This window comes from Flavobacterium cerinum (genome assembly GCF_024496085.1).
In the GTDB taxonomy this organism is placed as follows: Bacteria; Bacteroidota; Bacteroidia; order Flavobacteriales; family Flavobacteriaceae; genus Flavobacterium; species Flavobacterium cerinum_A.
On record NZ_CP101751.1, the window covers coordinates 1,326,443 to 1,384,113 of the forward strand.

At 36.0% G+C, this 57,671-nt stretch carries 41 protein-coding genes (2 of these 41 running past the window's edge); 21 read left to right on the plus strand and 20 right to left on the minus strand.

The features are described 5' to 3' along the window. The 3 genes in view from NOX80_RS05900 to NOX80_RS05910 are tightly spaced (at most 59 nt apart) and all read left to right on the plus strand, a layout consistent with a single transcriptional unit that may run on beyond the window. Positions 1 to 3,924, plus strand: the 3' portion of a protein-coding gene (locus NOX80_RS05900; protein ID WP_256552387.1) for a T9SS type B sorting domain-containing protein. The gene continues 2,253 nt to the left of window position 1, outside the view; 3,924 of the gene's 6,177 nt are visible here — the last part of the coding sequence; its start codon lies off the left edge, out of view; its stop codon occupies positions 3,922 to 3,924. 5 nt (positions 3,925 to 3,929) lie between these two features. Beyond that, the gene (locus tag NOX80_RS05905) at positions 3,930 to 4,925 is read left to right on the plus strand and encodes a PorP/SprF family type IX secretion system membrane protein (RefSeq protein WP_256552388.1); all 996 of its coding nucleotides are present in this window, start codon (positions 3,930 to 3,932) and stop codon (positions 4,923 to 4,925) included. 59 nt (positions 4,926 to 4,984) lie between these two features. After that, positions 4,985 to 5,497, plus strand: a complete 513-nt coding sequence (locus NOX80_RS05910) for a gamma carbonic anhydrase family protein (RefSeq protein WP_256552389.1) — start codon at positions 4,985 to 4,987, stop codon at positions 5,495 to 5,497. Between the two features lie 75 nt (positions 5,498 to 5,572). Here the strand turns inward: NOX80_RS05910 and murI are convergent, their stop codons facing one another. The 8 genes from murI to NOX80_RS05950 form a co-directional block, all read right to left on the minus strand. Further along, positions 5,573 to 6,358, minus strand: a complete 786-nt coding sequence (murI, locus tag NOX80_RS05915; protein ID WP_256552390.1) for a glutamate racemase — start codon at positions 6,356 to 6,358, stop codon at positions 5,573 to 5,575. 69 nt (positions 6,359 to 6,427) lie between these two features. Continuing rightward, positions 6,428 to 6,940 (minus strand): OmpH family outer membrane protein, encoded by a 513-nt coding sequence (locus tag NOX80_RS05920; RefSeq protein WP_256552391.1) that lies wholly within the window; start codon positions 6,938 to 6,940, stop codon positions 6,428 to 6,430. A 17-nt stretch (positions 6,941 to 6,957) separates the two neighbouring features. Continuing rightward, a complete protein-coding gene (locus NOX80_RS05925; protein WP_256552392.1) occupies positions 6,958 to 7,992 on the minus strand; it encodes an OmpH family outer membrane protein in 1,035 nt (344 codons plus the stop codon). A 41-nt stretch (positions 7,993 to 8,033) separates the two neighbouring features. Next, positions 8,034 to 10,781, minus strand: a complete 2,748-nt coding sequence (locus tag NOX80_RS05930) for a BamA/OMP85 family outer membrane protein (protein ID WP_256552393.1) — start codon at positions 10,779 to 10,781, stop codon at positions 8,034 to 8,036. Further along, entirely contained in the window at positions 10,714 to 11,454 is a 741-nt protein-coding gene (locus tag NOX80_RS05935) for an isoprenyl transferase (protein WP_256552394.1), read from the minus strand. The genes NOX80_RS05930 and NOX80_RS05935 overlap by 68 nt, the downstream gene beginning before the upstream one ends. Before the next feature lie 4 nt (positions 11,455 to 11,458). Further along, a complete protein-coding gene (gene porG / locus NOX80_RS05940; RefSeq protein WP_256552395.1) occupies positions 11,459 to 12,142 on the minus strand; it encodes a type IX secretion system protein PorG in 684 nt (227 codons plus the stop codon). Between the two features lie 154 nt (positions 12,143 to 12,296). After that, the gene (locus NOX80_RS05945) at positions 12,297 to 13,181 is read right to left on the minus strand and encodes an NAD kinase (RefSeq protein WP_256552396.1); all 885 of its coding nucleotides are present in this window, start codon (positions 13,179 to 13,181) and stop codon (positions 12,297 to 12,299) included. Positions 13,182 to 13,190: 9 nt separating this feature from the next. After that, complete coding sequence (locus tag NOX80_RS05950; protein ID WP_256552397.1) at positions 13,191 to 13,850, minus strand: CBS domain-containing protein; 660 nt, start codon at positions 13,848 to 13,850, stop codon at positions 13,191 to 13,193. Positions 13,851 to 13,944: 94 nt separating this feature from the next. Here NOX80_RS05950 and NOX80_RS05955 point away from each other — a divergent pair, with 94 nt between their 5' ends. The 8 genes from NOX80_RS05955 (at position 13,945) to clpX (ending at position 22,338) form a co-directional block, all read left to right on the plus strand. Next, positions 13,945 to 14,658 carry a pyridoxine 5'-phosphate synthase gene (locus NOX80_RS05955; protein WP_256552398.1) on the plus strand — a complete coding sequence of 238 codons (714 nt, stop codon included), beginning with the start codon at positions 13,945 to 13,947 and terminating at the stop codon, positions 14,656 to 14,658. Then, the gene (locus tag NOX80_RS05960) at positions 14,658 to 15,425 is read left to right on the plus strand and encodes an alpha/beta fold hydrolase (protein ID WP_256552399.1); all 768 of its coding nucleotides are present in this window, start codon (positions 14,658 to 14,660) and stop codon (positions 15,423 to 15,425) included. Before NOX80_RS05955 ends, NOX80_RS05960 begins: the two co-directional genes overlap by 1 nt. Before the next feature lie 145 nt (positions 15,426 to 15,570). Then, complete coding sequence (locus NOX80_RS05965; RefSeq protein WP_256552400.1) at positions 15,571 to 16,824, plus strand: OmpP1/FadL family transporter; 1,254 nt, start codon at positions 15,571 to 15,573, stop codon at positions 16,822 to 16,824. 19 nt (positions 16,825 to 16,843) lie between these two features. Next, a complete protein-coding gene (locus NOX80_RS05970) occupies positions 16,844 to 18,442 on the plus strand; it encodes an SGNH/GDSL hydrolase family protein (RefSeq protein ID WP_256552401.1) in 1,599 nt (532 codons plus the stop codon). Between the two features lie 85 nt (positions 18,443 to 18,527). Next, positions 18,528 to 18,866 carry a phage holin family protein gene (locus NOX80_RS05975; RefSeq protein ID WP_256552402.1) on the plus strand — a complete coding sequence of 113 codons (339 nt, stop codon included), beginning with the start codon at positions 18,528 to 18,530 and terminating at the stop codon, positions 18,864 to 18,866. 123 nt (positions 18,867 to 18,989) lie between these two features. After that, entirely contained in the window at positions 18,990 to 20,315 is a 1,326-nt protein-coding gene (gene tig / locus NOX80_RS05980) for a trigger factor (RefSeq protein WP_256552403.1), read from the plus strand. A gap of 82 nt (positions 20,316 to 20,397) precedes the next feature. Beyond that, positions 20,398 to 21,057 carry an ATP-dependent Clp endopeptidase proteolytic subunit ClpP gene (gene clpP / locus NOX80_RS05985; RefSeq protein WP_256552404.1) on the plus strand — a complete coding sequence of 220 codons (660 nt, stop codon included), beginning with the start codon at positions 20,398 to 20,400 and terminating at the stop codon, positions 21,055 to 21,057. Positions 21,058 to 21,105: 48 nt separating this feature from the next. Further along, complete coding sequence (clpX, locus tag NOX80_RS05990) at positions 21,106 to 22,338, plus strand: ATP-dependent Clp protease ATP-binding subunit ClpX (RefSeq protein ID WP_256552405.1); 1,233 nt, start codon at positions 21,106 to 21,108, stop codon at positions 22,336 to 22,338. 73 nt (positions 22,339 to 22,411) lie between these two features. Here the strand turns inward: clpX and NOX80_RS05995 are convergent, their stop codons facing one another. From NOX80_RS05995 to NOX80_RS06005, 3 genes are all read right to left on the minus strand, one after another. Then, complete coding sequence (locus tag NOX80_RS05995) at positions 22,412 to 24,283, minus strand: OmpA family protein (protein ID WP_256552023.1); 1,872 nt, start codon at positions 24,281 to 24,283, stop codon at positions 22,412 to 22,414. Between the two features lie 19 nt (positions 24,284 to 24,302). After that, positions 24,303 to 25,223 (minus strand): PorP/SprF family type IX secretion system membrane protein, encoded by a 921-nt coding sequence (locus tag NOX80_RS06000; RefSeq protein ID WP_256552022.1) that lies wholly within the window; start codon positions 25,221 to 25,223, stop codon positions 24,303 to 24,305. A 67-nt stretch (positions 25,224 to 25,290) separates the two neighbouring features. Continuing rightward, complete coding sequence (locus tag NOX80_RS06005; protein ID WP_256552406.1) at positions 25,291 to 30,990, minus strand: choice-of-anchor L domain-containing protein; 5,700 nt, start codon at positions 30,988 to 30,990, stop codon at positions 25,291 to 25,293. Between the two features lie 315 nt (positions 30,991 to 31,305). Between NOX80_RS06005 and NOX80_RS06010 the strand changes: the two genes are divergently transcribed. Continuing rightward, on the plus strand, positions 31,306 to 31,449 hold the full coding sequence (locus NOX80_RS06010) for a hypothetical protein (protein ID WP_256552407.1): 144 nt from the start codon (positions 31,306 to 31,308) through the stop codon (positions 31,447 to 31,449). A gap of 70 nt (positions 31,450 to 31,519) precedes the next feature. Here the strand turns inward: NOX80_RS06010 and NOX80_RS06015 are convergent, their stop codons facing one another. Next, positions 31,520 to 32,113 (minus strand): hypothetical protein, encoded by a 594-nt coding sequence (locus tag NOX80_RS06015; RefSeq protein WP_256552408.1) that lies wholly within the window; start codon positions 32,111 to 32,113, stop codon positions 31,520 to 31,522. 38 nt (positions 32,114 to 32,151) lie between these two features. Between NOX80_RS06015 and NOX80_RS06020 the strand changes: the two genes are divergently transcribed. The 8 genes from NOX80_RS06020 to NOX80_RS06055 all read left to right on the plus strand — a co-directional run bounded on the left by NOX80_RS06020 (position 32,152) and on the right by NOX80_RS06055 (position 39,675). After that, entirely contained in the window at positions 32,152 to 34,092 is a 1,941-nt protein-coding gene (locus NOX80_RS06020; protein ID WP_256552409.1) for a hypothetical protein, read from the plus strand. Positions 34,093 to 34,186: 94 nt separating this feature from the next. Beyond that, on the plus strand, positions 34,187 to 34,801 hold the full coding sequence (locus NOX80_RS06025; RefSeq protein ID WP_256552410.1) for an HD domain-containing protein: 615 nt from the start codon (positions 34,187 to 34,189) through the stop codon (positions 34,799 to 34,801). A 51-nt stretch (positions 34,802 to 34,852) separates the two neighbouring features. Further along, positions 34,853 to 35,332, plus strand: coding sequence for a hypothetical protein (locus NOX80_RS06030; RefSeq protein ID WP_256552411.1), 480 nt, complete (start codon positions 34,853 to 34,855; stop codon positions 35,330 to 35,332). Between the two features lie 4 nt (positions 35,333 to 35,336). Next, positions 35,337 to 35,786 carry a hypothetical protein gene (locus NOX80_RS06035; protein WP_256552412.1) on the plus strand — a complete coding sequence of 150 codons (450 nt, stop codon included), beginning with the start codon at positions 35,337 to 35,339 and terminating at the stop codon, positions 35,784 to 35,786. A gap of 372 nt (positions 35,787 to 36,158) precedes the next feature. Beyond that, positions 36,159 to 36,569 carry a hypothetical protein gene (locus NOX80_RS06040; protein WP_256552413.1) on the plus strand — a complete coding sequence of 137 codons (411 nt, stop codon included), beginning with the start codon at positions 36,159 to 36,161 and terminating at the stop codon, positions 36,567 to 36,569. Positions 36,570 to 36,935: 366 nt separating this feature from the next. Further along, on the plus strand, positions 36,936 to 37,370 hold the full coding sequence (locus NOX80_RS06045) for a hypothetical protein (RefSeq protein ID WP_256552414.1): 435 nt from the start codon (positions 36,936 to 36,938) through the stop codon (positions 37,368 to 37,370). Positions 37,371 to 37,820: 450 nt separating this feature from the next. Next, the gene (locus tag NOX80_RS06050) at positions 37,821 to 38,525 is read left to right on the plus strand and encodes a hypothetical protein (RefSeq protein WP_256552415.1); all 705 of its coding nucleotides are present in this window, start codon (positions 37,821 to 37,823) and stop codon (positions 38,523 to 38,525) included. Positions 38,526 to 38,637: 112 nt separating this feature from the next. Next, on the plus strand, positions 38,638 to 39,675 hold the full coding sequence (locus NOX80_RS06055; protein ID WP_256552416.1) for a hypothetical protein: 1,038 nt from the start codon (positions 38,638 to 38,640) through the stop codon (positions 39,673 to 39,675). 258 nt (positions 39,676 to 39,933) lie between these two features. On the opposite strand, the gene NOX80_RS06060 is transcribed toward NOX80_RS06055, so the two are convergent. Beyond that, entirely contained in the window at positions 39,934 to 41,082 is a 1,149-nt protein-coding gene (locus tag NOX80_RS06060; protein ID WP_256552363.1) for an IS4 family transposase, read from the minus strand. A gap of 47 nt (positions 41,083 to 41,129) precedes the next feature. Here NOX80_RS06060 and NOX80_RS06065 point away from each other — a divergent pair, with 47 nt between their 5' ends. Continuing rightward, entirely contained in the window at positions 41,130 to 41,906 is a 777-nt protein-coding gene (locus NOX80_RS06065; protein WP_256552417.1) for a hypothetical protein, read from the plus strand. A gap of 418 nt (positions 41,907 to 42,324) precedes the next feature. Here the strand turns inward: NOX80_RS06065 and NOX80_RS06070 are convergent. From NOX80_RS06070 to NOX80_RS06100, 7 genes are all read right to left on the minus strand, one after another. Further along, positions 42,325 to 43,550, minus strand: a protein-coding gene (locus NOX80_RS06070) for an IS3 family transposase (RefSeq protein WP_256552418.1) whose coding sequence is annotated in 2 segments (ribosomal slippage) — positions 42,325 to 43,202 and positions 43,202 to 43,550 — 1,227 coding nt in all. Because the reading frame shifts where the segments join, the coding sequence is not laid out codon by codon here. A 654-nt stretch (positions 43,551 to 44,204) separates the two neighbouring features. After that, on the minus strand, positions 44,205 to 49,052 hold the full coding sequence (locus tag NOX80_RS06075) for a RecQ family ATP-dependent DNA helicase (RefSeq protein ID WP_256552989.1): 4,848 nt from the start codon (positions 49,050 to 49,052) through the stop codon (positions 44,205 to 44,207). Between the two features lie 279 nt (positions 49,053 to 49,331). Further along, positions 49,332 to 53,423 carry a COR domain-containing protein gene (locus NOX80_RS06080; protein ID WP_256552419.1) on the minus strand — a complete coding sequence of 1,364 codons (4,092 nt, stop codon included), beginning with the start codon at positions 53,421 to 53,423 and terminating at the stop codon, positions 49,332 to 49,334. An 18-nt stretch (positions 53,424 to 53,441) separates the two neighbouring features. Continuing rightward, positions 53,442 to 54,896: a class I SAM-dependent DNA methyltransferase gene (locus tag NOX80_RS06085; RefSeq protein ID WP_256552420.1), complete on the minus strand. Its 1,455-nt coding sequence runs from the start codon at positions 54,894 to 54,896 to the stop codon at positions 53,442 to 53,444. Positions 54,897 to 54,906: 10 nt separating this feature from the next. Further along, positions 54,907 to 55,803 (minus strand): hypothetical protein, encoded by an 897-nt coding sequence (locus tag NOX80_RS06090; protein WP_256552421.1) that lies wholly within the window; start codon positions 55,801 to 55,803, stop codon positions 54,907 to 54,909. After that, entirely contained in the window at positions 55,790 to 57,379 is a 1,590-nt protein-coding gene (locus tag NOX80_RS06095) for an AAA family ATPase (protein WP_256552422.1), read from the minus strand. The genes NOX80_RS06090 and NOX80_RS06095 overlap by 14 nt, the downstream gene beginning before the upstream one ends. Continuing rightward, positions 57,376 to 57,671, minus strand: partial view of a restriction endonuclease subunit S gene (locus tag NOX80_RS06100; protein WP_256552423.1) — the final stretch only. The gene runs 1,189 nt beyond the window's last position; 296 of the gene's 1,485 nt are visible here — the last part of the coding sequence; its start codon lies beyond the right edge, outside the window; it ends in the stop codon at positions 57,376 to 57,378. Before NOX80_RS06100 ends, NOX80_RS06095 begins: the two co-directional genes overlap by 4 nt.

Consider the following 57,671-nt stretch of genomic DNA (forward strand, 5'->3'; position numbering starts at 1 on the left):
TCGGGCGATACAGCAGTTGTAAGTTTTACGGGTCCTGCAAACGGCGTGGTAACATATAGTGACGGAACCACAACAATGACAATAAATTTAGATGCTACCGGAAATGCGAGTATTACGACTCCTGCATTAACGGCTGCTGCGACTTATAGTTTAATGAGTGTAAGTACCGATCCGGCAGTAACTCCGGTATGTACTCAGAACCAAAATGCATCGGTAACAATTGGCGTAAAAGCTTTACCTGAGGCGACCATTACCGGACCGGCTTCAGTATGTTCCGGAAGTTCCGCTACGATTGTCATCAACGGAACACCAAATGCAACGGTTACCTATACATTTGACGGTAATACAACACCTTTAACGGTTACCTTAAACAGTGCGGGAACTGCTTCAGTTACAACAGCACCATTAACGGGACCGATTACTTATCAGTTGATCAGTGTTACTTCAAGCGGAACACCGGCTTGTAGTCAGGCGCAAACCGGAAGTCATACGGTAACTACAGTAGTGGCACCAACAATCTTTAATCCTACACCATTAGAGATGTGTAATGACAACTACGATGACGGAGTTGTAACTTTTGATTTAAGTGTAAAACTGGCAGAGATTACTGGCGGTGATCCTAACCTTACCGTAACTTTCCATGAAACACCGGAAGATGCGCAGTTAGGAAACTATCCGATCCAAATGCCTTTATATACCAATATTAACCCTGTTAGTCAGATTTTATATATCCGAGTAGTTAATACAGGAGTAAATGCTTGTGCGTCTTTCTCAACCTTGACGTTAATCGTTCATGAAAGACCTACAATTGTACAAAACGTAAGTAACTATGAGTTGTGTGAAACCAGTACACCTGGCGACGGAGTAGAGATTTTTAATCTGACTACAAAAGATGCAGAAGTAAGCGGAACACAAACAGGAATTACGGTAACGTATTACTTAAGTGAAGCGAATGCTTTAGCGGGAACCAGCCCTATTACTGTACCGACAGCTTACCAAAACGGAAGCAACCCGGAAACGATCTGGTATCAGTTGCAGAATGCGCATGGATGTATCGCAGTAGGTTCATTCCAATTAATCGTAAACCCATTACCATCGGTTCCAATGCCGGTACCGGCTTATACTTTGTGTGATTACACAGGTCAGCCGTTATACGAGCAGTTCGATTTATCGACTAAGATCCCTGAGATTATCGGAACGGCTACAGGATTAGAAGTTAAGTTCTATAAAACAGAGGCGCAAGCTCATGCTAATGTAGCAGGAACGGAATTACCGACATTATACACGAATGAGGTTGCGACTGTTCAAACGATTTTTGTTAATGTAACCAACAGTACCACGGGCTGTTACTCGGTAACGGCTATGGATTTACGAGTAGAGCCATTACCGGTATTGATTATGCCAACAACACCGGTTACGGTTTGTGATGGAACTAACAATGACGGAATCGGAAGTTTTGACTTGAATGATTTAGTGACTGATATGTTAAGTGGTGAGACCAATGTAACGGTAAGTTTCCACGAAACACAACAAAATGCTCAAAACGGCTTGTTCCCAATCACGATCATGCCATATGAGAACATTAACCCTTGGAATCAGACTTTATGGGTATTGGCAACAAACAACGTAACAGGATGTAAGAGTGTTTACTCGTTCCAGTTACGAGTTGAACCGGCGCCTATTATGCCAACGTTATTGGATTTAGATGAGTGTGATACGGATTCTAATCCGCATGACAACCAGACGACGTTTGATTTAACAGTACACACGGCTACAATTTTAGCAGCTCAAACAGGTGCAGCTACAGATTATGAAGTGAACTATTATATTTCGCAGACCAATGCAGAGAACGGAACTCCGTTTATAGTATCAAACGGAAACTTTATCGGCACCAACGGTCAGACGATCTGGGTTCGTGTAACGCATATCGCTACGGGATGTTATACTATCGGCAGCTTTAAGCTGATTGTAAACAGTCCGCTACAATTAACGCAACCGGATGAGATCACTTTATGTGATGACGCATTACCGAATGATCAACGTCAGATATTTGATTTAACCATTCGTGAGGCACAGATCACCGGAGGTGCAACAGGTTATACGTTCAAATATTACAGCAGTACGGCTTTACCGCCAAACCCTGGAACGTTGATCACCAATCCAACAGCTTTCCCTAATACAGCTACAGTACAAACTTTGTTAGTAGAAGTGATAAGCGGAGCAGGATGTAGCAGCTATGTTACCTTAACAATCCGAGTTACACCATTACCGGAACCGAAATTTGATCCGGCACCGCTGGTATTGTGTGATGATGATTATCCTGGCGATGGCATTACGTTTTTTGATGTAACGGTAAATGCGAACTATATCCGCAATAATGCGAACTATGTTCTAACCTACCACGCAAGTCAGACCGATGCATTAGCCGGAATCAACGCTATTGCAACACCAACGAACTGGCAGAATGTTGATGGAAACGGAAACGCACTAACCAGTGTTTGGATCCGGGTGACTACAGCCCCGGCTAATAACCGTGACCGTTGTTCATTAGTAGTAGAACAGCCATTGATAGTGAATCCAAGACCGGCGGCAGGTCCTGTAACGGATTACCATATGTGTCAGATTCCATTCACGGGAAGTGGAGTATTTGATTTAAGTACGAAAACCCCGGAAGCTTTAGCAGGTCAAGGTCCTGCAGGTTATACGGTAACGTACCATGCTACTCAGGCGGATGCTGATAGTGGAGCGGCGCCATTGGCAACGAACCACCCAAGTACGGTAAACGGTGAGACGATTTATGTACGTGTAGTGAATACGGCTACAGGTTGTTACAACACGACCAGCTTCCAGTTATTTGTGGAAAGAGGATCCGAAGCGACCGATATACCGGATATTACCCGATGTGATGATTTGAATGACGGAACAGAAACTTTCGATTTAAGCAGTTTAGATGCTACGATCTTAGGTCCTGTACAAGCAGCGGATCCGAACTTTAGTGTAAGCTATTATGCATCAGATGCTGATTTAGCCAACGGAACGCCAATTGGAACACCGGGAGCTTATACGATTACAGATTACCTGACGCATGAGATCATTGCGGTAGTTAAAAATACGTACAGTGCATACGGATGTCTTGCAGAAATACGTTTTAATATTACCGTATTCCGATTACCGGAGCCGACACCAAATGCAGGATTTGTATGTGTTGATCAGGAGACAGGAAACGTTCTGAATACCCATATTATTGACAGTGGATTAGATGCAGCAACGCATACATTCCAATGGTATGAGGATGATGCAAGTGGAGCACCACAACCGATAGCGGGAGCAACAGGTTCAACGTATGAAGTAAACCATGCGGGCACGTATTCGGTAATTGCAACCAGTACAGTAACCGGTTGTGTATCGTTACCGGCAGAAGTAGTAATCACCCAATCCGAACCGGCCGAGGTAACGTATACGGTATCGAATGCCTTTACGGATAATCAGGTGATAACGGTTCAGGCAATCGGAATCGGAGAGTATATGTATCAGTTAGACGAAGGTGATATCCAGTCTAGCCCTGTGTTTACTAATGTAAATTCAGGAACACATACGATCACGGTTTACGATATGAAAGGTTGTGCGGCCACAATCGTAAGAAATGTAACAGTGATCAACTATCCGCATTATTTCACACCAAACGGTGATAATTACCATGATTTCTGGAATATTGGTGATTTAGAAAACGATGTCAATGCAAAAATTTATATATTTGACCGTTACGGCAAACTATTGAAACAGATCAAGCCATCACGAGTAAGCGGATGGGATGGAACATTAAACGGACAACCGTTACCATCAACAGATTACTGGTTCACAGTGAACTATACGGAGAATGGAGAATTAAAAGAGTTTAAAGCGCATTTCTCATTAAAAAGATAACCCAAATGAATATTTTTAAAAAACGTTATTTAGTTTTAGCATTATTTTTATCCCAAATGTCTTTCGCGCAGGAAGGGATTGCAGTTTATTCTGATTATTTATCAGATAACTATTATTTGATTCACCCTTCAATGGCGGGAGCGGCTAATTGTGGGAAGATTCGTTTAACGGCCAGACAACAATGGTTCGGACAGGATGATGCACCTGCATTGCAGACTTTGAGTTTTAATACCAGTGTAGGAGAACAATCAGGTATTGGTATTATTGCATTTAATGATAAGAATGGTTATCATTCACAAATGGGAGGTAAAATTACATATGCTCACCATATTCGTTTTTCAAGAGGTGTTAACGATTTGAATCAATTATCATTTGGTATGAGTGCCGGTTTGGTACAAAGTACATTAGATGAATCTAAATTCGGAAATGAGTATGATCCGATTGTAGCAGGTATGAAACAGAAGGATTCTTATTTTAATGTGGATCTTGGGGCGTCTTACTTCTACTTGGATTTCTTTACGCATTTCACCGTTAAGAACGCGGTATCGAATAAACGTGATATTTACACGGATATCGAAAGTGATAACTTAAGAAAATATTTGTGGAGTGCCGGTTATGTTTTTGGAAACAGTGATAACGGATTGTCATGGGAGCCCTCTTTCATGTTGCAGTACGTGGATAAAACAAAAGAGAAAACGTTTGATATCAACCTAAAAGTTTACAAGGAAATGGAATTCGGTAAGCTATGGGGTGGTTTGTCATATAGAAGAAGTTTCGACGGAGCACAGTTTGTAGCCGATAACAGTGTAAGTGATCAAAAACTACAATATATTACACCTATAGTTGGGGTGAACTACAAAAACTTTATGTTCTCATATACGTATTCACACCTGACAGGAGATGTTAAATTTGATAATTCAGGATTCCACCAAATTACATTGGGGATCAACTTATTCTGTAAGCGTGAACCATACGATTGTCACTGTCCTGCAGTTAACTAATATTAAAGAGATTATTAATTCTGTCCCGATTTATTCGGGACAATTTTTTTTGAAAGGTTATGATTATAAAAGAAGTTAGAGGTAAATATCCTCAGATTCCGGAAGATTGTTATGTGGCCGAAAATGCAACGATAGTCGGTGATGTGACTTTTGGTGCTTCTTGCAGTGTTTGGTTTAATGCTGTTATAAGAGGTGATGTTCATTTTATTACGATAGGGGATAAGGTAAATATCCAGGATGGAGCAGTGATTCATTGTACCTATCAGAAGCATCCTACGATTATCGGGAATAATGTTTCGATTGGGCATAATGCTATTGTTCACGGTTGTACAATTAAAGATAATGTGCTCATTGGAATGGGGGCTATAGTGATGGATAATTGTGTAATCGAAAGTAATGCTATAGTTGCAGCGGGATCTGTAGTAACACAGAATACTGTGGTTGAATCCGGGACGATTTACGCGGGAATTCCGGCTAAGAAGGTTAAAGATATCAATGCTTCGGATTTCGCCGGGGAAATCGAGCGTATTTCGAATAATTACGTGATGTATTCAAGTTGGTTTAAAGAGTAGAACTTTGTACTTATAAATAAAAAAACCTGTTCATTACAATGGACAGGTTTTTTTGTTGTTATAGCGAAGCTGAATTTAAAAATCGGTGAACATTACATTCTCAGCATATTCCGGACCTAAAAGTTTTTTCAGCACATTTGCTTTTGAATTGGTGTAAAATAAATGTTGACTTACTTCGCCGGATGTGTTTAAAAGATCGTTTTGCTCCAATATGTTTTTGGTTTGCTTGGCAACAGCTTCACCTGAGTCGATAATCTTGATATGATGCGGTATGATTTCTCTTATCTGAGGAATCAAAAACGGATAATGAGTGCAACCTAATACGAGATAATCCATATTAGCTGCTACCATCGGGTCAAGATAGGTTTTTAATAATTCTTTAATCTCTTCGGATTCCAGATCACCGTTTTCAATCAATTGGACAAGATTATAGCCCACCTGTTCAATTATATTGAGGTGTTTGTAGTTGGATACTGCTTTGTGGAATAACTCACTGTTTAAGGTACCTTTTGTAGCTAATATTCCAATTGTTTCGGTCTTGGTCTGACTGGCTGCCGGTTTAATAGCCGGTTCAATACCGATAAAGGGGATGTCATATTGAGCGCGTAATTCTTTAATGGCATTAGTTGTTGCAGTATTACAGGCTACAATTACCATTTTACAACCGCGTTCGATGAGATAGTCTACGTTTTTAGAGCTTAACCGAATAATATCTTCTTTGCTTTTCTGGCCGTAAGGAGCGTTTTTATTATCGGCTAAATAGATGGTACTTTCATGCGGGAGGAGTTGGTGTAACTCTTTCCAGATCGATATGCCTCCGACACCGGAGTCGAATAGGCCTATGGGATTTTTACTACTCATTACACAAATATAAAAAAAAACTGCCCTTGGAAAAAGAGCAGTTTTATTTTTATGTATATCGCAATAGGATTATTTAAATCCTAATTCTTTTTTAACATCTCCTAGCAAATCCGGACCATCAGCTAAAATTACACCACTTCCGTCTGTAGAATCTAAAACATACTGGTATCCTTTAGTTTTAGCAACTTTTTGGATAGCAGCTCTTGCTTTTTCCATAATTGGTTTTACAAGATCTAATTCTTTTTGTTGTAATTCTTTTCCTGCATTCTCTCTGTATTGTTGGATTCTTTGTCCCATGTCCTGCATTTCTTTAGAACGTGTTTCGTTTATAGCCTCAGTTACAGTTGCTGCTTCTGACTCGTATTTTTTCAATTTGGCTTGATACTCACTAACCATAGTTTTATATTGTGCATCGTATGTCTCACCAATTTTTTTCACTTGAGCCTGTGCTGTTTTCATGTCCGGGTAGTTCGTCATCAAATCACTTACGTTGATATGAGCTACTTTTGCCTGAGCGGAAATAGTTTGACTCGCACCAATGAAAAGTGCAGCAGCGATAAGTAAAGTTTTTAACTGTTTCATTGTTTTAGGTATTTAATTTAATTTTCTGATTTATTTTCTGTTGTCTTATTTTTCAATTTTTCTTCGCGTTCTTTTTTAGCTTTTTCTCTTTCTTCTAAAATTCTTTGTTTTTTCTCTTCCAAAGCTTTTTTACGCTCTTCAATTTTTTGCTGACGTTCCTGTGCTTGTTTTTCACGAGCTTCCTGTTGTGCCGCTTTAATGTCGGCTTTCGGATCAGCAGCCGGAGTGGTTACAGTACTTCCGTCCGGTTGTTTGTTCTCCGTTTTATTATCAGTCTGTTTACTTTCTGTTTTGTTACCGCCTTGTTTCGCTTTTCTGTCTTCAAGTAACTGTTTTCTCTTTTCTTCCTGTTCCAGTTTCTTCGCTTCTAAGGCCGCTTTACGATCAGCGATTAATTTTTCACGAGCTGCTTTTCGCTCATCAATTTTACGTTGACGTTCTACCTGATCCGGATTAGCACTGTCCATATCTTCTTTACGTTCCTGTGCTTCCAGTTCTTTTTGCTGTTTTTTGGTCAGCTGTTCTTTTTTCTGAGAACGGGTTAATACACGTAAAACCTGATCACTGATGTCAAAACGTTGTGCAGCAAAAAGCATCGTCAGATCAGATGATTTGTCAAATACAAAATCATACTTTTTGGCTTCAGCAATGTCCTGTACAGCATTGAAAACCTGATCCTGAATTGGCTTAACCAACATGGTTTTCTGCGTCATCAAATCACCTTGCGGACCAAAACGTTTTTGCTGATAATCCAACATTTCGTTTTCAAGGAATTTAATCTCATCTTCTCTTTCAGAGATTAACTCCTTAGTAAGCAAAACCTTTTCTGTTTTAAGGCTTTCCTTTAATTTGTTTATTTCATTTTTTTTGGCTTCGATCTCCTGTTTCCAGCCTTGTGCTTTTAATTCAAGTTGGTTTTTCGCTTCGGCATATTCCGGTGCTTTTTCCAGAATATATTCCATGTCGATATAACCTATACGAATACCTCTGCTTTGCGCATTTGCTGATAAGGTAGCAAAAGTTACAAGTGCCAATAAAAAATATTTTTTCATACCATTTAAATATTATTTTTCAACTATCGTGCCAAACTTTATTAAAACTGTTGTCCAATGATAAAGTGCGTTTCCCAACCATTCTTTTGTGTTAGTCCCGGTAACGCATCGAATCCGTATCCGAAATCGATTCCTAATAAACCGAATGCCGGCATGAATACTCGTAATCCGAATCCGGCAGAACGTTTCAGGTCAAACGGATTATAGGATTTGAATGAATCAAATGAAGCACCGGCTTCCAGGAATGTTAATCCGTAAATTGAAGCTGATGGATTCATGGTAATCGGGTATCGTAATTCTAATGAGAACTTGTTGTAAATGGTTCCTCCGGATTGTTGTCCTTTTTGAGAACCTTCCTGAATGATCGGAGTTAAGGATTGATTCGGGTATCCGCGTAACTGAATTACCTCACGTCCGTCCATCGAGAAGTTAGCTAATCCGTCACCACCTAAATAGAAACGCTCAAACGGTACTAATCCTCTGGATTGGTTGTAAGCTCCAAGGAAACCGAATTCTCCTAAAGAACGCAATACTAATTTGTTATAAATTGTTGTATACCAATCGGCTTTGAATTTTACTTTGTAATATTCCAACCAATTAAATTTCTTTTGATCTACTAAAGACTGATCAGCAGCTGCATCTCTGAAATTAGTTACCGGGTTACCGTTTGAATCAATATAAGAACCTGATGGTACAAAAATATTGTTTGAGTTCAGATATCCGGCACCGTTATTTTTCAATTTATAGGCTTCCTGATTTCCTAAATCACCGTAATCTACTCCGTTAAATAACGAGTAAGGTAAGGTAAATTTTCCAGAAATACTAAATTCTGAACCATAAGTTGGGAAAATCGGGTTGAAACCTTTACTGTTACGACTTAAACCAATTGTATAGGTAAGGTTTTTAGATGATCCGTTACCAAATGTAAATAATCCTGTGTTATAATTGTTCAAATCATAATATTGGAAACTCACAACGTGCGATAATTGGAAATAATCATCCGGGATTGTAAGACGTTTTGCTAAACCAACTGATAAAGTTGTAATGTTGAAACTTTGGCTACGAGTTACATCACGTGTCTGGTAGTTGTATAAAAACTGTTTACTGTGTGAAATCGAAGTCGAGAAACTCACCGGTTTTTTACCACCTAACCATGGCTCCTGGAAGGAAATACTGTAGGTTTGGAAATAGGTACTACCTTGTAAACGTAATGACATCTTTTGTCCGTCACCCATTGGTAATGGACGATAAGCGTTTTTATTAAATATATTTTTAATGGAGAAGTTATTGAAAGATAATCCCAGAGTTCCGATGAAACCACCTCCACCGTAACCACCTTGTAATTCTACCTGGCTGGATCCTTTTTCAACTACGCTCCATTCCACGTCAACACTTCCGGTTGCAGGATCGGCGTTTTTCACTTCCGGACGGATTGCTTCCGGATCAAAGAATTGTAAAGCTCCTAAGTCACGGATAGTACGGATTACATCTTGTTTGTTCCATTTTTGTCCCGGACGTGTACGCAACTCACGATAGATAACATAATCGTTTGTTTTATCATTTCCTTTTACGGTAACATTGTTGAAATAAGCAATCGGACCTTCTACAATTCGGATTTCGAAATCGATAGTATCGTTTGCTGTACGTACTTCAACAGGGTTGATGTTCGAGAACAGGTAACCGTTGTTCTGATACAGGTTGGTAAGATCTTCTGCATCCGGACTTTTCTTGTTCGCAATACGTTCCTGAAGTATTTTTCCGTTGTATACGTCACCTCTGTTGATTCCTAATAGTCGTCTTAACTCACGATCGGTATGAACCGTGTTTCCAAGGAAACGGATGTCACCGAAATAGTAACGTTTTCCTTCTTCAACATTTAGTTTGATGGCTACGGTATTATTGTCTTTGTTATAGGTTACTGTGTCCGAAGTGATTCGGGCGTCACGGTATCCTTTTTCCTTATATTTCTCGACTACTGAAGTTAAATCTTCTTTGTATTTGTCTTTGATGTATTTTGAAGATTTGAAAAGACGCATCGGGTTAAACGGACTTTTAATCTTAGTGTTACTCATCGCCTTCCGTATTTTGGAAGCAGACATCATATGGTTTCCGGTAATTTCGATATCGGAAACTTTTACTTTTTTGCCTTTATCTACAAGAATAACCATGTTTACATGATTGTCGGTTGAGTCGGTGGCAATGGTGTTAATGGTTACTTTAGTGTTAAAATAACCGTCTTTTTTATATTTGTTTTCGATGTAGTTACGTGTAGTAGTCAGTAAGTTTTCATTAACCACTTTCCCTTTTTTAAGGTCGTTGTCTTTAATGAATTCTTCACTTTTTCCTTTTTTAACACCGGTGAATTTTACATCCTGTAGTTTTGGTAATTCGTGAATGCTTAATTCCAGGAAGATACTGTCTCCTTGTATTTTATTGAAATATACGTTGATGTCGTTGAATAACCCAAGCTTCCAAAGTTTTTTGATCGCATTACTGATGTCTTCACCCGGAACGCTAATCATTTGTCCTTTTTCCAAACCGGAAAAGGTAACAACTGTCTGTTCGTTATAACTGATTTTACCGGTAACATTTACTCCTCCTAGTATGTATTGGCGACCTGTTTCAGGTCCGGTATGCTGTTCCTGAGCATTTATTTTGGAAATATTTCCTAAAATTAAAATGGCAAAAAGTAGTTGTATTCCTTTTTGAAGCATTGGTGAATTATTTAATTTGTTCGCTTGTTTTTCCAAATCTACGTTCTCTTTTTTGATAGCTGATGATTGCTTCATATAAATCTTTTTCTCTAAAATCAGGCCATAATACGTCAGTAAAGTAGAACTCGGCATAAGCAATTTGCCATAACAAAAAGTTGCTTATACGGTGTTCTCCGCTTGTTCTGATTACTAGGTCTACATCGGGTAAATTATGCGTGTAAAGATGCTGATTTATAATTGATTCATCAATATGGGCTGATGAAATTATATTATTTTTAACTTTATCACAGATGTTTTTTACAGCAGAGACAATTTCTTCGCGTGAACCGTAGCTTAATGCCAGTGTTAGCGTCATTCTGTCGTTGTCCTGTGTTTTTTCGATTACTTCAAAAAGTTCCCTGCGTACGGATTCCGGTAAATGCTGAATTGAACCGATGCAGTTTAATCGGATTTTATTTTTCTGTAATGTAGGAAGTTCGCTTTTCAGAGACTTAACAAGGAGTTTCATTAGTGTCTCTACTTCAACTTTTGGACGGTTCCAGTTTTCAGTTGAAAAAGCGTAAAGAGTAAGATATTCAATCCCTAATTTGGCACAACATTCAACGGTTGTTCGCACCGATTTGGTCCCGTTTTCATGGCCAAAGGCACGAAGCATTCCTTTCTGTTTTGCCCAACGACCGTTACCATCCATAATGATGGCTAAATGTTTGGGAAGGTTCTCTTTATTAATTGTATTTTCTAAATCCATTTATTTATTCTGCACAAAAACATGGGTTTTGACCAAACGTATACGTTAAGGTGATCCCTGAAAAAATATACCAGTCGTTACTGTTTAGATTCCCGAACTGCAATCGTTTGAACTGATCGTTTTTTGGATTGCTTCCGTCTAAATTGTCTGTAAATGTATAACGTGCACCTACTTCAAGCCCGAGAATAAAATGATCCGTCAACCTGGTTTTGATCCCGGCAATAATCGGGATAGCAAAGGCATTTCGGGAATCATCTGTACGGGTTTTGCCGTTTAATACATACAATTCATCATAGCGGAACAAGCTTACTCCGGTTGTAATATAAGGAGTAGTCATTGGCCCGGAATTATGTAAATCGAAATCAAAAAAGTTGAATTCGAGTGCTAAAGATAATTCTTTTACGGAATTTTCAAAGCTGTAACCCCGGTCTCTTCTTCCGGAAACCTTCGAATCGGCATCACTTCCGCTTATTTTTCCCTGAGTATAAGAAATTCTGTACGAGTGTCTTGTGCTACGGTTCCATTTGTATAAAATTCCGAAGCTAAAATCTTTTGGAGCAATGTAATTGGTTGGCCCCACGTCTCCTACATAGTTGCTTCCGCCTAAAAAAAGACCCAGCTCATTAATCTGAGCATGCGAATTTGTATAGGTAAATACCAGTAAAAATGCAATAAGGATTCGACTCATTTTTCTAAAATAGTGTGCAAATATAATAATATTGATTTCTAAACCATTTAATTGCGCGTTTTTTCAGCTATTTTTTGATTAGCGGCAGTTAGGCATAGAACAATAGAACGATATAAAACGGTTTCTAGTATGACTTCAATTTCAAAAAAAAGGTTTAATTTCTTTTGTCTTCGCCCCAAAGAAGTTTGTTGCGTAATGTTTTTAAGAAGCCTTCTTCCGGAAACTCAACCATATTTATGGTAAAAGGTGCCTTTTTGATATGAATCTCCGTTTCGTTGTCAATTGCTTTGGTGCCGGAGTCTAACGATACAAGGAATTGCGGTTCTCTGCCGGAGACTTTAAGCTTGATTTCAGTTTCATCTGAAATAATCAAAGGGCGTACATTTAAATTATGTGGTGCTATAGGAGTTATGATGATGCATTTTACATCCGGAGTAATCACCGGACCACCGCAACTTAGCGAATAACCGGTAGATCCGGTTGGAGTGGAAATAATCAGTCCGTCTGCCCAATAAGAAGTAAGGTATTCTCCGTTCAGACAGGTTTCAATTGTGATCATCGAAGTTGTGTCTTTTCGGGAAACTGTAATTTCGTTTAATGCAAAATTAAGATCGTAAATGTTACATTCTTCCGGATAACATTCCAGACTTAATAAAGAGCGTTGCGAAATTTTATATTTCTTTTCAAATAGTAACGGAAGTAAATGTTCAATCGCGTCTTGCTGTACATTCGCTAAAAAACCCAGACGCCCGGCATTGATGCCGACTATCGGAATGTTTTTATTTTTTACAAAAGTAGCAGCACGCAACATCGTACCGTCGCCACCGATACTGATAAAAAAGTCAACGGAACTATCGAGTTGGGTGTGGTTGGAAAATGTAGGAAATGACGTAGTTATGATTCCTTTTTCCAGTAATATCGTATGAAAGTCGGTTTCAAAAACCACCTCAGTTTCGTAGTTTTTAAAAACATCAAAAACTTTATGGATAATCTCTTCAGTGTTTTTTTGATAGTAATAACCGTAAATTGCTATTTTCATACGTGTGTTTTAAATGTTTAAATATTTATCCAGATAATCCGATCGGTCTTTTAGATTGTTCAGGTAAGCATCTTCCTGATGTTCGGAAACTATTTCATAATTGTAACGGCGGAAAGTCTGAATGATTTCGTTTAATCCGCCCAAACTGATTTTGATGGTAATCTGAACGCGATCCAGATCGGCTTTAGAAATGAATAAGCCTAAGATACGTGCATTGTTGGTTTCAACGATCTGACTGATTTCACTCATGCTGTATTCCGCTGCTCCTTTTTCGACAATAAGAATACCGCCTTCTTCTCTTAAAAACGGAGTTTCATGGAAAAAACGAATGATATCATCCATCTCATAATAGCCCAGATAGTTATTATCGTGGTCTAATACAGGTATCAGATTGGCTTCGTTTTTAGCAAAAACTTCCAGAACATCAAGCCACATCGTGTCTTTACGAACAAAAAAACGTTCGAAAGTATAACGGAAATCACCGATTTTCATGTCGTGATCCAGCAATTCCACATCATGGGCTCCGATACAGCCTATGTAGATACCGTTCTCAACGATAGGAAAGTGGCTGTAAGGGAATTCCAGGAAAAGATCCTGAGCGGTTTCAATGCTTTCATCGGTGTGAAGCGGATTGATTTCCTTAATGATATAGTCTGAAATTTCAGTCATGGGAAGAGTGTCTTAAATCGAATGCAAAATAATCAAAAAATAGGACATTACCGCTTAATTATACTTTGTATTTTTGTGGGAAAATAGTTTGATTATGACAAAGCTTTCGGTAAATATCAATAAAATAGCGACTTTACGAAATTCAAGAGGTGGGAATGTGCCGGACCTGTTACAGGTAGCAAGAGATATTCAGAAATTTGGCGGAGAGGGAATCACTGTTCACCCAAGACCGGACGAACGCCATATTCGTTATCAGGATGCACGTGATTTAGTTGCGGTTGTTCATACAGAATATAATATTGAAGGGAATCCGGTAAAGAAATTTATGGATCTTGTATTGGAAACCAAGCCTACTCAGGTGACATTGGTTCCGGATGCAGATGACGCGTTAACGTCAAATGCGGGGTGGGATACCATAAAACACAAGGATTTTTTAAAAGAAGTGATTGCCGAGTTTAAGCGAAATGGGATTCGTACTTCAATTTTTGTAGATCCTGTTTTGGAGATGGTGGCCGGAGCTAAAGAAACCGGAACAGATCGTATCGAATTGTATACCGAGGAGTTCGCCCATCAATATGGATTGGGTAACTTAAAAGGAATTGAACCTTATGCGGCGGCGGCGGCAATGGCTACTGAGCTGGAACTGGGTGTAAATGCCGGACACGATTTGAGTCTGGATAATATTAAATTCTTTAAAGAAAATATTCCGGGATTGTTAGAAGTTTCCATCGGGCATGCATTGATTTCTGAATCCATCTATCTGGGTTTGGAAAATGTAGTGAATATGTATTTACAAAGATTAAAGTAATGGGATTGTATTCGAGAATTGAAGGAAAAGGAAAGCCGCTTTTAATTATTCACGGTTTCCTGGGGATGTCAGATAATTGGAAAACACTTGGAACTCAGTTTGCGGCCGAAGGATATGAAGTACATGCGCTGGATATGCGGAATCACGGAAAGAGTTTTCATTCGGATGCATTCAGCTATCAGCTAATGGCGGAAGATGTGTGTCAATATTGTCAGGAGCATAATCTGATGCATATCGATCTTTTGGGACATTCAATGGGTGGTAAAGTGGCAATGCTGGTGGCGGTTAAATATCCGGATCTGGTTGATAAGCTTATTGTAGCCGATATTGGGCCGAAGCAATATGCACCGCATCATCAGGAAATTTTACAAGGTCTGAGTGCGGTCGATTTTTCTAAAAAGCCGGGAAGAGGAGAAGTGGAAGCTATCATTAGTAATTATATTCCTGATTTTGGGACAAGACAGTTTCTGTTGAAAAACCTGTATTGGGAAGAACCCGGGCAGTTAGCGTTTCGTTTTAATCTGAATGCTTTTGTAAAGAATCAGGAAGTGATAGGGGAATCTTTGCCGTATGACGGGTATTTCGGAAAGCCGGTTTTATTTTTAAAAGGTGAAAAATCCGGATATATTAAAAATGAAGACACTGAGCTGATTGAACATCATTTTCCTTTAGCGCAGCTTATAACGATTAAAAATGCAGGTCATTGGCTGCATGCTGAAAATCCTGCTGATTTTTTTGAGGCAGTAAATTCATTTCTAAAAGGTTAAAATTGAAGGGTTGTTAAAATATGGAAATAAATATTATGAGTGCATAATATTTTTCTTAAAAAAATTGTAAAATCCATATTTTGTTATAAATTTGATATATTCAATAATTGAATGTAAACAAATAAAACTAACACATTTTTAACTTATGAGAAAACTGCTATCTTTAACATTGTTAGCTTTGGCTTCCTCGAGTGCTTTTGCAGGCGGGTATCGTGTGAGCCTTCAAGGGCAGAAGCAATTAGCAATGGGACATACAGGAGTTGCTGTTGTGAATAGTGCAGAAGTATTGTTCTTCAATCCTGCCGGGATGTCTTATCTGAAAGATCGATTCAATGTCTCTGTAGGGGCTAATATTCTTACTGCAAAAACAAAATTCCAGAATGAAATGTACAACTGGAATGCTTCTACAACAAATACAGGAACCCCTTTCAATATTTATGCTTCTTATAGAATAACGGACTGGCTTTCTGCCGGATTAGCCGTTTATACACCATACGGTAGTGAGGTAGCATGGAATCAGGATTGGCAGGGTGCTCATTTAGTAAATAAAATTGACCTGAAATCATTTTACGTTCAGCCAACAATCTCCTTAAAAGTAAACGAATATTTTAGTGTAGGTGGTGGTCCTATCTATGTGAATGGTTCTGTTGAATTTAACAGAAACCTGTTCCGTGGAGATAATATTACCGATGCTAACGGAAATCGTCCTGATGTAACATTGGATGCTAAAGGGATCTCCGGATGGGGATATAATGTTGGTTTTATGTTTAACCCGACAAACAAAATGCGTTTAGGGGTTAACTATCGTTCAAAAATCGTAATGGAAGCCCGTGACGGAGATGCAACTTTCCACGATGTTCCGGCTTTTTTACAAGGAACTTTGACGAATACACAATTTAATGCTGATTTACCTTTGCCGGCTGAGTTAACAGCAGGTTTATCGTATCAGATTACCGATAAATTCCTTGTAGCTTTTGATATTAACAGAGCGATGTGGAGTGCTTATAAAGCTTTGGTGGTAGAGTTCGCTAACGGAGCGCCTACATCCAATAATCCTAGAAATTATAAAGATGCAACAACGTATAGAATCGGTGCGCAATACAAAGCAAACGAGAAATTTACGTTCAGAGCAGGATGGTATCATGATGAAAGTCCGGTTCAGGATGGATACTTTGCACCGGAAACACCAAGAAACAGTTCTATGGGGTATACAGGAGGTTTGACTTATCAAATCGGAAAACGTTTTGGTATCGACGTGTCATTCCTTTACTTGCATTTTGATGAAGTGGATAACAGTTATGACCACTATACAGAAGGTGCTAATCAAAATGTTAGTTTTGGTGGAACTTATAAATCATCTGTGTTTTCACCAGGTTTGGGTGTAACATATAGTTTCTAATCTTTTTATCGGATCTATTATGAAAAATAAATTTATATATTTTGCAGTTTTGGCAGCGATGGGATTAGCGTCCTGTGAGCCGGAATTTGAAAATGAAGTTTCGAATGCAAGTTATTCGGCAGGAGAAGCGGATTTCAGTTCATATGTTGCTATCGGGAATTCCCTGACTTCTGGTTACATGGACGGTACTGTGTCAAGAGTGGGACAGCAATATTCGTTTCCTAATATCTTAGCGCATCAGTTTGCTGTAGTTGGCGGTGGTGAGTTTACACAACCTTCTTATGAAGAAGATGTTAATAATTTGGGCGGGATCGCAGGTATCCCGGGATTTCCAAATCGTTTGGTTTTTAACTTGGCACCGAAAACTGATGGGAATGGAAATGTTATATATGACGCGGCCGGAAAACCGGTTCCGCAAGGCGTACAGCCTATTGCGGGAACGTCAACAGTTACGTTGATACAACAGGCAAAAGCATATAATAATATGGGCGTGCCCGGAGCAAAAACGTTTCACCTGACTTTACAGGGATATGGAAATCCGGCTAATTTATCAATGCAAACTGCTAACCCGTATTTTGTTCGATTTGCAATGACACCTAATTCTACTGTTATTGGTGATGCGATGACAAAAAATCCAACTTTCTTTACGAATTGGATCGGGAATAATGATGTTTTAGGATATGCTACCAATGGTGGAGCAGGTTCTACTTCTGGGATAGGTTCAGCTGATATTACACCTTCTGCGGTATTCTCGGCTTCGTATAATGCAATAATTGCTGCGCTAACTTCCGGAGGAGCAAAAGGTGTTGTGGCTACAATTCCGGCTGTTACTGCTATTCCGTTTTTTACAACAGTTCCTTATAATCCATTAACTGCTGCGGCTGTTGCAAGTGCGCCGGATCCTACAGGTGCGGGAGCTATTCAACAGCTAAATACGCAATTGTACGGACCGTTAAAACAAGCACTAACTGCTTTTGGAGCAGGAGATCGTATCAATTTGCTTACAGCAACGGGTAAAAATCCGCTTTTGATTAAAGATGAAACTCTGACAAATCTTGCACCACAATTAACAGCAGCTTTTACGCCTACATTAGGGCCGACTTTGGCAGCACAATACGGGCAGATTTTCGGACAGGCAAGACAAACAACTAATAATGATTTAATCTTGTTAACGACTAGTAGTGTTATCGGAACGGCTCCGGCTGGAATCCCGGCGCCATTGAATAAATATGGTGTTACTTATCCGCTAGAAGATAAACACGTTTTGATTCCTTCAGAAAAGACAGCGATTGCTTCTGCAACTTCTGATTTTAATGCAATTATCAGAGCGGCAGCGCAATCTAAAAACTTAGCTGTTGCCGATATGAATGCAATTATGAATCAATTAGCCGGTGGGCTAAGAGTAGAGGATGGACAAGTTTATACGGCAAGTTATTTTGACGGTACGAATGCTAATACAGTATTGTTCTCCCTTGATGGTGTGCATCCGAATCCGAGAGGTTATGCGATCATAGCAAATGAAGTGATTAAAGTGATTAATACACATTATAATGCAAAACTACCGTTGGTTAGTGGTGGTACCTATCCGGGTATAACGATTGTGACTACGAATCAATAATAAATAATAAGAGTACACTGTGAAAAAAGCACTGATTTTTCAGTGCTTTTTTATATTTTTATAACACTAAATAAAATATTATAGTATGAATTTACTTATTAGACTCCTGATTACGACCATTCTGGTGGTGGTTATAGCAAATTTTTTACCGGGAATTTCTGTAGATAGTATTAAAACGGCTCTTATTGTAGCGGTGGTATTAGCTTTGCTGAATACATTTTTAAAACCGATACTCGTGTTTTTTACCCTGCCTGTTACGGTAATAACGTTAGGATTGTTTTTGTTAGTGATCAATGCTGTGATGATTTTAATTTGTGATTATCTGATCGATGGATTCGAAGTGAAATCATTTATTAACGCCTTATTTTTTAGTATTGTGCTTTCAGTTTGTCAGTGGATACTGAATCTTTTTGTGAAAGACTAAAGTAGAAAACAGGATTTAAAAGATATTTTTTAGCTTATTGAGATACAATAAGTTAAAAACTTGGATGGGTTGTAAAAAATATATAATTTTGCAACCCAATTTTAGTATGTAAAAAATAAAATAATGAATATTACAAGAAACAATGTTGATGCATTAAATGCGATTGTAACAGTTGAAGTTACGAAAGAAGACTACACCGGTCAGGTTCAGAAAGTTTTAGCAGATTATCGCAAAAATGCTAGTATTCCTGGTTTCAGAAAAGGTGCTGTACCAATGAGTTTAATCGAAAAACAGTACGGGAAAGCCGTTCTTCTTGATGAAGTAAATAAATTGTTGCAAAATTCATTAAACGATTATTTAGTTGAAGAAAAATTAGATATCCTTGGAAATCCGCTTCCTAAAGTTACGGAAGATTTCGATTGGGATACTGAAGATTATAAATTTGAGTTCGAATTAGGACTTGCTCCTGAATTCACAGTTGACTTAGGCGCTAAAAACAAAATCACAAAATTCAACATTACTGTTGATGACAAAATGTTAGAGGAGCAGGTTGAACGTATCCAAAAACAATACGGAAAATTGGTTTCTAAAGAAAGCGTTGAAGAAGGTGACGATTTAAGAGGTACTTTCTCTAACGAAGAAAAAGGAATCAACAATACCGTAAATATTACTTTGGATATCTTCAAAGATAAAAAAGCGATCAAAAAATTCATCGGTAAAAAAGTAGGTGATGTTGTAGCTTTAAGTACTAAAGGTTTGTTTGATGACGATCACAAACTAATGGATTACTTAAAAGTAGATCACGATGATGTACATGGTTTAGATATCGAAGTGAACTTCACAATTGAAGAGATCAATACTTCTGAGAAAGCTGAAATCAATCAGGAATTATTAGATAAATTATTCGGTGCAGGAATCGTTTCTTCAGTTGAAGAATTGAAAGAGAAAATCAAAGAAGATGCTGATAAGCAATTTGAAACTCAGGCTGATCAGAAATTCTTAAATGATGTAACGGAATTCTTAATCGAAAATACAAAATTCGAATTACCGGCTGAATTCCTAAAAAAATGGATTCAGACAGTAGGTGAAAACCCGTTAACTGCTGAGCAGGCTGAAGAAGAATATGCAAAATCTGAAAAAGGATTACGTTATCAGTTAATCGAAAGTAAAGTTATCGTTGAGAACAATTTACAGATCACTTTCGAAGACTTAAAAGCGTTCACGGCTGACTTAATCAAAAAGCAAATGGCGCAATTCGGACAAATGGATCCGTCTGATGCTGAGGTTGAAAATATCGTAGCAAGAGTATTGTCAAATCAGGAAGAAGTTAAACGTATTTCTGAGCAGGTAATGAACCAAAAGTTACTAAATGTATTCAAAGAAAAAGTTTCGGCAAAAACTAAAGAAGTTTCTTACCAAGACTTTATTAAAGAAATGTACGGAGAATAAATTGTAGTAAAAAAATAAGTATATTTGAGCGTCAGACAAATTTGTCTGACGCTCTTTTTTAATTATAAACAAAAATTGTACTATGAATTACGGAAAAGAATTTGAAAAATATGCTACCAGACACCATGGTATTAATAGCATGTACTATGATAAAATTGTAAGTAGTATGACACCATATATCATAGAAGAACGCCAGATGAATGTCGCTTCTATGGACGTTTTCTCCCGTTTGATGATGGATCGTATCATCTTTTTGGGAACGGCTATCGATGATTATGTGGCCAATATTATCCAGGCGCAATTGCTATTTCTGGAAAGTGTAGATGCTTCTAAAGATATTAGTATTTACATCAATTCACCGGGTGGAGGTGTATATGCCGGTTTAGGAATATACGATACCATGCAATTGGTAAAACCGGATGTGGCTACAATCTGTACCGGAATTGCCGCTTCTATGGGAGCTGTTTTATTATGTGCCGGAGCCGACGGAAAACGTTCTGCGTTACCACACTCCCGAGTAATGATTCACCAACCGCTAGGAGGAGCGCAAGGTCAGGCTTCTGATATCGAAATTACAACGAGAGAAATCTTAAAACTGAAAACGGAGTTATACGAAATCATTTCAAAACACTCAAAACAGCCAATGGAAAAAGTACACCATGACAGTGACCGTGATTACTGGATGATTGCACATGAGGCAAAAGAGTACGGAATGATCGATGAAGTATTAATAAGACAATAATTTTTTTGAAGATGCTTCCCGGCATCTTCACTTTTTAAGAGAATAAAAATGGCTAAAGAAGTATTAGAGTGTTCTTTTTGTGGAAGAAAAAAGCCAGAAACAAATCTGCTGATTGCCGGAATCAACGCACATATCTGTGATCGTTGTATCGAACAGGCACATGGAATTGTTTTAGAAGAATTAAAACAGCATGAAAATTCAGGGTTATTGGCCGATTTGGTACTAAGTAAACCCAAAGAGATCCGTTCGTTCCTGGATCAATATGTGATCGGACAGGAACAAACCAAAAAAGTTTTGTCTGTTGCTGTATACAATCATTATAAGCGTTTGTTGCAGAAACAGTTGGATGATGAGGTTGAAATCGAAAAGAGTAACATCATTATGGTGGGGCAGACCGGTACTGGTAAGACATTAGTGGCCAAAACCATCGCAAAAATGTTAAATGTGCCTTTAGCGATTGTAGATGCTACTGTGTTGACGGAAGCCGGTTATGTAGGAGAAGATGTGGAAAGTATTTTAACTCGTCTTTTACAGGCAGCCGATTATGACGTGGCTAAAGCGGAACGCGGTATTGTGTTTATTGATGAGATCGATAAGATCGCACGTAAAAGTGATAACCCGTCTATTACCCGTGATGTTTCCGGTGAAGGTGTACAACAGGCACTTCTGAAATTATTGGAAGGAACGGTAGTGAATGTCCCGCCAAAAGGAGGACGTAAACACCCGGATCAAAAATTTGTTGAAGTCAACACGCAAAACATCCTTTTTATTGCCGGAGGTGCTTTTGATGGTATTGAACGTATTATTTCAAAACGACTTAATCATCAGGCGGTAGGATATACTGCCTCTAAAAATGCCGATCAGGTTGATAAAAGTAATCTGTTACAATATATCATTCCGAAAGATATTAAGGATTTCGGTTTGATTCCGGAAATTATCGGACGTTTACCGGTATTAACGCATATGGATCCTTTGGATCGCGATACATTACGCGCTATTTTAACAGAACCTAAAAATGCATTGGTAAAACAGTATAAAAAGCTTTTTGCAATGGATGATGTCGCGTTTTCGATTACTGATGATGCGTTGGATTTTATCGTAGATAAGGCTTTGGAGTATAAATTAGGAGCCAGAGGATTGCGATCATTATGTGAGGCCATCTTAACCGATGCGATGTATGAATTACCGGGATCAGACGAAAAAGAACTGATTATCGATAAAAAATATGCAGAACATTCACTGGATAAAAACTTACTGCAACGATTAAAAGCAGTATCATAAAAAAGGGCAATCAATTTGATTGCCCTTTTTTATGATATCTGACAGGTTTTTAAAACCTGTCAGATATTGTTTATTATTTCTTCACGATCAGGAATTCTGATCTTCTGTTTTTAGCGTGTTCTTCTTCCGTACAGTTATCACCACAGTTTACTTTCGGCTCACTTTCTCCGTAACCTTTTCCGGAGATTCTGTCCTTAGTAATTCCTTTAGAGATTACATATTGTACTGTAGATTTTGCACGACGATCTGATAAATTCATGTTGTATTTATCGCTACCTCTGCTATCAGTGTGCGATTTAACCATGATTACCATTGCCGGGTTATTTTTCATTACCTGAACTAATTTGTCTAACTCAAAAGCACCCTGTTGGGTAATGTTGCTCTTGTCGTATTCAAAATAGATATCATTTAAGATAACTTCAGTTTCCGTAACAATAACATCGATCGGCTGTAAGTCGGCGCTAACGTTAACGATACCTCCTTTGGTTTTATTAACCGGGAAAGTATTGCTTTCATAACCGTCTTTGGCTACCTGAATCGTGTAAGCTTTATCACATTCTACAGCATACGATACTGTACCGTCTGCTTCGGTTGTTTTAGTAGAGATGATGTTGTTCTTCTCGTCTAAGATTGCCACACGTGCTCCGGATAATTTCGCTCCGGTCTTAGCATCACGAACCAACGAAACTACTTCAACACCACAAACCGGAATCGCCATATAGATGTTGTCTACACCCGCACGATTACTCGATACAAATCCAATGTTTTTAGTCGTATTAAAACTAAATGCAAAATCATCTTTCTCCGAGTTCACCGGTTTTCCAACGTTAGTAGCATCCGTTCCTTTGTTTAAGTCGATCACATAAACATCCATTCCTCCAAAGCCCTGACGCGCATCTGATGAAAAGTATAATTTGTTATCATCTGTAATAAAAGGGAAACTCTCATTTCCTTCGGTATTGATCTTTTTACCCAGATTCTCCGGTGTTCCGTAAGTACCATCTGAGTTAATCGCTACTTTCCAGATATCCACTCCGCCAACCGAGCCCGGCATGTTCGAAGAGAAATACAAGGTTTTTCCGTCTTTACTTAAACTTGGGTTACTGGTAGAGTAATCCTTGCTGTTAAACGGAAGAGAAGTAATGTTACTCCATTGGCTTCCGTTTTTAGTCGCTTTAAATAAATTTACCTGTCCGAATTTCAGTTTCTGAGCTTTGTCTTTTTCAAACAAACCTTCCTTAAAACTCTCACTGGCAAAATACATCGTGTTACCATCAGCACTAATGGTAGCCGGTCCGTCATGGTATTTCGAGTTGATACTCTCTACCGGGGTAGGCTGACTAAAAGTACCGTCTGTATTGTAGGTAGCGCTGTATAAATCCAGGAACGGTTGTTCGTTCCATCCGTAGGTTTTACGGGAAGTGTTTCGGGCTGAGGCAAAATACAGGGTGTTGTCATTACTTAAAACCGCTCCGAAATCCGATTTATCACTATTGATATCCATGTTTTTGATATCAAAGGATTTCGCTTTTTCGTTCAGTTTCGGTAAATAATTCGGGTTTTGTTTAAACGCTACCGCACGCTGATCGTTGGGTGCCATACTGGCAAACTTCTGCATTTGTTTGTTCGCCTCATCGTATTTCCCCTCTGCCTTTAGCATTTGAGCATAACGATAATACGTCTCGGCATCCTGCTTCTCGCTGGTTGCTTTGGCATACCATTTACTGGCTTCTGATGCGTTGAATACATTGTAGTAACTGTCGGCCAGTTGTTTGTAAACGTATCCGTCAGCTTTGCCTTTGTCTACCAACTTGAGGTAGGCATCTGCTGCATCGACATACTCAAATCGATTAAAGAGTTTGTCGGCGCTTTGGGTGTCTTTGTTTTGTGCCGATAGTGTCGAACTAGCGATCACAAAACTTAAAGTGATATATAAATTCTTCATGTCTTAGGTCGCTTTTATATTAGAAATATCTCGGAGATCGGGACACTTTCTTAGAGAAGTTTACATCAAATAATAAGATAACTTCATGCGAAGAAGGTGTGGTTACTTTCAAATCAGATACGATGTGGTCATAGGCATAACCGATGCGAAGACTTGGCGTGATCGCATAATTTACCATCGCTCCGAAGGAATCATCCAATCGGTAAGTAGCTCCGATTTCGAATTTCTCATGAAACAGGAAATTGGTCGATACATCTAAGGAAGTCGGTGCATCGAATGCTGACTTCACCATAAAGAACGGTTTGAATTTAAGGTTCTCGTTCAAATCAAAGACATAACCCCCCGTTACAAAGTAGTGTTGGGTGTCTGATCCGAATTTACGACCGTTGTAATCCAAATACGTCGACTTTAACATGTTGGGTACCGATAAAGCTAAATAGTACTTCTGCGTATAGTAGAAAATACCCGATCCAACGTTAAAAAACGTGCGGCTGGTGTTCTCTGCAAAAGCAGGGTCATTGGCATCCGGTACAAACGGGCTTACATCCGATAGTAATCCTACTTTGTGGAAAGTCGCTCCTGCTTTTAATCCCAAAGCAAGTTTGTGCTCACCACCTAAGTTAAGTGTGTAGGAGAAATCCGCATAAACATTATTCTCCTTTACAGGACCGATCTTATCGGAAATAACGGAAAGTCCTAATCCGACATTCTTACCTACAGGACTGTGACCCGAAAAGGTAGCCGTAGACGGCGCGCCTTCCAAATCAACCCACTGCTTGCGGTACAACAATCCGAATGATAAAGTCTCCTTCGAACCGGCATAAGCCGGGTTGATGACGTTCATATTATACATGTACTGTGTATAATGCGGGTCTTGTTGTGCTGAGGCCTCATTTAATCCTATTAAGGCTAAAAAGGCGGTCAAATATATTTTCTTCATTGGTATACTGTTTGTAAATAAAGTCCCTGCCCGATTAATCAGGCAGGTCTTTATATAATGTTACTGCTTATTTCTCTCTACTGATATAAATCCATCCGGTTTTAGTATCACCACCTTTTAACTCGATCACATAGAAATAGGTACCATCCGGTAGTTCGCTACCGCCTTTGGACTGACCAGACCATTGGTTGGTGTATCCTGCACCGTAACTGTAAGCTTCAGTACCGTAACGGTTAAAGATGCTTAGTTTTTCTACATTAAATCCGGTTAAATCGAATGTATCGTTCAATCCGTCGTTGTTTGGTGAAATACCTTTCTGGATCTGACAGTATACCTGTTCAACAACATATGGTCGCTCTAAAGAACATCCGGCTGCGCTGGTTACTTTAACGCTGAATTGTTCAGGAAGATTAACCGTATGAGAGGTGAAATATTCGGACACATTGAATGTCGGGCTATCACTTCCTACTGCAGTTCCGTTACTGTTGTACCATTGGAAATGAGCATTGCTCAGATCAAGGTTGGTATCGGATGTCTGTACGGTTAATACAAATTGATTACCAATACAATCACCGAAGATATCAAAGCTAAACGGATCCTGAACGGTTACAGTTAATGTGTTTGTTTTAGCACATTGTCCTGCATCCGGTGTAAAGGTATACGTTCCGGTAGCTGTATTGCTTACCGTAGCCGGAGACCATGTTCCTGTTATTCCTTCAATTGATGAAGTTGGTAATACCGGTGCTGTACTGCCGGAGCATATTGGAGCTACAGCATTGAATGTTGGTACAGGAGCAGGAATTACCGTGATCGTCATATTTACAGGATCACCACATTGACCCGTTGTAGGAGTAAAGGTGTAAGTCCCGGTAGTCGTGTTGTTTACCGTAGCCGGAGACCAGGTTCCGGTAACTCCTTCAATCGACGTTGTTGGTAAGCCTGGCGCTGTACTGCCTTCACAGAATGGAGCGATTTGGTTAAAGCTAGGTTGAACGCCCGGATTTACAGTAACATTTACAGTAGCTGTAGCAGTACAACCGGAATGGTTGATTGTTACAGTGTAGGCTCCTGATTGTGAAACGGTAATAGTTCCGGATGTGTCAGGTAGCGGATCGGTACCATGTGTCCATGAATAAACAACATCATTCGGATTATAGTTTGTTGGCGTTACAACAATTTGTCCTGTTTGGTTGGCACAGAATACAAGATCCGGTGTAATAGTAAACTGTGGTGTTAAATCCTGAACAATAAGATTAAACGTAATCACAACAAAACATCCGGTAGCGTTGTTTTCTACTCTTACATAGATGGTCTCCTGATATTGAATTGTGTTCGTATAACTTGTTGGTGTGGCAATCGCATTTGTCTCACCTTCAGCATCAGCCTGAGAATTATAATAGGTAATCGTATAATCAGCTGGATTTAAGTTACCTAAGATAGCACTGTCATTGGTAGTAAGATCGAAAGTAGCAAATCCGGATGCATCACATACCGTCATATTATTTGGCGTATTGGCTGTGATCTGATCGTAAAATTCTACAGATATTGTATCAGATTGCGAACAGGTTGTTCCGTTATATAAAGCGTTAACCGTATAGTCACCCGCTTCAGTCACAGTTAATGAAGGGCCGGTTGCTCCCGGTATAACAGCTCCACCTACCGTTGACCATGTAAATGTGAAATCAGCCGGATTTAATCCTGTGTCAATTGTATAGGTGTCACCATAACAGATTGCTGTTCCGTCCGAGATCAATAAATCATCTCCAAGATCTACGGTTCCGATATTAAAACTTCCTGCTTTTAAGAATACAGCAGAGTCAAATTGCGTATCATTTCGATCGGCAATAACCAATTTAATATGATAAGTTGTATTTGGTGTTACCTGAGATTGCGCTGTCATCACTACGGTTTGACCGTTAAAGTTAATAGCAGCATCTTCTTCATATGGTTCACCGTTATAGGCTCCAAAATATTGAGCATTCAGCGATTCGCAGATTGGGTTGTAGGCGTTGTCTCGAATACGTGTTACCGAAATCGGATCATTTGTGCCCGGAACCAATGCCAGGTTCGTTGTTGCTCCGTTTGAATCGGTAAGGAAAAAGGCAAACGCATCAGAGAAATCACATTGATATTGTCCGTATTCTTCCGAGGCAAAAAGGAAATCAAAACTCAATTGATTCGTAATCGGTACGAAGTCAAATTCCAGAATAGTTGCATTACGATATGTTGTAAGGAACTGATCAAATCCAAGAGCATCGATATAATTGAATAATTGCGTGTCACCCGGCCATGAATTTGTACCGTCGTTCAAGTCACTCGTATTCGGACCTTTTGCACTAAGCGCATTTCCGGTAGATAAGACAATTCCGCTTTCTAACGGGAAGTTCGAACCGTTACGGGTGAAATAGGCTATTCCGTTTGGATTATTTCCGAAGTTTGTTCCGGTTGACCAGGTAATGTTGCTAATCTGAGCACAGGTGGAACCTATCAAGACATCCTGTACCAGTTGCGGAACAGTATATTGTGTATTGTTCGTTGCAATTGGCGGTGGTGGAGTGGTAATACAAACATCAAATGTTGTAGTCTGACCCGGATTAGAAGTATACGTATACACTCTTATATAATAAGTTTGGCCTACTACTAAACCTTCTGCAATACTCGATTCTGGATCACTGCAATACAGTAAACTTAAATTGCCGCAGGTTCCGGAATATACAGCATGGATTAGGTCAGAAGTACTTCCGCTGATATTTAGGAATTTAATAGAATGACGCGTATTGGTTGCGGTAAACTGATACCAAACATCATCATCATTCGTTCCGTTACAAGTGTTGGCTTCAGTTGAAGTTGTTGCACCTATTACAGTTCCCGGTGTTGTTAAAGTACAGGTTGGAGTATCATTTACCGAAGCTACCGTTGCCGCATTACATTCGTCATTTACAGGTTTGGTTGTAAATCGCTTACGGAAAGACCAGTTACTTTTATCGGTAGGACTACAAATAGATCTTACAAATACATCATAAGAAGTAGATGGCGATAGTGTTCCTTCCGGAATTGTATATGGTTTTATAGAGGTCGTAATAATATCGGCTGGGTTGGCTCCCGGTGCAGGATCTCCGGCCGGAATTACTACAATTTCCCATTGTGAAGCTGCTCCCATTTCAGTCCAGTCTATAGTCGCACCGGTTTGTGTGATATTGTTAACCGTTACAGCTGTAGGTCTCGGACAGGTAGGTAGTGGACCACAGGTAACAGTGGCATCCCATCCCGGAGCATTTACAATACCATCGGATGTGAAAACAAATGTAATACATCCGCCTGGTGTTGACGATTCGAATGGTCCCGGAATGTTGTTACCGGTGAAGGTTCCTAATAAGGTTCCGGTTGTTGCATTACCATCGTAAACAGCTAGGAAATCATAACCGTTTTCAATATTGAAATCATTAAACTCAATAGTTACAATATCGGTAGGGTTAGAAGGGCAAATACTGGTTGTAATATTGGCATTGTTACTGTAATTGCCATTTGCACCGCCATTATCATAGAAATGATCGCCGGCACAATAATCCGGTGTGGTTCTGATGGCAGCCGGGCCTGTCCAGTAACTGGAATCGGTAGGGCTACATACAGCTCTTACATACACATCAAACGCAGTGTCTGAAGGTAAAGATCCGATCACTTGAGTAGGGTTGGTTGTTACTGTGATAATACCGGTTGTTGGAGGTGTTGTATTCGGTGAAGGTGAGCCGGCAGGTAAAGCGACAACTTCCCATGTGGTAGCGGTTCCTGCTTCTGTCCAGTTGGCTTGTATCGAGTTCGTCGTTGCTCCCGAAACAGTTAAAGCTGTAGGTTGCGGACATGTCGGAGGTACACAGTCTGTCGGACCGGTATACAATAAAGAGTCCGGCGATCCGGTTCCCGGAGGTTTAGTATAAATAGTAAGGCCAAAAGGCGTAATTACGGTAAGTCCTACTTCAGAACTAAAGCTTCCTCCGGCGTTCCAATATACTTCGAACGGAATACCGGAACACAAAGGAACTTGTGCGGTTATAGGAGTTGTTCCGTCTGCTTCAGTAGGGCCGGTTAGAGTCGCAATGGTAACACCACCCTGGCGAATATCAATTGTATTTCCGTTCCATCCGTCGCCGTAACTGTCGACCATAACAAAAGAGAAGTTACAGGCATTGTTACAAAGCGGTAACTGGAATAATTTTGGCCCCGACCATTGACTGAATGAGCCGTCAGGACATTTTACTCGCACATAATATTCGTATCCGGTTCCGGCAGTTAAAGCTGCTCCGGCAAATGTAGTCGTTGCATTGTAAGGTAAAGCTGTTACAGTGGTTCCCGCTCCGGTTGGAATGCCTGCTCCGGGTGTTTGTACAACAACTTGCCATTCTGTTGATCCTGCCGGACTGGTCCAGGTTAGATCAGCCGAGGTCATGTTTAATGTGCCTACCGATAACGCTGTTGGCGGCGGACAGTTAACTTGTTGGATTACTAATGTATATCCGGTAACATCAGGTGATGCATTTGTTGAGATAACAAAATAATAAGTCGTTCCTGTAGTAACCGGGAAGTTAGGGATATTTCGGATGTTACTGTTAGAGTTTCCTACACCGGCTAAACAGCTTACACCAATATTAGCACAGTTATCGTAAACAAAAATACCGGAATATGTCGCTGTCGGTGACATTGAAATATCGATAAAACCGGTAAAAGTAGCTGTATAGGAATAGACTACATCATTTCCGGTCAGATAGTTTCCTGTTGCGCCACAACCGGTTGTTCCCTGATTTCCGGTGATGTTATTACCGTAATTTGCCGTATTGTCAGTAGTAGAATACGGTAATGAAGCAATAGCTATCGGAGCAGCACAGGTTTGGCCTAATGATACTGTTGTAAAATAGAAAGGACCAACCCAGTTACTTGGGATGCCTCCGCTACATATTGACCGAACTTTGTATTGGTATGCAGTTCCGGGGGTTAATGATGTCGCCGGATACGGATTGTTATTAATAATCGTTCCGGTTCCTGTAAAAGCAGTTGTGGTAGGAATTAATTCAATTTCCCACTGTGTTGATCCGCTGGGATTATCCCATGAAAGTGTAGCTGTGTCAGTAGTAATTGCACCGGCTGTACCGTTAGCAGGATCAAGACATTGTTGTACCAGATTAATATCATCAATCACAAAACGGTCACCATCTACGGTAGTACCGGCTTGTGTGTGCACTCTCACAAAGGCAATATAAACCTGTTGGTTGGCAGGAACAAAGTTAGCTAAGTTAACAACCTGTTCTACATAGGTACCGGCCGCCGGTGAAATTGCGGTTTCCGATAATTCGATTATTTGTGTTGTAAAAGTAGACAGATCCGTTTGTGAAGTAGTTGAAACTCTGATTCTGAGTTTGGATCCTTGATCGCCGGCGCGACCATGTTGTGCGAAAAATCGCAATTGACCGTTTGCTGGTACGGTAACCAATGGTGAGATTAACCAGTCTTCTTCGGTGTTACCGCTTCCGATGTTGACCCGTTCGACCATCGCGGCGTAATCACCGGAATGTGGAGGAGAGGTCGTAGAATTGAGCGGTGTCCGAATCCACAGGTTTCCGTTTGCAGGTCCCATTCCTATGCCATTATGAGATATGAACCAAGTTCCTCCAGGTCCTGTAGGAGGGAAAGCGCCCTCAAATCCTTCAGGAAATACCTGTGAGAAACTCACAAAACTCAATAATGACATAAAAATTAATAATGTAATTTTTTTCATAATTTAATTTATTGTGAATTTTGGTATTAATATTCTTTAAATGTAAATTAATTTTAATTAAAAAATTATACTAATGTTAAAAATAACAAAATATTGTTTTTTTAATATGTTTTGTTACAAAAAATCAAAAGTGTTGTTTTTTGATAAAAATGTTGAATTGCTCCTTGTTTTTCGGGAATTATAAAGCTTTTTTTATTTACTGATCAAAAGTTTTAAAAAAAGGGAGACACACTAAAATTTGATTTATACGAAAGATAATCGCTTCAATAAAGGTTTGATACCCGAATGTGTGTTTTGTATAGTTTAATGAACGAAATGACAGTAGGGGGAGAAAAAGGAGGAAAGGGAGTAATCTCTTATGTTAAAATAGTGTCTTGTATTCTGGAATGGAATTTTTGTGCTGCCGCTTTTCGTTTTAGTAATCGCTTCTATATCATGCAATCGCTACCGGAATTATGATATATTTATTTCGGAAAGCTAATTGCTATAAATTCATTTGAGCATCTGAAAGCAAAGAAATATTACGCTTTTAGATTCGGATAATCTTTAGATTTATGATATCCGGAGCGTTATCAATGTCGGATATAAAATTAAGATTATCAATGCCAACAACTGTTTTGCCTGATTGAAGCTGCTTTTTTACAAAGGAAGTCAGTAGTTTTTCTTCAACCGGTCCTAAACCGATATAGTTAAAAATAACAGTATCAGATTTTTTAAGACTAATATAGATCTCAAAAAGTAATAAAAGTCTGAAATCGAGTGATTTTAAATAGGTGTCGGGATTAATATTAAAGTAAGTTAACTCCATTATGTTTTCCGGATTATGGAGTCCGTTTTTGATTAAATATTCACTTACAGTCTGAGGAAAAAAACGTCTTCTTATAAAGCCTTCTTTTATTTTCTGAGAAACGGAAAAAGCAGTTGTCAGAATAATTTCTTGCTTGCGTTTTCGTCCGGATAAGTAACGGATCATATCAGGAATTAGCTTATAACCGTTGCCAATGTTTACAGGTAAAGTAGGATTCGCTGCTAATTCGACCCATATCCGTAGGAAATGCCCTTTCGTTAGATGAAAAGCAGGAACATGATATCCTTTCGGATTAAAACCTTCGCATTTGATCATTTATAAAAAATAGTTTAAGCTGAATTAACATTCGTTTGATGAACAAATATACATTTTGTGAGGATATCATTCACCCATTCAAACGTACGGTTGACCCAGTTTCGGTAAAAAGTCAGAACAAACGATCTATTTTAGTTCACAGAAAACCAATAAACCGAAACATTATGCAATTCCGATATGCACTACAATTATTGATCATTTTATTTGCCGGAACGGTTCAGGCACAACCGGGATGGCACGATTTTACAACCCGTTACTATTATACGATTCTGAATAAAAAAGGAAAGGAAATTTTATTTAAAGAAAAGAAGGCCTACCGTATTATGATTGGAGATACGTTATACCGTTCTGCGAATATTCCAAATGATTCGTTGCCTCCGGTACTACCAAACCGAACATATAAGTTTGATAATTATATCCGGATTAATGATTTTTCACTTCGTTTATCTCAGGAAACTTACGATCGGTACAAACCATTGGAGATTAAAATAATCCATAAAAAAGATACGATGTATCTGAATCAGATCACAGGAAGCGGAAGCGGAGTTTTGAAAGGATTCCGGTTAAACGATAAAAATCAAACTCAAAAAACAGATCTGCCTTCCGATTTTACCCTGCAATTTTTACCCGGGCATTATCATTTTCCGAACTGGGCTAAAATGGTTTGGGATGAAATGCCGGAAGCTAAAGGGAAAGTCAAGTTTGTTAATCTGAAACAATCGCATTTTATTATTTCGAAAACACGATACGATTCGATACAATTGTCAGGCTTGAGATATAAGGACAGAAGTGAAATCGAAAAAAGAGCAGAGGATGAGGTCGTTCAGAATTTTACCCGTACTTATTTTACGGTTAAGAAGCAAATCGAACCGACAAAGTTTGAAAACCCGGCTTTACCTTTTAAAGAGCCGTATTGGGAAGATGCTCTTTACCCGACAAAAAAGGAGGAGGTCTATTTTGGTCGGGTACGTTATAACAGGGATTCACTAAATGAAAATGTCTGGAAGTATTTGTTTTCGATTTATAACAGAAAAGAAAACACGGTTCGGCATTGGTATCCGAAAAAGAACCCGAAATTGTTTGATAGTGGTTATCTGTATCCGAATCCGTATACCGGAATTGTATATCAAGTGGTTTGGATAAAGGATAAACAAAATACAAAACAACAGGTTTATATACCGCCGACGCAATATAGCTACCAGTCGGAAGACGAAGGACAAACATGGATTGAGAATCCGGAGCTGACAAAAACGTTTGCCCGATATAATTTTGAACATATTGAGTTTCTGGATAAAAAATATGCGTTGAGTTATAACCGAAGAGAAGTCAAACACAAAACAAAAAAATATAATATCAAGCAAATAACCTATTATCTGTTGCAGGATATGAAGGTCGTTGATTCGTTAAAAATGCCAAACGATACACACGATTTTGAGAATTATATGGAGCGATATAATCATTATCAATTTAAAGTTAAGGATACGATAGTATTGGGAACAGCGCATTATGATCCGGGGCGGAATCTGGGAAAGACCTATTATCAGGCGTCAATTATTAAAACCGATTCGGGATGGCGATTCAGTGACAGCAAACAGATATATGTGCAACGTTCGTTTCCTAAAACAGAAAAGGAAAAAGATACGATTGACTACCGGAATTTCAGATTGATCAATAAAAAGGAGTTACTTTTTAAAAACGGATCCGGTACATTGCAACTGAAAAGCGAAGTGGCAGATAATTCCAGTAATAACGGTATTGTTGTGCTCGAACAAGGAAATCGGATTTACCTTTTAGATAGCAGAAAAAGATTTACTTATATTTCTTTTGATGGCGGAACATCGTGGTATTTATATCCGAAACCATTGGAGGAATCCGGGAATTATTCTTTTCTGGAGGTTGATGATCATAATGAGATTTCATTTTTTAATCTCTGGAAATTATACAAAGCGTATTATAACTTTTCCCTGCTGCAAGATTGATAATTTTAAAGGTATTGTTTGAAATTTTGGGAGATAAATCGATATAACATTCCGTTTTATCTGATAAATTAGCGAACATTTTAAAACGACGATTGTGCTAAAGGAATTATTTACTGAATTGCTACACAACTATACAAATGATGATAATCGGATCATAATTTATTGGACCGAAATCGAAAAGAATTATTCCGGAAAAGGACGTTATTATCATACGTTGCAACACCTTGATCATCTTTTAAATCAATTGATAGTCGTGAAAAGTGAAATAAAGGATTGGGATGTTGTTTTGTTTACGCTCTATTATCATGACATTGTTTACAATTCGAGAAAATCGGATAACGAAGAGAAAAGTGCTGAACTGGCGGAAGAACGGATGAAACAGATTTCAGTTCCTGCTGAGGTAATTGAATTGTGTAAAAAGCAAATTCTGGCGACAAAATCCCATCTTACGGCAACGGATCAAGATACTAATTACTTTACCGATATTGATCTTTCGATATTAGGACAGGATTGGAATACCTACTCCGACTATTACAAAAATGTAAGAAAGGAATATGCTGTTTACCCGGATTTTCTCTATAATCCCGGACGTAAAAAAGTACTGCAACACTTTTTAGCAATGGATCGGATATTTAAAACCGACCTGTTATATGATAAGTTTGAGCTCCGGGCGAGACAAAATATGCAAAAGGAGATGGAGTTGTTATAATATAGTTTATAAGATTAATACTAGGTATTCCTAATTAGATAAAGGTTAAAGATGAGTAAAGTTCGCTTTGAGTACATTTTAAAATATAGTACTATAAAATCAGATAAAGAGAATTTGGATATTGCCGAACTATCATTGCCAGGTCTGAAAAAAATAGCATTTGGAAAGATTGTTGTTTTTTTTGCACCTAAAAAAGAGTATATACTGCTTGAAACAGGAATAATTGATTATTTAGAGCAATTCAGAATCATAATTAAAGAGATAGATTCTGGAAATCATAATCCCTTTTCTGTTTCTTCAGATTGGTATAGTAATAGTCTGAAATATTTTTATGATAAAAAAAGTGATAAAATACGAATCTTAGAGAGTAATGATAATGAGTTCGATATTATGACGGATTATACAAGCTTTAAGAAAGCATATTCAAAATTTAGGGAGAATACAATAAAAGATATAATTGAGTGTTACCCGGAATTAAAGAATAACGAAGCGTTTAATCTTCTTATACGGGATATTAAAAGTCAGAAATAAAATTGTGGTTGTATTAAAGCGTTTACTACTGATAACAGGAGTAGTGTTGTTTCTTTTTACAAGGTGTAAGCCTTTTGAAAATAGTAGGTTTGGTTATCAAAAAGATAAGTTGACGATATCAACAGCAGAAGGAGAATCTTTTTCGTTTCATTCGGAAGATCCTAATTTTATATGTCTGGGATTTTTAAATAATTTTCAAGATTCAATAGTAGTGCTTTGTGATAATAAAAGAATACTAAATTTTAAAAGACATGACACGATTAGTTATAAAGAGATGAGTCATGATGAGCTATTTAAAATCATAAGAATAAACAGGAAGAGAAGTGAAAATAAAATTAAAATATTTTTATTAAGCGAAAAATCAGAAATAAGCTTTGATCTGGTAGAAGGGAAATCATTGTATTTAATAAGTAGATATAATAAACAGTGGTATTTAACTTTATGGGGTGATTAGCGGATAAAACTATTAAATGAAGCTAAATATTTTAAAGGTAAAAATCTCCAGCTCTGCAAAGTCTCCTGACTTTGCAGCCCGCTCGAAAAGAAAATAAAAAGTAGCCTAGAATAATAGAGTAAAAGCCTTAATCTTGCGTTAGGGCTTTTACGTTAATCTATTGTTTTACTACTGAATATAATATTTCGTCAATGACGCTACGTTACAATTTGAATGATCAAATAAAAGTAAGGTTCTAAAAGTTGTAGTTTTGTTTGCACGGATTACAAATCCGCGCGATCTGGATAGAAGGGAAATCATTGTATTTAATAAGTAGATATAATAAACAGTGGTATTTAACTTTATGGGGTGATTAGCGGATAAAACTATTAAATGAAGCGAAATATTTTAAAGGCAAAAATCAATCGTAACGGTTTAAAAAAATATGCCGGTACTTATTTTAGAGACCATGAATCACAAGTTTGCCGGTTATTGAGTGAGGAAGGTAAGGCGGCTTTATTCGGAATTGAGCGGGAAGACGGAGTTTACACGCTTATTGGAGAAGAAAGTGTTTATTTTTCTGCCGTTTCGGGACAAAAAGGAGAAATTCCGTTAGCTGTTTTTTCAGCTGCTTTGCAATTGAATGCATTAAGTAAAGGGAAAAGTGGAGATTTTGAATTTGTAGCAATGAATGATCAAAAAGAGCTTGTCTGGTTGTATAATAAAGCGACAATGGAAGCACTTTGGAATATTATTTTATGGTTGGAAAGTTTGAACGAAGAAAAAAAGGTAAATATAAAATGAATCCTTGCTATCAGGTAGCAAATCTATAAGTTCATGTCCTAGCTCTGCAAAGTCTCCTGACTTTGCAGCCCGCTCGATCGGTGGAAAGGAAAATAAAAAGTAACTTACAATAAATAGAGTAGAAGCCCTAATCATGCGTTAGGGCTTTTACGTTATTAATGTTTTTTATGAAACATAATTTAGTCTATTGTACTACGTTACAATTTGACTGATCAACTCAAAGCACAGCTCTAAAAGTTGTAGTTTTGTTTTGTAAGAGTAAATACCTAGGGTTTGTTACACGGATTGCAAATCCGCGCCATCGGGTTGTGTGGTCGGAAAAGTAAATAGAAAGGCCCATAGTAAATCAATAATAAAAAATAACAAATGAAAAAAACTAGCAATTGGTTTGTTTTCTTAATTATTTGGATCGTTGTAATATTATCTTGTAGTAATAATAATTTTTTTGACGGAGAATATGTTGTTGAAGATGCTAAATTGACAATAACTGGAGATATAGAGGATAAAGCGAGTTATTATCAAGATTGTGTAAATAAAAGGTGTGTAATAAAGGATAATAAAATCATTTATTCAGATATAATTTGCGATAATTTCAAAAATGCTTTAATAAAAAAACAATACATCGATTTAAAAACTTTAGAGAATACCCATCCAGAAAAATTCATTTCGATAATAAAAAATAATTATGAATTGCGAGGAGTATTCAGTAACGGAAATGGAGAAATCGAAATATATAAAAGGTTGGACGGTAAATTACTAATTTATCAAGATCCGTATCTATTGATTTTAAGAAAGAAATAGGTAAGATTAATATCTTATAAAAGTATACTTTAATAGCATGTTTACTCAGTCTATTCGACTCAAGTCTCGGATGTAACCGATATTTTAAATACAATAAAAAGAAAGTAAGGTTTGTATGGAAAAGTTTAAAGAAAATAATAAAATAGACGCTGTGAAATTTGATTTATCAGCCGATAGTTATATTGCCAGCTCAGCAAAGTCTCCTGACTTTGCAGCCCGCTCGAAAAGAAAATAAAAAGTAGCCTAGAATAATAGAGTAAAAGCCTTAATCTTGCGTTAGGGCTTTTACGTTAATCTATGTTTTACTACTGAATATAATATTTCGTCAATGACGCTACGTTGCAATTTGATTGATCAAATAAAAGTAAGGTTCTAAAAGTTGTAGTTTTGTTTGCACGGATTGTAAATCCCGGTTATAGAAGTCATACATGAAATTAAACCATTGAACTAATGAAACTATTTGTAGCATTTAATAATGTTGAAATTATAGAAATAAAAATAAAGCGTGATCCTAATGCAATTTTAGATTATTTATATGTAGTTTTTAATGAGAAAGATATAGATATTGATGGAGTATTAAAAAAAACAAATACAATTAAGTTTAAATTTAAAAATAAACATAATAGAGTAATACATTATAATGAATTAGTTTTTAGCACTGAATATACTTTTTTTGAAATTAATGAGGATAGAGTTGAGTTAATAGGGTTGTTGAAGAATAAGAAAAATGTTCCAAGTTTTCATCAATATGATATTGATATATTTTATGATTGGAGTAAAGGTTTTGAATATGATTTAATTAAAATTCATGATAATGAATTTAAACGACAATATTTATTGTGTTGTTCGTTATGGAATTTAGGGAGTTTTCGTTTGAATTGTAATAAAAATTTATCCATTGATTGTTCAAATATTAAATCGGACTATGATTTCTATTATTTATTAGGAAAAACACTTTTTGGAGAGAGAGGCTATTTTGGTATGAGTTTGGATTCCTTAGAAGATTCGATTATTGATTTTATTATTGATAATAAGAATTTAGATTTAGAATCTTATACAATAAGTTTTTTAAATTTTGAATTTTTAGAGGATTACTTAGATGTAAATGAATTGAAATTTATTCTAGGTAAAACCAAAATAAATTTAGTTTGGTAATACAAACCAGCCCAGCCCAGCAAAGTCTCCTGACTTTGCAACTAAATAAAAGAAAACACACTCCGTGCGATATGGTATGGTTATTGAAAATCCCGCATAAAAAACAAAATCCATGAGAAAAATAATTAATTTTTTATTTTTATTTATTTCGTTAAGTGGATCATCTCAGAATGAGGATATTTTGGCTTTTGAAAAAAGATTTAAATCACTTGAATTTCCTTTGATTTTTGACGATTTCTCGGTTTTAGATATTAAAAAACATTCTGAAATTCCTTATTCTCTTTTTCGAAAAATAATTATTGATGATGATGGAAGCTGTTTAATAAAAACAAATGATACAATTAATAACAGATTTTTTGCAAATGGAAAGATATTTATATTTGATAAGTATATAGGTTTTATATTTACTCATGTAGGTGTTAATAACAGAGGTAAACAAATAAAAACCTATATGTCAATATTTCATGATGATAGATTGCTTAGAACAAATCTGTTGGTAAACCCTTATTCTGAAAGTGAACCAAAAATTAATAGTTTACTTTTTAAAAATGTTTTTTATGAATTTAAAAATCTAAACAATAATAACCCAGAGACTACGACCTATTCAAGAAAAGGTAATTTGTATGATGGAATGAACAAGGAGAATGGATTTATTTTTTCTGAGGAAATTTTTCCAGAGGATTTTGGGATAAACTCTTTACATATTGGGGAAGATTCAATTCCAGAGAGAGACTTAAATGTAAGCTTCGATAAAGATTTTTTTAGATCCAAAAAAGGATTGATACCATTAAAATATTGTTCTCCAAATTCAAACTCACAAGTACTAGCTTCTATTGACGGATTGAAAAAGAAGAATATCAAGTCTTTTTTTATTGATTCAAGGAGAATTAAAGGGAATAGAAAAATGATTTTTTTTCTGAATGAATATGAGTATGAAACATTTAAGCGTGTATCTGAAGTGGGGTATTTAATTGTCGATTTTAAAGGGGAAATTAAAATTAAAAAAAGTTTTGCAGAGTATGTTTTAAGAGATAATGGTGAGAAATTTAAAATTAAGGAAGCAAAAATACTGTCAAATGCCAAAAAACTAAAAATTGTTAGTTTTGAAGCAGGTGTTAGTGATATAGAAACATTTGATTTGGAAGAGTAATGAATGTACTACCCCGATAGCTCGGATGTACTACGTCAGTTCAGCTAAAGTCTCGGTGTAATTCCGTGCTTACAATAAATAGACTAAAAGCCTAATATTGCGTTAGGACTTTTGTTACGGTACTATCTGGGTGATCAAATATAAACGCAGATCTAAAAGTTGTAGTTTTGTTTTTGAATAAATGTAAGGAATAGATTAAGTTTATAGCTTGTTTATTTCATTTTAGGTACGGATTGCAAATCATAAGTGTTCGAAACCTTAACTTGTACCAAAAAGATTCTGCATTTTGTTTGGATCTCCGCCACACTTCAACACTATATCCTTAATTATCAACACTTCAAGTTCATTCGCAAATTTTAATTTTGGAATTTTATAGCCTTTTAACTCATTAAGTTTTTTATAAACAGTAAGAAGAATTGCCGTAATCAAGGTCATATACATCATAACTCTAATTCCATTTATATCTCTCGATATTAGATGGTTAAAATTAAGATGCTGTTTGATAAATTTGAAAAATACTTCTATTTCCCATCGTTGTTTATAAATAGCAACTATTTCTTTAGCGGTTAAACTATCACTATTACTCAAGAAGTAAAACACTTCTTTGCTTTGCTTTTCAGTAGCTATTATCAAGCGTAAGAAGGATTGTGTTTTTTTATTACTCTTGTCATAAAGTCTTACCTCTATATCTCTGTTTATAGTCAATTTTTCCGTTTCTTGCTCCTTGACTTCAAATTCATTAATCACTTCAAAACGCGTATAATTATTGAGCCTGGTCACGAAAATAAAACCATTTTCATTAAACTCCTCAAAACTAGATCTAGACTGAAGACCTCTGTCAAAAACCAGAATATTTTCTTTGCTTAACACGCATTCATTTATTAGCTCCTTTAATGCAAAATCTTCTGACACAAAACCCTGTTCAGTAAATATTTTCGAGTGAACAGGTACATTTGAAAATGCCATGCTAAATTTTACGAACCTTTTATCTCCTTGCTTATTAATTCGCATACCTTCTTTTAAAAGCTTTGAAGAAATACTTACAAGAGTCGAATCGAACGAAATAATGTTATGTTTTTTCTGTAAATATTTGTCTTGAAATTGTTCCAGACATTTTTTAAAGATAGCTTCAAAATAATCGGGATTAATTGTAACCAATCGATCTCTTAGTGAATTATACTTAACGCCGTCAAAACTTTGATTGGCAATACTTTTGAAGGCTAAAGAATGGTAAAAATGTTCCATTACCCTTAAACTGTTATGCCTCACATTAAGCATTGAAAACAAGAGTAATTGAAACATGGTTTGCCCATCTAATTTTTTAACTTGATAATCAATATTGTATTCCAATGATAATCTTGACAATTCTTCTTTTGGAATATAATTCAGCACTTCTGAAACATTCATCTTTTTTATTTCAAAAATATAGCTTTTAAGGTTTCGAACACTTATGATTGCAAATTCGCGCGATCTGGGGAATGCAGCTGTTAGATATTTTCTTAAGTTCTATTAGTGTTAATAGGAATAGTTGTTCAGCAGAACTTACATTTGAATTATCAGATACTTTTGGAGTTGATGAAACCGATGTAATAAAACCTTTAGCATCTTTTGTAGCTGGTATGGGGGTACTTTCAATGTGGATTTTACAGCATCGACACGGCTACCTCCATTTGAGAGTATATTTAAATCTAAAACTAAAATCAATGGTGCTTTCTAAGAAATTTATTTTTGTTTTCTATATTTTAATTTTTTTTTCTTGTGAAAATGATCGGAAAATGGTTTTCCATGAGAAGTTAAATTTACCGTCAGACGTCTATCAAACAACTAAGAATTATTGGGATGTATATCCTGTAGAGAATTTAGATGTAAGTGATACGGACAAGGTAAATGAAGTATCAAATTTTGTTTTAAAAAAATATTCTAGGAATGAAGCAGAAACTTGTGATACGTATAGAATTAGTTTTTATGTGTATAATGAGAATGGAGAGGATGGAATCAATAATGTTATAAATTATAGTAAAGAGTTAATCGAATGGAAGGGAGATTATATTCGGTTGGAATATAATTGGATACATGGAGTTTTTTTTGGTGTTACATATTTTGATGATGAAGGAAACGTTCTTTCAATATATGTACGAATAAAAGGTTTTGAAAAGTATATGAAAGTAAAAGAAAAAACAGAAAAAGGGTTTGATGAGAAAGGTAAAACCCAGCTCTGCAAAGTCTCCTGACTTTGCAGCCTGCTCGAAAAGGAAAATAAAAAGTAGCTTACAATAATAGAGTAAAAGCCTTAATCATGCATTAGGGCTTTTTTATTAAAAAGAGTGTGAGTTAATGGTTGTTACTAGGCAGTGTGGTTTTCAGTTTATAACTGGCTTTGGAGTTATAACTTGAGTGTTCGGGCAGAAGTGGAGATCTAAAAGTTGTAGTTTTGTTTTTAGAATAAATGTAAAGGAATAAATAGGGTGTTTGTAAGCTTATTTAAGGTTTATTTCCGAACGTTCTGTTGATGGTTGAGGTTTAGCTTTATTTTGCGCTTGTTTTTTTAGTATAGAAGCGGAATTCTATTGTGGGAAAGAAGTATGAAAATACAAATGAATATTGAGTCGTCCTAAAATAGGTTGACAGATTTTACAATAAATTTTTAGATTAACCAGTCAGGCTTACCTGGCTGGTTTTTTCATGTATAAAGTTAGGCGTTTTCATTTTTAAACTCAAATGAGGTCTTTTAGTATTATAAGTTTCTATTGCCGTTTTTACAAGTTTTTCTAATGTTGCGCCATCTTTACATTTGTAAATCAAAAATTCGTTTTTTAAAATTCCGTTTATTCTTTCAGCTAACGCATTTTGATAACAATCATATCCATCGGTCATAGAAGGTATAATATTGTTTTTTGCTAATACTTCCTGGTAAATTTTAGAACAATATTGTAAACCTCTATCGGAGTGATGTATAAGCGGTAATGTTGATTTTCTATTCTTAACTGCCATTTTTAATGCTTGTACTACATTTTCAGAACTCATATCATCACTCAGTTTATAACCCATTATTTTTCTGCTATAAGCATCCGTAACTAACGATAGATAATGCGTTTTCTGATATGATTTGATATAAGTAATATCACTAACGTATACCTGTTCGGGACGGTTAATCTCACACTCTTGCAAAAGATTTTCGTACTTGTGTAGCCAATGTTTAGAATAGGTAGTTTTAATATAGCTCTTCATTGGTTTAACTAGTAACCTCTCTCTTCTTAGATAATCAAATAAAGCATCACGACCTATCTTTACGCCATGTTGATCAAATTGCTTTGAAAGTAGGTAATATAGTTTACGTGTCCCTATACGTGGCATTTCCAATCGCAAAGAAAGAACCAGATGCTTTACTTTGTGTAGCTCAGATTCACGATTGAGGATTCTTTTTTGTTCCTGATATATAGCTTGCCTACTCATCCCAAACAATCGACAACTTTTGGACAAACTTATTCCTGCTCCTTCCCGGAGTCGGAAGATGGTTTGGGAGAAAACTTTTTTCGGATCTGAGTCCCGTACTGACTATCGGAAATGTCGATCATCGTATTGAGAATCTTATTTCGAAGTTTCTCATCGGCCAGTTCTTTCTCTAGTCGCTTAATAATCTGAGCCGGAGTTTCTTTAGATTTAGACATAAATAACAGATTTGGTTTACTCCAATCTAAGTTACCATATTTTCGCAGCCAAACCAAAACTGTACTTCTTCCCTGGATGCCATAAACAGATTGAGCCTGTTTGTAGGTCATTTCACCTTGCTCAACTCGCGAAATTATGGCTAATTTAAAAGCCATGTTGTAATCCTTTTGACTACGTTTAATAGCTGTATTGGTTTTGTCTTTCATAATAAAGTCGATTTGTTGTCAACTTATTTCAGGACGGGACAATAAAACAAAAAAAGCTCCAAACTATGTTTGGAGCTTTTGTACCATGGATGGGAGTACTTTTGAACTTTTATTGGCGTTTTTGAAGGTTTTGAGAAAGATAATGGATCGTTAGTTTGTCAATAAGTCAATAAGCCTGCTCGCAAAAGCAGGCTTTGTACCTTAATCTAAATTTTAAAGTGTATTTAAAAACCCAATTTTACAACGAGCGATTATGGAATTTTGTTCAATGTATATAGAGTAAGAAATCTATTGTAAGACCGCAAAAAAAGGATAAGAATACTTGTAGATGTAGCATTTAATGGCTTATTCAAGATGCAGCTTTTTGAAAAATATTTTATTTCTGAGTGTCGCATCATCCATCATTTTTTTGAAGCTTATTACTTCAACATACATATTATATCCTCTTAAGAAACCGAAATAACCTTCATCATCAGGACTTTTAGTAAGAGAATGTAATTCCTCAGCAAACTCTCTTATTTTAGGAGTTAAATCACATACGACATAAGCCGAAACCGAACAAATCTCGAAACATTTTTTGGAAGATTTGGAAAAAATATTGAATATTTTCAATAGGTGATCACTTTGGACTTGACTAGAGTAACAACTATAATTTTACTTATACTCAATAGCTTCAAAATAAAGCTCAGGTAAAATTATTTTGATTTCCTGCGAAGTTCCTTCCTTAAGCCAGTATAATATGAAATTCACATTTGCACTTCTCAATTTATAGTGTTTTGATTCCATTTCCTCAATTTTCTTAATGAGTAACTTTGAAAATTTTAATACAGATTGCCCATTTGAGTTTAAGCATTCATCCCCCTTAACCCGTAACGATTCTCCACACGTTAATTGAGAGACTAAATCCTGTTTATTGATGAAATAGTCTAACCAGATATCTTTCAGGGTTGCATGCACGGCAATTTTATCAGGTGTGGTGTAAGTTTCAAAATCGTCTATTTGTTGAAGATTTTCCGAAACCAAATGATTGAGATAGCTAGCATTTAGGTGTATATTTAGATTCTGTTTTGCCCTTGTCATTGCTACATACAATTGTCGCTTAGCTTCATCTGTAGCTATATTAAAATTATCAAGTAAAAGGAATACACTATCAAACTCTTTACCCTTAGCTTTATGGATGGTTGATACAAAAATTGTTTCACCATTTTCATTATAAAAATCCTCCAGTTTAGATTCCCGGATCAAAACTTCTAAATCAGATTTGTACTTTTTGTAAGGATTAGTGGTTTCAAAATCTTTGATGATGTTCAGGCAGATCTCTATTTTATTGCTGTTACGGAAGGTGCTCTGTAGTTCTCGTTTAGCATTGTCCCAAACCTCATCACTGATTGTGTAAATATCAGCTCCCAAATCTACTTTATCCAGTAAAAATCGGACTTCAACAAGATTGTATAAACTAAAACCGTCATTAGATTGTATCAGTTTTGCCTTAATGCTATTCTTTAAAAGCAGTCCGGCAACTTTGATAGCCTCCTCGTTTGTTTTTGTGAGTACACACGTAGTTCCGAAAAGATCTGCGTTAGCCACATCGATTACAAGAGGCGTAATCAGATTGTTGCTTTGATATCTAACAATCTTGATTTTTCCATTATCAGTTTGATTAGCAATAACCGATGTTTCTTTTAATCGGTGTTGAATTTGTCGTACAAATTGATTTGAGAATGTAACTAGATTACTTTTACTACGATAATTTTCAACCAATTCATGTTTTACAGCCTTGTTGTCATAAATGAACTGTTCAAGATATTTAGAACTCGCACCCCTAAATTCATAAATATTTTGGTCATCATCTCCCACAGCAATAACCCTCATTTCTTCATTCTGCTCCATTAATGCGTTAATAAGAGCGAATTCGTCTGCATTCATATCCTGGGCTTCGTCAATCACTAAAACGGTCTTTGTGATTTTACTGGCCTCAACATCGCCATTTTTAATTCTTTCAACAGTAGTGTTTAAAATATCCGTCGATTTTTCTAAAGTACCTACCTTACCCAAAAGATCAAAACAATAAGAATGGAATGTTTTAATCTCAATAAAGTTTGCGGCATTGCCAATCAGCTTTAATAAACGCTTTTTAAATTCGGTAGCAGCAGCCCTAGAAAATGTCAGCATTAATAGCTGCTCATGCTTAACATCCTCCATCAACAGAAGCGAAGCCAGTTTATGCACCAATACCTTTGTTTTTCCACTGCCTGGACCAGCAGCAACAACTATATGCTGTGTTTCATTATCGTTAATAATTTTCAACTGTGTAGGGGATAGTTCACCGAATAGTTGCCTGAATTTTGCAGGGGTAATATTCCGCTTAATTTCATTTTGCCTACTTCCTTTAAAATACTTGTTTAAGAAAGAACTATAATTGAGTTGGAAATAATCTTCCACAAACTGAAGTGCATTTCTGTAATCGGTAATCATTCTTTGGGCATATTCTCCCACGATGTGAATTTGCTGGACTTTACTTTCGTAAAACTGACTAAGCTTTTGATAATCGTCTTTAGTGTACTGCTTTTTATTATTTTGTTCGGTTCGCTCAATAGTTAAGCGATTATACACGACAAGAAAACCACCCTCGATCTTTATTGCTTCAATTCGTGAAAGATAGAAAAGCGTATCTTCGATATCATCAATGCCTATTTCTTTTTTGAAAAGGCTGAAACTATTATCATAAGCAGCCTTTAGCTCATGTACTGAAAACTCCACCAAAATGTCATCTTTATCTTTCTGATCTTTTAGGGCTTCAGTGATGGTTTTATCATAAAAAAAATCAACGATAAATTTTGCAAGTTCATGCCGTTTTTCAAGCTTATCTTTTAGTTGTTCTTTACTTTGAAGGCAGTGTACAGCAATGTAATTTTTAGAATGTTCTAAATTTTTTCTTTTAATCCAGTTTTTAATAGACCAAAAGTTAATTACTGTTTTCAGCTTATTGATATTTACACCATCACATCCATTTTTTTCAGCCTCCTCGTTCAATTCTTTCAAATGAAAGATACTTTCTTCTTCTCTAAAAACCGGAAGTAAAAAGTTTTCAATTTTACTGTATGTCTTTACAATGGAAAGGGAGCGGTTTTTATTGTCTACTTTCTTTATAAATGCGGTCAGATCCTTGGCATCTGCCAAAATATTCTCCTCACGTAACAGGTTGATTACATTAATGACCTCTTCTTTTACAATACCCAAATGATCACTAATATAGTCTACCCTTGATTCGGTAGTTTCGTTATTGGTCTGCTTTCTACTTTTACTTGAAAAGAGTTTCTTTATAATACGTACGCCTTGCTCTTTTTGCTTTTCTTCAAATTTTTCTGAAGTATTTATCTTATCAATAGCTTCCTGGGCATTTTTAGATAAAATACTGTTAGCAAATACCCGCGGCATATTCTGCCCACGTTTAAGATATCCGGCATCTTCAAGAGCAGCAATGGCAGTAGTTACACGTGTTTCTATTTCTACCACATTATCATCCCAACCTGCTTTTCGGGCAATTTCCAATGCTGAATTGGATACTTTAGAGCGGAATCTAGTGATATCTTTTATCGCTTTCCACACCTGCTGGATTTCTTTTATGGAAAGTTTGGTTTGATTTAGCAGGATAAAGTGTTTACTGAGGTCTTCTGCATTAAAAAGCACAAAACAATCAGCTGAAATATTTTCATCTCTGCCTGCACGCCCTGCTTCCTGAACATAGTTTTCAAGTGAATCTGAGATTTCGTAATGAATGACTAAACCCACATCTTTTTTGTCTACCCCCATACCAAAGGCAGAAGTCGCCACCATAATTTGCGTTTCACCATTTAAAAAGGCATTCTGGTTTTCGGTCTTTTCCTGCTTATCCATTTTACCATGGTAGGGCTTTGCACTAAAACCATCATTTGCTAACCTTTCAGCTAGCAGATAAGCTTTTCGAGTTCTGGATACGTAAATAATAGTAGGGCAGTTTTTTTCTTCGATTAAATCTCGTGCGGTCAAATATTTTTCTTCTTCATTTTGCTTTTCAAACACCTTGTACTGAAGGTTAGTCCTTGACGCTTTTGAAGTGAAAACTTCAAGATCCAATGATAATTTTTCGCTAAAATAATCCCGTATGTCTTCAATTACCTTCTGTTTGGCTGTTGCTGTAAAGCACGATACCGGTATACCATCCTCAAGTTTTTTCTTTTCCTGAATTAATTTTATAAAATCGCCAATGTATAGATAGTCTACCCTGAAATCTTGTCCCCATGAGGAAAAACAGTGCGCTTCATCAATTACAAAACGGGCAACTTTCCTTCCTAAAATTAGCTTTTCGATAGTTCTTGACCGCAGTGATTCAGGAGAAATGTATAAAATAGAAGCAGAACCATCTTCAATCCTTTCAAACGACTTGGCTCTTTCAATAGGATCTAATAATCCGTTAATGGTAACAGCTTCAGTTATGCCATTCTTTTCGAGGTTGTCAACCTGATCTTTCATTAGAGATTGAAGCGGAGAAATTACAATAGTCAATCCTTTTGAACTTTCAGCCCTCATAAGTGCTGGAACCTGGAATGTAATCGATTTTCCGCCACCTGTTGGAAAAACAGCCAGTACCGACTTGTTATTCACAGCTGCCTTAACGGCTTTTTCCTGGAGCGGCTCACCGCCGTAAGTCCGATATGAATCAAAACCAAAGAATCTTTTCAATCCTTTATGGATGTCAAGGGCGTTATTACAGTAATTACAACCGGTTATGCAAGGTTTACTCCGTAACAATCGCATTATGCGTTCTACCTCAGGGAAGTTCTTTAAAACCCAAGGTGGTGTAATGGAGTGAACCGTTTTATGGGTTATAAATGAATTGACCAATGCCAGGCAATACGCCAGTTCAATAGGATGTTCAGCTATTATTTGGGTCAGATTTGCATCTTCACAAATTTCGTTACGAAACTTTAATCTAACCAGAGTTTCTGTATCAGTACTTATACTCCTGTAATTTATAAATTTAAAAAATGCACCAAATTCCTTTGTGGAATTTAAGAGAAGGAAGAAGATTTCTTTAAACGTTTCATCAATTTGCCAAAAAGCGGCAACCTCACTATTGAATAAATCCCGTGCCTTAATGGAATCGTTTAACGGGTTGTTTGTGTCTTCCGTTTGAAGTTTGTCATCCTTCAATAACGCATGGTAGGGTTTTGTCGGAAATAGTAAGGGAGATAGGTGCAGCGTATCAATTATGTTTTGAGGGTTAACACCGGCATCGTAAATTGTTTTACCTATATATTTTATATCGTGATTTAATATGTTATGCCCGCACACATAATCATCGCCTTTGAGGAACTGGACAAAATCCCCTAAAGATGCTTTATGGAATTGACTACCGTTTTGTTTAATTGCACCGATATCAAGTATTTTACCTTTGTTTGGTTCAATTTCGGTGTCAATAAATGTAATTAAACGTGTATTATTTTGTTCATCTATTAGCATTAAACTCAATAAAATTACGGTTTGGTTTGTCTATCTGCTTATAAATTCGCAAATATTTAATAGCGAGTATGATAGGGTGCTAATTTAATATTAAATTTCTAATTTAAAATATCTTTAAATTAAGTTGAGGTAATTCATCGCACCAAAACCACTCCAAAATCATATCACCTAATTATTGCAAACAAAAAAGATTGAGATAAATCACCTTTCTTTTAAGTGTACTTTAAATATTCGAAAGACTCGCATTAAACATGTGGAGTAAAAACAGCTGGTTATTGTTTATATGGAATTATTATCCAATTTTCCTTTTACTTGCCTTTCATATAAATCTTGAATCTCTCGATTGGGTTTACCACTCTTTTCCAATGAAATATTATTTTCAATCATAATTCTAATTGCTTGAATAATCTCATACCAAACAATACTTTTATCTGAAAAATCACTCACAGGCTTTCCTTTAAAAGGCATGGCAGAAAAACGTTGTAAATTTATAGGATTTCGTCTTGCCCAATCACAATACTCTAGAATGATAGGTACAATCTTTACTGAAGATTTATCACGATCATATCTTTCAATAGCAGGTTTTACTTCGTTATCCATTACGTACTTGGTACTTAGAAGATTAGTGCTTATCATAAAAAATATAATATCTGCATTATCAAACCTTGATTGTATCTCTTGATCCCATTCAACTCCTGTAATAAGATGTTCGCAGCACCATGGTTCTTCAATCAAATCCCAATCAACTAGTGATTGCAAATGTCTAATAAATAAATTCACCTGATCTATATCAAATTTAGAGTAGGATATTACTACTTTCTTCTTTTTAACAGGAGTATCAATAAATTCCATATAATCTTTCAGTTTAAAAAGTTTCTGATGTTGTTTTGATTTTAAAGGTTCTGACAATTTCTTTTCAGAAAATATATGCTTACCTATTTTGGCATTTTCTTCGAGCAATTCTTTTGAAATATATTCTTCACCATCTAATGTGACCATTTCTTCCAATTCGTAATCTTGATTGACCTCTCTAATGTAATTAATAACCTCATCTCTGAATCCTGATTCTTTATGATTAGTTAGATCATAAATATCAATACAAGCATTACCATTTGCATTCCCAAGATGAAACTTTATCATAACTATCTCTTCTGTAGTTGGATTTTTAATCACTAATCCATTTTTCCAATAATAATAAAGGTCATTATTTTTATCTAAAGGATATTGTGTACCGAATTTTTGAAATATATCAAGAATTACACTTTTATGAATGAACCCGTTATATTCGAATCTTCTAAAAGGAATTTGCTTTTTATTGAGAAACAAATTGACTTTCCCATCAGGCATGAGAGGTAAATAAAGTGGGGCAATAAATGTATCTGAGTAAGGATGCTTAAATATCATTCTAAACTCCTGCATCATTGTTAGTATATCATCAACCATTTCCTCTTTAGCTCCTAGAATATTTACTGCATAACTTTTATCAAACTTTCCTTTTTTGTCAGTAAGCTTTTCTAAAATTTTATGCATATTATCAATCAACCATTTTTTGTTGATGTAAACTTTCTCTTCAGAAGTTTTATCACTATAAAGTAACATTCCCACTTGATTTAGATATTTTACCAATCTTCGGCACTGATCTTCATCAATTGGATTTCTGAGAGTTTTATTACAATAGTCAAGAAACTCAATAAATGTTAGAATTGGTTTCTCATTATAAGTAGCAATATTTCTTTTAATTGGTTCGTAAAATCTTGGAAGAATGGCACCAATAATTTTCATATTATTAAGCATTTCATCAAATAAATTATCAAAATGCTTCAAGTTCCTTTGTGGATTCTTAATTGAAATATTTATTATGTCATAGATAAATGGATAATCAGTTTTCAATTGGTTATTATCCAAAAATATTGTTTTAGAAGCATCAGAAACTTTATTTTGTATTACTAATAATGAACTGTTATAAGTCACTTCTCGATCTAATTCGAATTCAAAATTATCTGCCTCAACATCTTTCGTATGAAATTTAACAGAATCCAACCAATACTTTAATGGATAGTCTTGAGTTTCAATTTCAACTTCTTCACCATCCTTAGATTTTTGGCATGTTTTTCTAAGTTCTAAATTATTGGTTTTATCATCCCAAAGAAGGAGATAAATTGTATTTGTTCCATACAATAAATGATGTGTGTCATGATAATAATCGTGTCCCCCAAAGTCAAATACATGGAGTAAACATTCCCCATCAATAGCCTTAATTGAGTATTTACTTTTTATCTCTTTCTCTGCCATCCAAAGAGTAGGTAAATGTTCAACCTCAAGATCTTTTTCTTTATCCAAATATTTTACCAAAGTAGATTTACCCACCTCGCTATTACCTACAAGAATGATTTTAATATCTTTGTTTTTATAACTTCCTCTATCTTTAATATCCTGTAATACACCAAGGACAGCTTTCTGTCCTAAATTTACCACTTCCATAGGAGGATGTTCCAATGGATTTTTAGCTATATTCACAGTATTAACTTCCCACTTGTCATTGATTATTCCAATTCTTTCTATAATGTTCTTTATAGGACTAAGATCTTTAATGGAATTATGGTGCAAATCTAATGTTTGAATATTCTGAAGAATACTTAAAAGCTCAACTCTAGTTATTTCATTATTACTAAGATTTAGCTCTTTTAGATTCTGTAAGTTGTTTAACGATTCAAGTTTCGAAATTTCATTGTTATTCAAATGGGCAAATGTTAATGAATCTAACTTATTAAGCCCTGTCAAACTTTTTAGTTGGTTATTACTTATGTTTAATTGTTCCAGTTTTTTAAGTTTTGTAATCGAAGCCAACGTTGAAATTCCCCATCTATTCCATTTCTTATTTTTAAAGATATTCCAATCTCCGCCACAAATCAAGATTCTTAATTCCGACAACTGGCTAATAGTTTCAGGAATAACACTAATGTTATTTGGGGTTCCTTTATTCTTACTTGTTTCACGTTGCCAAGTTTCATCTTTATATACAGCCCACTCGTTACTTAATATCAACTCTTCTAGATGTGTACATTCAAATAGTTCTGGAATAATAGTTAAATCATTTAATCCACAATTTCCAATATCAAGTTTTTTTGATTTAGTTTTTAAGCACTCTTCAATCAACAAACTTACTCTTGATAAATCTGTAAAATCGCCTTGTTCTTCAAATAGGGAATCTTTATCCTTTGTTATAGATGTATTCCAAATTGGTTTTATAAAAGGGAGATAAAGAACACGACTACAAAGAGCTCCAAAATTTTCAGGGTTTTGAGATTTTATTCCTAGTTGTCTAAAAAAACTTAATACCAATTGCTCAAATCCCTCATTATAATTTTTGTCTGGAAAAACATTCTCAAACACTTTTTTTCTATGCCTTTCTGAAAGCATAGTAAAGTTACTACTAGGAGACTTTAAGTAGATAAGTGCATTCTTAATACTTGAACTTACAGCGTTTAGATTGTTAGTCTGTTTATATTTAATTAAATTTATGAACCAGTTGTTTTGACGAACTGCTGCCCGAGCCAAAATTCTTTTATCCGGGTATTTGTTCCATATGTTTTTGTGATATGCATTATAGTCGATGTAAGCAACTAATTCTCCACAAAGTGTAGTGAATTTAAATTGCTCTGCAGATAAATTGGAATTGATAAACTCTTTAAAAGTTATTCCAGATGTTTCAAACTGTTCAGATAAATTTTTATAAAAATTTTCATCTAAACTTTCGTATTCAAGATACTCATTAAACTTTTCTACAGCTAACTTATAATAAAACTCTTTATCATACTGAATTCTTTCAATAAATTCGTTTATACGAATATTTGGAAGTTCAGCTTCAATTACCAATTGACCACTAGGCGTATCTATATCTAATATCTGATTCTTTATTGAATAATGTACCTCTTCATCCGGAGTACAAAAAGTTAATCGAATACCTCCTACATTTTTATTTTCATAAAATGCAGAACGCATAATATTCAAGCTTAGATGCGGCTGAAGTTTACCCGCCCCTGTTCCTAATATTGGAGTAGCTATTTCCCTAATACCTTCTAATTCTATTACTTTTTCTGCAAGTCTTTTACCTATCAATCTGATTGCATAATAAGCACTATCATACCCATCGACTGTACAAACAAAAGCTATGAATTTATTCTTTGATTTCTTGGGTAATATTTTAATATCTCCAAGTTCATAATCTTTATCTTTCCAAAGATCCGTTGGAATATCTAATTCATCCAAACCACTTCTAAAAGAATTAGATATCGTACCGGCTGTAGAGATTGGTATTAACAATAAATCACAATCGACATCAAAAATATTATCGTTTAAAAAATCATTCATGCAAAACGTTTTGTTGTTCTAATTCAACGAATCCTTTATCGTTCTAAAATTGGCTAAAGCACTTTCAATGTTCTCAATGATATCTTCAATCAGTACTTCTGGATCTGGAAGATTGTCCAAATCAATTAGATTATCATCTTTAAGCCAGAAAACATCAAGGTTTGTTTTATCCCTTTCAATAATTTCTCCATAAGAATATTTACGCCAACGACCACTAGAATTATCAGCAGACCAAGATTCTTCTCGTTCATTCTCTGAGCCTATTTTATAATTCTCTATAAAATCTGCCAGATGCTTAAATGTTATTGGATTATTTTTTGGAGTATGATGAATGTTTGTACGATAATCATAAAACCAAATTTCTTTGGTTCCTATCTCCTTAGATGGGTTCTTTTTCTCAAAAAACAAAACATTAGATTTGACTCCTTGTGCATAAAATATTCCTGTAGGCAATCTTAAAATGGTATGTAAATTTGTTTCTTCAAGTAGTTTTTTACGAATAATTTCACCAGCCCCACCTTCAAACAAAACATTATCAGGAAGGACTACTGCGGCTCTTCCGTCTTTTTCTAACATAGATACTATGTGTTGTAAAAAAGCTAATTGTTTATTGCTTGTAGTAACCCAAAAATCCTTACGTAAAAAATAGCCATCTTTTTTTGCCTGATTTTCGTCTATTGTCGGTATATCACTACTACTTTTTCCAAAAGGTGGATTCGCCAATACGATTTTTACTTTGGGAACTTCTTTATTTACCTTTTGAGGATTTAAGCTATCTGACACCTGTATATCTGGTGTCTTTTGTAAATCTCCGATTCCATGTAAATACAAATTCATTAAACATAACCTTGCAGTAGCTTTTTCGATTTCCCATCCATGAAACGTATCAAACTTTAAGAAATTTTCCTGATCTTCAGTGAGCTTGTTATACTTATGAATATGATTTAATGCTCCTAAAAAAAAGCCACCCGTGCCACATGATGGATCTGCAATGGTTTCATCAGGAATTGGATTGATACACTCCACCATGGCCTGAATTACAGGTCTCGGCGTAAAATACTGACCAGCTCCACTATTTTCAGCATTTTTCTGCAATAAGGTTTCATAAATTTCCCCCTTGATATCAGAATCCGTAGAAGACCAATTATCTTCATCAATAAGCTGAAGTAATCTTTTCAACTTAACAGAATCATGTATTTTATTCTGAGCACTAGCGAATATCTTTTCAAGCATTCCGCCTGACTCTGCCAGCGTTTTTAATATTTGCTCATATTGTTCTAGAAGTGCCCCGCCTGAATTAGAAACCAATGCTTTCCAATTACAGATATCAGGCAAATTATATTTACTCTTGTTTTCATCTGCCATTTTTAGAAATAGCAAATAAGTCAATTGTTCCAAATAGTCATTGTATCCTAAGCCGTCATCACGAAGTGTATCACAATATGACCATATTTTTTGTGCTATATTATTCATAGTTAATTAGTTATTTTGATATAACCTCATATAATCCTTCCAACCATTTATAATCTTGCCTCTTATGTCTCACATAAGCAAACACAACAGAAGAATAAGGTTTGTTGTGTCTAGACATATTGAATATTGTATTGTAACACTGCTCTATATATGTTTCGCGTAGCTTTTGAGGTATTGCCTTGTTTTTATAATAATTATGTGCTATCTCTATTTCATTTTTACAAGCTTCCCAGATTTCTTTTCTCTTCTGAATTAATGGCGTATGGTTCAATCCATAAAAATAAATTGAAAGAGATGCTCGTTTAAAATTGAAATCATCGTCATCGGGATCAGCATTTTCTATTGCATCTCCATTTTCGTCAAAAGATATATATTGAGTATCTCTAGGAACAATAGGGTCAAGCAAATATGTCGTTTCACAACCACAATGATTGTCATAAGGAACAGCTATGACTCCTCCATTATCTAAATCAAGAGGGAAAAAATTACCTTTTCCATATGGTTTCCCATCAATTTTAAAACGATCACGCCTAACCTTGTTAACAAGAGTCCCCGCTAACCTAAAGTTTTTCCAATAATAAGAGAGCCACCAATAACCGTCACTTCTAATGATTTTCCCATCTTCGCTTTTCGCTTTTAATTTTGGTCTATAATGCTCTATCTCCCATTCACTAGAATTTGCTGGAGATTCTGAATACCAACATTTTCCATGAGATAAATTAGATAATGCAGGATATAGTCTTGCCCAATGGTTATGTCTATTTAAATATTTCCTTCTAGCAGAATGTGACATTTTCTTAAGTTTTTCTAAATGTATCTCTGCTTCTTTTTCCCATTTAGAAAACGCCCCATTCCCATGAATTTTATCATATTCAACGGATAAACTATTGATATCAATTGTTCTCATTTGGAAATCGCTCTTTTGTTAATTTTTCAATTATGGCATCACTAAGCTTTTTTAGTTCAATTTCTTCATCCTCCGTAAATTCGACTTTTTGAAAGAGTGGGTTCTCTGATATAGATTCAAGATATCGAGTATACCAAGGATCATAAGTTGAATCGTTAAATCCGGAATCTTCTATCTCTTTCTGGATTTGATTATATTCATTCATTTCATCATCACTTGCTTTTCCATTTTCTATTTTAAATAGCAGGTATCTTTTTCTATTTAATTTCAATTGCATATACTTACTAAGAACCGAAGGAAGACCAAATAATTCACTTCGTAAAATACTTACAATATCCATTGAACGAGGATCAATTGAAGGCACTTCTATTTCTAAACCATTTTCTGATAACCTAAAGATTCTAACCTCTTCTTTCTTTAAACTACCTATGACAAGTGGATCGTGCGTATTAAGTATAATTTGGGTACTCGCTGGTCTATCTACTACTTTATCTAAAAACTCTAAATATCTCCATTTCCAAAGAGGATTTAAATGGGTATCTGGTTCATCAAGTAAAATCAATGAATCTTCATCTTTTGTAAATTTCAACAGTCCAAGTACAGTTAGTAATTGTTGTTCTCCTTCACTTAGTTCTTTAAATGTAATACTGCCATTTACATTTTTCTTTTTTACTTTAATCCGAACTTCTGATATAAGTTTAGATATATAAGTGCTTTCTAATGCTTTAAACAAAGCCGTATTGCTTGTATAAGTGTTGGCTAGTTCTTTTAATTTATCCTTTCCCTTCAGGAACAAATATAATTGTTCTTGTGGATCATAATCATCGAAATCTATGCGTACATCTTGGTGATGGTAAATAGGAGCTAGTGATAAATCCCATAATTTATCAAGAAATGGTCTCACTAAGCCTTTGGCTGTCCAAAAAATATCGTCGGGATTTTCTTTTATCCTATTTTTTGCCCATGCTGGCATTTTAAGTACAAAAAGAATTGATTCTATGTCTTCAATATGAAGAACATTTCTAAGGAACTCAATACTATCTTCTTCTTCATGTGTAAAATATGCCAACAATACAAAGTAAGAATGTACAAGCTGTACATAAAAAAGCTTTCTAAGTGTATCTAATTCTTCTTCTTTAAAATCGTCATTGATTATTTTATCATAAAATTTTTTCTGATGATCCCAAAAGTGCTCTTTTAATTTATTGCTTAACCCAGAGTAATAAGTGAAAACATATTTAGGTTGAAAATCAGTCTTCCCTGTGTTGGAAAAAAAAGATTTAAAGGTTTGCTTTTCATTATCTACCAAGATTTTATAATTTCCTTCATCGCATGTAATATCCACTTTACTTCCTTTGATCTTATAAATGATATTATAATCAAAACTTGGTGCTTCCCTTTTTGTCTCGGTGCTTAGGTCAAGGTATTTGAAGATGAGAACCAATGCTTCTATAAAGTTTGATTTACCAGAAGCATTCTGCCCCAGTAAAACGGTTTTCATTTCCTTTTCGTCAAGGTCTATAGTGAACTCTTTTAAGTTCTTATAATTCTTTATGTAGACTTTGTCAATTCTCATTTTTTATCTGCTAATTTTAAAAATGCTACTTTGCCTTTTCGAGGCTTTTCTTCTATAACTAAGCCCTCATCTATATTCTTTTTTAATTCTGCATAGAACCCATCTATATCATCCTTCTTATCAGACAATGACCATAGTTCACTAGCTGATACGGATTCTTTTCTTTCATTCAATATTTGTAGAATATTTTTAGGAGTGTCTGGCATAGCTTTAATTTTTGGAGTACTGTTTTTCTCTTCTTTTAATTGATTTACGTACGTTTCTTTTTCCTTTTGAATTCGTTCGATATATA

Coding starts and splice junctions, on each gene's coding strand:
- NOX80_RS05965 (WP_256552400.1), top strand. CDS start 15,571: ATGAGAAAACTGCTATCTTTAACATTGTTAGCTTTGGCTTCCTCGAGT.
- NOX80_RS05970 (WP_256552401.1), top strand. CDS start 16,844: ATGAAAAATAAATTTATATATTTTGCAGTTTTGGCAGCGATGGGATTA.
- NOX80_RS06060 (WP_256552363.1), bottom strand. CDS start 41,082: ATGAATGTTTCAGAAGTGCTGAATTATATTCCAAAAGAAGAATTGTCA.
- NOX80_RS05955 (WP_256552398.1), top strand. CDS start 13,945: ATGACAAAGCTTTCGGTAAATATCAATAAAATAGCGACTTTACGAAAT.
- NOX80_RS05930 (WP_256552393.1), bottom strand. CDS start 10,781: ATGAAGCAATCATCAGCTATCAAAAAAGAGAACGTAGATTTGGAAAAA.
- murI (WP_256552390.1), bottom strand. CDS start 6,358: ATGAGTAGTAAAAATCCCATAGGCCTATTCGACTCCGGTGTCGGAGGC.
- porG (WP_256552395.1), bottom strand. CDS start 12,142: ATGAGTCGAATCCTTATTGCATTTTTACTGGTATTTACCTATACAAAT.
- NOX80_RS06095 (WP_256552422.1), bottom strand. CDS start 57,379: ATGAGAATTGACAAAGTCTACATAAAGAATTATAAGAACTTAAAAGAG.
- NOX80_RS06030 (WP_256552411.1), top strand. CDS start 34,853: ATGAGTAAAGTTCGCTTTGAGTACATTTTAAAATATAGTACTATAAAA.
- tig (WP_256552403.1), top strand. CDS start 18,990: ATGAATATTACAAGAAACAATGTTGATGCATTAAATGCGATTGTAACA.
- NOX80_RS06005 (WP_256552406.1), bottom strand. CDS start 30,990: ATGAAAAAAATTACATTATTAATTTTTATGTCATTATTGAGTTTTGTG.
- NOX80_RS05950 (WP_256552397.1), bottom strand. CDS start 13,850: ATGACTGAAATTTCAGACTATATCATTAAGGAAATCAATCCGCTTCAC.
- NOX80_RS06090 (WP_256552421.1), bottom strand. CDS start 55,803: ATGAGAACAATTGATATCAATAGTTTATCCGTTGAATATGATAAAATT.
- NOX80_RS06040 (WP_256552413.1), top strand. CDS start 36,159: ATGAAGCGAAATATTTTAAAGGCAAAAATCAATCGTAACGGTTTAAAA.
- NOX80_RS06000 (WP_256552022.1), bottom strand. CDS start 25,223: ATGAAGAAAATATATTTGACCGCCTTTTTAGCCTTAATAGGATTAAAT.
- NOX80_RS05910 (WP_256552389.1), top strand. CDS start 4,985: ATGATTATAAAAGAAGTTAGAGGTAAATATCCTCAGATTCCGGAAGAT.
- clpX (WP_256552405.1), top strand. CDS start 21,106: ATGGCTAAAGAAGTATTAGAGTGTTCTTTTTGTGGAAGAAAAAAGCCA.
- NOX80_RS06055 (WP_256552416.1), top strand. CDS start 38,638: ATGAGAAAAATAATTAATTTTTTATTTTTATTTATTTCGTTAAGTGGA.
- NOX80_RS05920 (WP_256552391.1), bottom strand. CDS start 6,940: ATGAAACAGTTAAAAACTTTACTTATCGCTGCTGCACTTTTCATTGGT.
- NOX80_RS06015 (WP_256552408.1), bottom strand. CDS start 32,113: ATGATCAAATGCGAAGGTTTTAATCCGAAAGGATATCATGTTCCTGCT.
- NOX80_RS05945 (WP_256552396.1), bottom strand. CDS start 13,181: ATGAAAATAGCAATTTACGGTTATTACTATCAAAAAAACACTGAAGAG.
- NOX80_RS06075 (WP_256552989.1), bottom strand. CDS start 49,052: ATGCTAATAGATGAACAAAATAATACACGTTTAATTACATTTATTGAC.
- NOX80_RS05935 (WP_256552394.1), bottom strand. CDS start 11,454: ATGGATTTAGAAAATACAATTAATAAAGAGAACCTTCCCAAACATTTA.
- NOX80_RS06020 (WP_256552409.1), top strand. CDS start 32,152: ATGAACAAATATACATTTTGTGAGGATATCATTCACCCATTCAAACGT.
- clpP (WP_256552404.1), top strand. CDS start 20,398: ATGAATTACGGAAAAGAATTTGAAAAATATGCTACCAGACACCATGGT.
- NOX80_RS06085 (WP_256552420.1), bottom strand. CDS start 54,896: ATGAATAATATAGCACAAAAAATATGGTCATATTGTGATACACTTCGT.
- NOX80_RS05925 (WP_256552392.1), bottom strand. CDS start 7,992: ATGAAAAAATATTTTTTATTGGCACTTGTAACTTTTGCTACCTTATCA.
- NOX80_RS05995 (WP_256552023.1), bottom strand. CDS start 24,283: ATGAAGAATTTATATATCACTTTAAGTTTTGTGATCGCTAGTTCGACA.
- NOX80_RS05905 (WP_256552388.1), top strand. CDS start 3,930: ATGAATATTTTTAAAAAACGTTATTTAGTTTTAGCATTATTTTTATCC.
- NOX80_RS05975 (WP_256552402.1), top strand. CDS start 18,528: ATGAATTTACTTATTAGACTCCTGATTACGACCATTCTGGTGGTGGTT.
- NOX80_RS06080 (WP_256552419.1), bottom strand. CDS start 53,423: ATGAATGATTTTTTAAACGATAATATTTTTGATGTCGATTGTGATTTA.
- NOX80_RS05960 (WP_256552399.1), top strand. CDS start 14,658: ATGGGATTGTATTCGAGAATTGAAGGAAAAGGAAAGCCGCTTTTAATT.
- NOX80_RS06050 (WP_256552415.1), top strand. CDS start 37,821: ATGAAACTATTTGTAGCATTTAATAATGTTGAAATTATAGAAATAAAA.
- NOX80_RS06010 (WP_256552407.1), top strand. CDS start 31,306: ATGACAGTAGGGGGAGAAAAAGGAGGAAAGGGAGTAATCTCTTATGTT.
- NOX80_RS06045 (WP_256552414.1), top strand. CDS start 36,936: ATGAAAAAAACTAGCAATTGGTTTGTTTTCTTAATTATTTGGATCGTT.